Below are 57,671 nucleotides of genomic sequence, written 5' to 3' on the forward strand. Positions count from 1 at the left end.
ATTTAACAGGAATTACACCTGCTTTAAGTCAAAATACTTATGAAACAACAATTGAGTTAATAAAAGAAGCTAAAAAAAATAATGTCACTGTTATATATGATCCAAATTATAGGAAAAAGTTATGGGAGCAAAAAGAATTTAAAAATTTTTATATGAAAATAGAAAAAGACGTAGATATATTATTAGCAGGTAGTAGTGAAGCTGAAATTTTATTCGGTAAAAAGCAATATATTGAGATAGCTGAAAATGTACAAAATAAATTATTAGTTATTAAAGATGGTGCTAAAGGTGCATATTTTGCTAGTAAAAATGAAAAAATATTTAAATCAGCATATAAAGTACCAGAAGTAGATCCAGTAGGTGCCGGTGATGCATTTGCAGCAGGTTTGATATATGGGATCCAGACATATGGTATTGATGATATAACAACTATATCGAAATATGCTTTAGGAATGGGCGCAATTGCTACAACAACATATGGTGATTTTTATGGTCTTCCGACTATAAAAGAACTTGAACAATTTTTAAATCATCAAATTAACGATGTAGAGAGGTGACGATGTTATGAATATAAATATTGTTAAAAAGTATAAAATTATTTCAATAATTAGAGGATATAACGTTGAAGATACTATAAAGATTGTTGAGAAATTATACAAGGCGGGCATTAAATTAGTGGAAGTTACGCTTAATTCTCCTGATGCATTAAATTCAATAAAGAAATTAAATGAGCTGTTTGCAGATGATATGTATATTGGTGCAGGGACAGTAATGACTGCTAATGAATGTCAAAATGCAATAGATGCTGGAGCAAACTTTATTATTTCGCCAAATATTAATTCTGAAGTAATCCAATGTACTAAAGAAAACAATGTAATTTCTATTCCGGGCGCTTTAACCCCATCTGAAATAACATACGCTATTAACATAGGCGCAGATATTGTAAAAGTGTTCCCAGTTTCTGAAATGGGAGTTGGATACATAAAAGATATTCGTGCCCCACTTAATGATGTGAAACTATTGCCAACTGGAGGTATAGATAAGACCAATATAAGGGATTATATAGATGAAGGTGCAATTGGAGTTGGAGTAAGTAGTAGCATCGTTAAAGGTGGATTAGATATTAATGATTTATCACTGAATGAAATTGAACAAAAAGCTAAGTCGTTGGTAAAGAAACTTAATTAGGAGGGATAAAATGAAAATTAAAGACTATGAACTATATCAAGTTCCACCAAGATGGTTGTTCTTAAAAATTATTACAGATGAAGGTATTTGTGGGTGGGGAGAACCAGTTATAGAAGGTAAGGCTGAAACTGTTAAGACAGCAGTTATGGAACTAATGGAACAAATAATAGGTAAGGATCCAAGTAATATAGAAGGACTTTGGAATCAAATGTACCGTTCATCATTTTATAGAGGAGGTCCTATTTTGATGAGCGCGATTGCTGGTATAGATCAGGCGTTGTGGGATATTAAAGGTAAATATTTAAATGCACCTATACATCAGTTATTAGGTGGAAAAGCACGTGAAAATATTAAAGTATACTCATGGATAGGTGGAGATAGACCGACAGAGGTAGCATTAGAAGCACAAAAAGTAGCGGATAAAGGTTTTACAGCAATAAAAATGAATGCAACAGAAGAATTACAGTATATAGATAGCTTTAGCAAAGTTCAAAATGTTGTTGAGAGAGTAAGTGCAATTAGAAATAAAATGGGTGACGATTTTGGAATTGGCATAGATTTCCATGGCCGAGTTCATAAACCAATGGCTAAAGTTTTATTTAAAGAATTAGAAAATTTAAATCCATTATTTATTGAAGAACCTGTTTTGCCAGAACATAATGATACTTTGAAAAATTTATCGCATTATGCAATACCAATAGCTACAGGAGAAAGAATGTACTCACGTTATGATTTTAAAAAAATTTTGGCTGATGGATATGTGGACATAATTCAACCAGATTTATCACATGCAGGAGGTATTACTGAATGTAAGAAAATTATATCTATGGCAGAATCTTATGATATAGCAGCAGCACCTCATTGTCCTTTAGGTCCTATAGCACTTGCGGCTTGCCTACAGGTAGATGCAACATGTCATAACACTTTTATTCAAGAACAAAGTTTAGGTATTCACTATAATAAAAGTAATGACTTATTAGATTATGTAAATGATAGATCAATTTTTGAATATGATAATGGGGTTGTAAAAATACCCAATGGACCCGGATTAGGTGTTGAAATTAATGAAGAATATGTTAAAGAACGTGCTAAAGAAAGTCATAATTGGAAGAATCCTATATGGAAACATAAAGATGGGTCGATTGCCGAGTGGTAGGGGGTATATGAATGGGTTTAATGAGTGTTATTTTAAGTGTCGTAGTTAGTGTAGCAATTTTACTCATATTAATTATTATTTTGAAATTAAATACTTTTGTATCATTGATTATCACTTCAATTATCGCAGGAGTATTTTTAAAAATACCTTTTGAAAAAATTATGGAGATTGTTGAAAATGGTATAGGAGACACATTAGGTCATATTGCTTTAATTTTTGGACTTGGCGCCATGCTTGGTAAATTATTGGCCGATGGGGGAGGAGCTAATAGAATTGCTGAAACACTTATTTCTAAATTCGGTGAAAAATATACACAATGGGCAATCATAGTAGCTTCTTTTATTGTAGGTATTGCATTATTCTTGGAGGTAGGTTTGGTATTACTGATACCATTAGTATTTACAATTGCTAACAAATTAAGGGTATCACAATTGAAAATTGGAATGCCGATGATGGCTGCATTATCAGTAACTCATGGCTTTTTACCTCCACACCCAGGGCCTACAGTTATTGCAAAAGCTCTACACGCAAATATTGGAGAGGTTTTGCTTTACGGTATAATTATAGCAATTCCTGTCGCTATTATATCTGGACCAGTATTTTTAAAAGCTGCATCAAAATTATCTCCTACTGCATTTAATAGAGAAGGAGATATCTCAGAATTAGGTTCTCAGAAAGAATTTAGTGAAGAAGAAATGCCTAGTTTTAGAATAAGTGTACTAACTGCATTATTACCAGTCATTTTAATGTTGTTATCTACAATTTTACAGCTAGTAACTGGTCAAGAAGATAGTCATGGTAGCAACTTTATAGAAAACTTTATTTACTTTATTGGTACAGCTGGAACAGCTATGGTTATTTCAGTAGTATTCGCCATATTTTCCATGGGATTATTAAGAGGTAAAAATATTATAGATACTATGGAATCAATAACTCAAGCGATATATCCAATTGGAATGATGTTGTTAATTATTGGTGGCGGAGGTGCCTTTAAACAAATATTAATAGATGGTGGTGTTGGCGATGTTATTAAAGACAGTTTTACAAATACTACAATATCTCCTCTACTATTTGCTTGGATAATAGCAGCAGTATTAAGAATTGCATTAGGTTCTGCTACCGTTGCTGGCATATCAACTACAGCAATTATCTTACCTATTTTACAAAATTCGGATACAAATGTTGCGCTCGCTGTTTTAGCGATAGGAGCAGGTAGTTTAATTTTTTCACATGTTAATGATGCTGCATTTTGGATGTTTAAAGAATATTTTGGTTTGACTATTAAAGAAACTTTTTTAACCTGGTCCTTGTTGGAGACTGTTCTGTCTGTTTCAGGTATTATTTTCATTCTGTTTATAAGTATATTTGTATAAATTAGTTATGATTCTGGTTATTTCAATATTAATGTATAAATAACCTGAACTTTTAAAATAATTAAATTGCAAAATAAATTCTCAATCGCTATCTCTAAATAAATCACGTATACAACCCTTCATTGACGAAATTTTCAGAAATATATAAAATATATACTTATATTCTTTAATTTAATGGGGGACGTAATGGAAGAGCAAAATTTTAAGCGTGCGATGAAGTCGCGCCATATTATGTTATTAAGTTTTGGTGGTGTTATTGGGACAGGTCTATTTTTAAGTTCCGGTTACACTTTGCAACAAGCTGGCCCGCTTGGTACGGTGCTGTCTTATGTTGTTGGAGCAATACTGGTCTACCTTGTTATGTTGTGTTTAGGCCAACTTGCAATTAAACACCCTGTTACAGGAGGATTTCATGTCTATGCAGCTAGATATTTACATCCCTCAATTGGTTATGTTGTGGCTTGGTTTTATTGGTTGTGTTGGACGGTAGCACTTGGCTCGGAATTCACGGCGGTAGGGCTATTAATGCAAAAATGGTTTCCAGATATGCCAGTGGCTATATTTTCTGCAGTTTCAATAATATTTATTTTAATCTTCAATATTATTTCGACACGTTTTTATGCCGAAGTCGAATTTTATTTCTCATTAGTCAAAGTGTTAACAATTATCGGATTCATCGTGCTAGGTATTTTAGTCATAGTTGGATTGATTCATTACGATGGCTATAAAGGTGCTGATACGATAGTAAATCGCTTTACAAATCCCGTATTCCCTCACGGTATAGGTTCTGTGTTTTTAACAATGTTAGCAGTGAACTATGCATTTAGTGGTACTGAATTAATCGGTATCGCTGCAGGAGAAACGGAAGAACCGGAAAAGGTTATACCAAAAGCCATTAAAGCTACGTTATGGCGCTTAGTTGTATTCTTTATTGGGACAATGGTTATTATTTCGGTTTTAATTCCGAGTTACCAAGGTAAATCTCTAAAAAGTCCGTTTGTAGTTATTTTACAAAATATCGGTGTACCTTACGCTGGTGATATTATGAACTTAGTTATTATAACGGCGCTACTTTCTGCGACTAATTCTGGTTTATATGCGGCTAGTCGTATGATATGGAGTTTATCAAATGAAGGAACGATGCCTAAATGGTTAGGCAAATTAAATCGTTTTCGTATGCCGGTAAGGGCAACGATGTTTAGTATGATTGGTGGCCTGCTCTCATTATTATCAAGTATTTATGCGGCTGATACACTTTATGTCGTATTAGTGTCGTTAGCAGGTTTTGCGGTGGTTGTGGTTTGGATGAGTATTTGTGCTTCTTACTTCCAAGCGAAGCGTATCGATAAACAGTTAAATATTCATATTGGCATTCCGATTGCAGGTTTTATATTATGCCTTATTTCATGCATCGGCATGCTATTTGATACTAACCAAGCACCGGCCTTATATTTCGGTGTACCTTTCGCAATTATAGCGATAATCTTTTATTTCATTAAATATCATAGAAAGGGAGAGGTATAAGTGCGCCTATTAGATAAATTAACTCAACAAGGACCGATTGTGTTAGATGGGGGTTTGGCAACGACATTAGAAAGTTATGGTTGTAACCTAAATACGTCGTTATGGTCTAGTGAAGTATTACGAACAGAAGTTGATAAAATTCAACGCGCACATCAGGATTTTACAAATGCTGGCGCGGATATTGTTTTGACGAGCACATATCAAGCGAGCTTTCCTACTTTTAAGGAAATTGGATTGTCTGACAGTGATATTTCAAAGTTATATGATAATGCCGTAGATAGCGTTAATGCTGCGACACATAATGAACAAGTTATAGTAGGGAGTTTAGGACCTTATGGTGCGTATTTAAGCGATGGCTCAGAATATACGGGTACATATAACTTAACTGCCGACGATTACTATCAATTTCACTATCAGAGAATTGAGGCGTTAATAAACCGAGATATTCATGATTTTGTGTTTGAAACGACACCTTCGTTTTCAGAAATTAAAGCACTTGTGGAGACAATAATTCCTAAATACAATTCAACAAATACATTTTGGATTTCGGTTACTATTAATTCAGACGGTGACTTATCTGATGGTACACCTTTTGAAAGGGTTGTAGATTATATAAAGCAACATAAGGATACAGTGTCTGTATTTGGTATTAATTGTTCTAAAGTTAGCGCCGTAAATAAAGCTATAGAGAAGGGCTTGCTTAGTTTACCTCAGCATATCGCAATATATCCAAATGGTGGTGCAATTTTTAATGCTGAGACGAAAGCGTGGTCAGATGATGGTGAGCATGAACAATTATTCACAGTTATGCCACAATGGATTGATCAAGGTGTTAAGGTTGTTGGAGGATGTTGCCAAGTAAGGCCGCAAGACATTGCAAGAATATCTAAGACGGTTAAGTAGGTTATTCAACATAAAATAGTTAGTTTAAATCATTTTAAAAGCGACAAGTGGGTATCAAAAGCAGTAGGCTTAGATACATTTACTTGTCGCTTTTTTGTGCTATCTTGTAATACTATCTTTATCATAACGATAATATGCTGCTGCATCTTCATCAATGCGTTGCTCAGCGTTTTTGCTAAGATAAAGGTCACTATCTATCATGTTTATCGAGTAGTTAAGATGTTTGGCTAAAGGTATTAATTGAATATATGCTTGGTTAGTAAAACGTCGAATATAGTTATTACAAGTTGTATTATTATTGTTGTCGTTATTAAAAATATGGGCTAGAGGCAAATCATCTTTAACATCAAATGCAAAGGCATGTTCAGCTATTGTCATATCTAGCCAATAAATATTGTCTTCTTGAAAAGTTTGAAACTTACGTAAAGGTAAGGCGACGTTATTGATATAAATGTTAAAGTCTGGAACGTCATAAGTTGCTAGTTGTGGTGCCTGGCTTCGTTTAACGTAGACATTACCACCCATTACTGTACCTTCACGTGTGTCATCGGCGCCACCAGTAACGAATACTTGAAGTGGTGTAGTGTTTGTGTTTCCTACACTGCTTTTAGAATAGTTATGTTGGTCACTATTAATCTTCGAATGACTATCAGTATCATTATTTTTACCGTTACTGTAATCAAATCTTAAGCCATGGACATCACCGATATAGGCTTCAGGTTTGCGCTCCATGGCATGCCCTTTATTGATAAGTTCTAAAATAGTACTTTGGCTAAATTGTGGCTCCCATTCAATACGTGATGGATTACTACTGTATATACGTGGTTCATTTATAGCTTGTTGAATTGACATATCAAAATCTAAGACATTGATTATCGTTTGAACCACACAAGCAATAATACTAATGGCACCTGGAGAGCCGACCTCCATAAAAGGTTTAGCATCTTTCATGATTAACGTAGGCGTCATACTGCTGATTGGACGCTTGCCGGGTTCTATTTCATTAATGCCACCCTTGACCACATCGAAGTCATTCATTGTCGTATTAAGCAGTAAGCCATAACCTGGAACAGTAATACCTGAGCCATAAATCATACCTACTGATGTAGTGAATGACGCAACATTGCCGTAACGATCCGTCACGGAATAATGTGTGGTTTCAGTGTGTTGTTCGTCTATATTCGTATTAGATTGCTGATCACCAAAGATGCCGTGGTTAATATTAAAATTTGCATACTGGCTTTGAATGTTGTTACTGCGATTTTTTAAATAATCTTCATTTAGTAGTTCGCTAATTGGTACGTTATGGAAAGTATTGTCCGTACTGTATTGCGCGCGATCGCTATAAGCTAAATGCATTGCCTGTATTAAGGTGTGAAGATATTGTGTTGAGCGACTCCCCATATCTTTTAGATTAAATTGTTCCATCATTTTTAAAATTTGTAGCACGGTAATACCGCCCGAACTTGAAGGCCCCATAGTATAGATATCAAAGCCACGATAATTAGCAGTAACAGGTGCTTTGATTTGAATATCATAATTGTGTAAATCTTCTAATGTCATTTGGCCGCCAGCTTGATTTGTTGCTTGTACGATTTGTTTGGCAATGTCACCGTGATAAAAAGCATCAAAGCCGTTATCACGAACGTATTCAAAGGTCTTTGAGAGTGCTGGTAGTCTAATCCAGTCACCTTCATGAAAATAATTACCTTCAGAATTAGTGTAAGTTGCATAAGTTTCAGGATATTTTTTAATACGTTCGATTTGATGCCATGAATATTTTTGCGTTGCCCAATTTGCAAGGTGGCCTTCTTGTGCGAGCTTAATAGCTGGATTGATTAGATTAGCTAATGAGAGTGTTGCATAATTGTTCATTAAGTAATCAAATAGTTTCGGAATACCTGGGATTCCTATGGCTGAACCACGAGTGCTAAGGTCAAAGAATGATAGAGGGTTGCCATCTTTATCTAGATAAAATTCAGTATCTACATGGCTGGGCGCAGTTTCGCGAGCATCAAATGTAGTTACTTGTTGCGTAGCATGATCATAGTATAATAAATAACCACCTCCGCCTAATCCAGACATGTAGGGTTCAACAACGTTTAGTATACATTGAATCGCGATTACGGCATCGATAGCAGTACCTCCTTGGTCGAGGATGTCTTTACCTACTTTGGCTGCGATAGGGTGTGATACTGAAATTAGGCCCTCTGCTGATGCTGTAATGTCAGATTGATTTTCCATATGATGACCTCCTGTGTCTGTTTCAAGTTTGAATGAGCACGATAGTAAACTATAGACGCTGTTACAAACGCTATTTAGCTCTCACAATTGTATGCGAGCAAAATTAGAATTGAGCGCATTTGATACTAATGACGTTAATCTTGGGATTTATCCATCATTTTTTGCGCATCGTCTAAATCTCTTTGTTGCTTATTACCTGTATTTAGTAAAGGTGTGACAGGTGATGCAATATTAAACTTATCGCCACGGTAAAATTTTATATATTGTTGTTGATCGACGGCATCGACGACCGCACGACGCAACTCAGGATGTTTTTTGAAAGTACCATGTTTAATATTGGTTAATAAGAAGACAGACTCGCTACCCATTTTGCGTTTAATTGTTAAATTATCATCTGATTTAATTAAGTCGAAATTTTTCTGATCTACATCAGATAACACGTCGACGGAATGATTTCTTAATTCAGATAAGGCGCTGTCTGGGTCGTCATTAAATCTTAAGGCAATATTTTTGATAGGGGCAGGGCCATAGTTGTCTTGCTCGCGTTCATTAAATCCTGGGTTACGTTCAAATGATGCCTGGTAATTTGTCTTCTTAGTCATGATATAAGGACCACTTGCATATAAACTATTTTTGCCACTATCTTTCGTTGGTATGGTACTTGGGTCACCATAGGGTTTGTCATTGTTATTATTATTCATCGCAGTCACATGGGATTTAGATAATATACCTGCAGATGAATGTGTAAGGTAGTTAACCTCTTTTGGCATTGATTGATCTGTGGTGATTTTAACGACTTGATACTTACCATCTTTGTTATTAACTGCTGCATCATTATTAGTTAATGATTTAACATCTAGCTTTTTATCTTTATTTAACGTATCCCAAACGCTATTATTATTTGAGGTTTTCGTGTCTTTTAATTCACTTATATTTGATACTTTAGCAATATTATTAATGTGCGAATGCATATTGTAAGTCGTATTATCTGGAACTGAATTTTTATCACGCGCACGATCTAATGAAAACTTGACGTCGTCTGCTGTTACACGTTCATTCGTTTTTTCGGCTTTACCATTTTGTACTTTCGCAAAGTAATCATCGTCTCTTAACAAGAAATAAAAGGCTGTATGGTCTTTGTTTGTCGCATAACTATGACTAAGCGATCCTTTAGTTGTGATGCTATTATCTTTATCCAATGTTAGTAGACGTGTATACATGTTCATATCTATGCCATAGACAGATGGTGCAATCGAACGTATTGGATCCAGTGATTCTAGTTCACTGTCTTCTTGAGAAATAACAAGAGGTCGTTTTTCACGCTTTTGTTTATTATTGTAATCAAAACTTTGCCAGAAAAGTGCACGTGATATAGGTAACATCACTTGCTTAGGATTGATTACGTGACTATCAAAAACTAGATTTTTTTTAGAACCGTATAATGGTGTTAAATAACCTTCTTTAAAAACAACTTCATCTTCTAATTGTTTATACGTCTTTTTAGCTTTGCTATCTGTTTCTTGAGAAGCTTTATTTAATAATTTATCCACGTGTTTATCGCTAAGTAAACTATTAGAACCACCCGTTTTGAAAAGGGCACTGACAGAGTAATTTGGGTCACCAAAAACCGTAGTCCAATCATCTATAGCAATATCATAGTTTCCAGCTTCACGTTGTGAACGGAAACTACCATAGTCAGGTTGTATATTCATTTTTACATTAAAACCAGCATCTTCTAATTGTGCTTTGGCAATATTCATTTCATTTTCGTATGATGATTGACCTAGAAAACTTATAGTTGGGCGTTTACCTTTAACTTCAACTTTATGTTCTTTTTTAGGTAAATCAGACTTTGTAGGTACACTGCAAGCACTTAAAGTTAGTGTCGCAATTAATGTGACAGTTGCCAATCTTTTCTTCAAAATGTCATCCCCTTTCGCTTATTGAACTTTTGGATCAAGTGCGTCACGTACAGCATCGCCAATAAAGTTAAAGGCAAGAACGAGTAACATAATACATAACCCAGGAAATATTGCGAGGTTACTATGTGTTTCAAGGTAAGTGCTACCTGTACGTAATATATTGCCCCATTCAGGTACTTCTGGCGCCACGCCAAGACCTAGGAAGCTTAAACCACTTGTTGTTAATACGACCGCGCCTATATTTAATGAAAAACGTATAATGATAGGGGCTAAAGCATTTGGGAAAATATAACTCCATAGTATACGTGGTGTTTGTTCTCCTGAAATAATGGCAGCTTCAACGTACTCAGTACGTTTAACTTCTAATACATTCGCACGCATAGTACGAGCAAAAGAAGGAATATTACCAATGCTTAAGGCGATGATTAAATTGGTCGTACTTGCACCAAATGATGCGATAATTGCAACTGCTAACAGTAATGAAGGAATCGCAAAAAATACATCGAGAATTCTCATAATGCCATTGTCTGCTTTAGTGAAGTAACCAGCAAGCGTGCCTAAAAGCATGCCAAATATCACTGCAATGATAACCGATACGATCGATATAAAGAACGTTAATTTTGCACCTGCAATGATACGCGTGAATAAGTCACGTCCAAAATCATCAGTTCCAAATGGATGTGCCCAACTCGGATTTTGCAATAAAGCATTAAAGTGATTTTGCGTTGCTAATGACGTATCAAATGTAAAAATAGAAGTGATTGATAAGGTCAACATATAAACCAAAATTACCGTACCAATAAGTGCAATTTTATTTTGGCGTACTTTATAAATGAAATTTTCCCAACTATTATAAATACCATATTTTGATGTTTGTTCATTGCGCAAAATCGTGATGAACATAAGCAATGAAAAAATATTTCCAGTACAAGTAGTTATAAGAAGGAACAGGTAAACTAACAAGCGTATTATTGAATTTGTCTGCCATTTTGAATAGGATAAGCCGATACATAATGTTAATAAAGTTACTACAATAAGTATCGTTTCACCCAAGTAAAATCCATCTGCGACATAGCCTTTAAACATATTGATACATGTAGTTAATATTACTAGTATAAATGTGACTACTGAGAGTAAAGTGAAATATTTTAATGTTTGTTGTTTCATAGCGTTACTCCCTTTCCTTAATTTCACTACGTATTTTTGGATCTACAATAGCGTAAAAAATATCTATCGCAAGGTTAGCTAGCGATATAACAATAGAAATATATACTACACCGCCCATAATGGCTGGAATGTCTGGTATAAATTGTTTTTGAACGATATAACGACCGATACCATTAATGTTAAAGACTTGTTCTGTTACCGCAACGCCCCCTAATAAATCGGCTACGAGTAAGCCAATCAATGTGATGATAGGAATAATGGCATTTTTTAAAATGTGTCGTGTAATAACTTGTTGCGATGACAACCCTTTGGCATAAGCAGTCATAACATAGTCATTGCGCATAACTTCTAATACAGATGAACGTGTCATACGTGTAATAGAAGCGGCTACAGCAGTACCTACCACAATCACTGGCAAAATAAGTGTTAATGGGTTATTTGGCATATAAGATGGCGGTAAAATGTCTAACTTTAACGAGAAGGCAAGTATAAAGATTAAACCTTGCCAGAAATTGGGAATGGATAAACCTATTAATGCAATTATCATTAAAATGACGTCTAACCATGTGTTACGCTTAATTGCGCTAATAATACCAATAGGAATGGCAATAACAATCGCAATGATTAATGAAATTAAAGCAATGAGTAAAGTAACAGGAATACGTATGAAAATAGCATGAATAACGTTTTCGTTACCTTTATATGATGTTCCTAAATCGAAGGTGAATACGCCTTTAATGGCATTCCAAAGTTGTGCTAAATAGGATTGGTCAAGGTTATGGCTAGCATTAAATTGATGTACTTGATCTTTTGTTGCTTCTGGGCCCAAAATGCTATAAGCTGCATCCAATGGTGAGAGATATAGTATTGTAAAAACAACAAAAATAACGCCTACGATAACGAATAAAGCCATTACGAAACGTTCAAAAATATATCTTACAATTGGATTTAAATAAAAGCATAATAAAATAAATAGCGGGAAGGCACAAATAACTTTGATAACTGGGAATCTGCCAGTTAATATAGTTGTGTAATATGATACAAAGTCATTTGTAGGCTGCTTATTATTATAACGATACCGATGATTATAAATGCGTTGAGCTTCTTTCCTAAGCTTGGTATCATTTTTGTCTTGTTTTAAATAACTATATTTCTTTTTTAAAGCTGCTACAATTGAATTGAGTTCTGATTGTTGCACGGTACTTACATGTTGTTTACCTTGAATAAAATATTTAATTACAGCATAAATAAATAACGGTAAACTTAAAATTGAAAAAATTATACGGTAAAAATATTTACCATATAAGGGCTTGAAAGCGTGACGAAATGGTTGCACAAAATTCACCTCTTGTAAGTTAAAGTCGACTAGATTAATATGATATACAAGTATAGTTGAAAAATTACGTTTTGTGAATAGGGGTGTTTGAATGACGTATTTATTAGAAGTAAATCATCTGGGTATATCGTTCGATTATGACAATAGAAGTGTCGAAGCGGTTAAGGATGTGAGCTTTAATTTAGAAAAGAGAAAAATACTTGGTATTGTTGGGGAATCTGGTTCAGGCAAAAGTGTTACGGCAAAGTCAATTATGAAATTATTGCCTGATTATCCTAACCACACAATTTCTGGTGAAATTTTATTTGATGGTGAAGATATTAATAAACTAAATCGTAAACAAATTCAGCAATATCGTGGTAAAGATGTAGCGATGATATTCCAAGACCCTATTTCTTCACTAAATCCAAGAATGGCAATTGGAAAGCAAATTACAGAAGTGATTTTTCAACATAAGAAAATATCTAAAAGCGCAGCTAAAAAAATGGCTATGGATATTTTAGAAAAAGTAGGTATTCAAAATCTAGAGCGTAATTTTAATGCTTACCCTTATGAATTTTCTGGTGGTATGCGTCAACGTGTCATGATTGCCATGGCTTTAGTTCTCGAACCACGTGTATTAATCGCTGACGAACCGAATACTGCGTTAGATGTAAGTACACAAAATCAACTGTTAGAGTTAATGAAATCATTATATGAACATATAGAAACATCAATTATTTTTATTACTCATGATTTAAGTGTAGTCTATCAGTTTTGTGACGACATGATTGTGATGAAAGAGGGCGCAGTTGTTGAACGTGGCGATGTTAAATCTGTCTTTGATAATCCACAAAATGCGTATACACAACGATTAATTGATGCTATACCAGATTTGCATGCACCGAAACAACCACGAAGTAACATAAGTGACGAAACGATATTAACCTTTGATCAAGTATCGGTTGATTATCCAGCTTCGAAAGGTCAAAGGTTTAGAGCAGTGAATGATGTATCTATCAATATACGAAAAGGCGAATCACTTGGTATAGTTGGCGAATCTGGCTCAGGTAAATCTTCTTTAGCAAAGACGGTTGTAGGTTTGAATGGAGTATCTGAAGGAGCTGTGTGGTATAAAGGGTTACCATTACATTTATTTAGACAAAGCGAAATGACGAGCTTAAGAAAAGAAATTCAAATGATTTTTCAAGATCCATATGCCTCTATTAACCCACGTTTTAAAGTGATAGATATTATAGGACGACCGCTTAAAATACATGGCTATATAAATAATAATAAAGATTTAAAGACACAAATCATTACGTTATTGGAAAAAGTAGGATTAGATGAATCTTATTTATATCGTTATCCTCATGAGTTATCAGGTGGACAAAGGCAACGTGTCAGTATAGCACGTGCTATTTCGATAGAACCTGAGGTTATTGTGTGTGATGAAGCAGTTTCTGCATTAGATGTATCAATTCAACAAGAAATTATTCAATTGTTGAAACGACTACAAGAAGAAATGAATATGACCTATATTTTTATTACACATGATATGGGTGTGATTAAAGAAATGAGCGACCGTATCGCCGTGATGCAACAAGGGCGAGTCGTTGAGTTAAATGATGCTGAAAGTGTTATTGAAAATCCACAGGCCGATTACACACAACGCTTATTATCTGAAGTGCCTACAGTGCCTTCAAGACATGCGAAATAGATTAGCTAGTTATAGAGTGTATTAAGCATAAAGATAGAGATACAAACTTTAATAAACAAACTTGGTTTAACAATTGAGTAAATAGTAAATTTAATATTATGAATGAGAATGGTCGTTTTAAATTTGAAGCGATCATTTTTCGTTATTTAAAACACATAATAGATATTAGAACTTCAAATTTGTGTATGCTGTATTTTCAATCAGAGACGTTGAATTACAAATAGCGTAGTGAAATTTCAATTTTTTAATAAGGAGAAATGACCATTGGATAATCAAGATAATACAAATCGTATATTAAAGTTGGGTTTCGTTGGTGCGGTATATGCTTTTATGATTGTTATGATGGGGACTACGCTGCCGACGCCACTATACCCGCTGTATAGTAATATATTTCAATTATCCCCATTAATGATTACTGTTATTTATGCCGTATATGCAGTAGGTGTTATCGGAGGATTACTAGTATTTGGACAGTTATCAGATCGTATTGGCAGACGTTATGTACTTATTCCTGGCATTATCCTGTCTATTATCAGTGCAATCGTCTTTCTATTTGCGTCAAACGTAGGTTTATTACTGTTAGGGAGAGTTGTTTCTGGTCTTTCTGCGGGCTTATTTACTAGTACGGCTACAACAACCATTGTGAATTTAGCACCTGACGAGAAAAAGAACCAGGCCTCAACCATTGCAAGCAGTGTTAATATGTTAGGTCTAGGTTTTGGGCCATTACTTTGTGGTGTGCTCGCTCAATATCTTCCATACGCGTTACATTTAGTCTTTATTGTCGATATTGTGTTATTAATACCGGCATTTATTGGTATTTGGTTGATGCCAGAACCTATCAAAGATAAACAAAGTTTTCGTATTAAAGTTCAAAAATTGAGTGTTCCTAGTAACATTAGAGGGACATTTATTTATGCAGTAATACCAGTGTTTGTAGGATTTTCAATGCTAGGTCTATTCACGGCGATATCTCCCAATTTCTTAGGAGAAATCTTGAATATTCAAAACAAAGCAATTATTGGATTAACAGTATTTTTAGTATTCTGTGCTTCCACAGTCGGTCAATTATTATTCAAACAAAAATCAGACTATAGTGTGCTGATGTTAGGTAGTGGGACATTGATCGTAGGTGTTATTTTAGTAGGTATTTCATTGCTACTTAGTTCATATGTCTTATTACTCATAGGGGCAATTGTTTCAGGATTAGGTCAGGCGTTTAGCTTTCGTGCAGGCTTATCCACGGTAAATAGCGTGTCGCCACAAGACAAACAGGCTGAAATCACTTCAACGTTCTTTACGATTGCTTATATAGCGATTTCCATTCCTGTAGTAGGTGTAGGGTTATTACAATTAGGACTTTCTATTCAAGGTGCCGGTCTTACATTTAGTATTATTGTCGTGCTACTCGCAATTATTTCGCTAGTGTTATTACTGTTAAATCATAAAAATACGCAGCAAGAATAAGGACGAATAGATATGATACTATTCGCTATATAATTCTAATGTTAAAACGTGAGGTGGTGAGTCGATGAACACAACTTGGCAAATTTCAAAACAAGATCAACGTGTGCAACAATTAATGCGTAAAGACGCTATACTCGCATCCTTTATCGAAGACATTGGAGACATAGAAAGAAATTTACGTCCTGATCCATTGAAGTCAATTGTTAGATCGATAGTAGGTCAACAAATATCTGTTAAAGCCGCAGTAGCTATTTTTGACAGGTTAACTCAAAAGATAAATGATGATTGGTCAGTAGATACGATTAGTAAATTAACGGAAGAAGATATGGTTGAGATAGGCTTGTCTAAACCTAAACAAAAATACCTCAGTAATCTTATTGAACATATTAACGAGAATGAACTCGAATTTAGTCAATTTGATAAATTAAGAAATGAAGCAATTATCAAACAATTAACTGCCGTTAAAGGTATTGGAAAATGGACGGCTGAAGTATTTCTAATTTTTACGATGCAAAGAGAAGACGTCGTACCCATTGACGATGTTGGATTACAGCGTGCAGCAAAGCATTTATACAAAGTGCCAGATGACAATGGCAAAGAATTATTGAAAAAATGCCAAATTACTTGGGGTGACCAAGCAACAATTGGTTGTCTATATTTATGGGCATATATTCATAAATACAATATTTAAAGAGTACAAATAGATAATTTCAAAATCTGGATTTCATTATTACTCCCGTTCGGTTTATACTTATATAAAGTATCGATATGGGAGTTTTTTATGTATAAAAATCGACTTTTTTAAATCACTTTTATACAAACACATGTATTTTACATGAATAAAACACAATATTATTAACAACGAAAGGTTCATGAGTATGTTTAAAAAAGCATTAGCACGGTTGCCAATAGCTATATCTGGGTTAGCGCTGGGTAATATGGCTCTAAGTAATTTGTTTTACCATTTAAATTTATCATTATGTGGATTAGTATGCTTTATTATTTCCTGGGTAATTCTTATCTTAGTTTTTATAAAGTGGATTGTTATGCCACAAATGTTTATAACAGAACTGAAAAATGTAAATACATTTGCTATATTGCCTACCATACCAATGACGATCATGTTAATGTTGTTTATTATGAAAAATGACTTTTTAATCAAGTCGCAGCAAGTAGATATTCTCTGGTACGTTGCTATTTTATTACATATTATTTTTATTATTATATTTGTAGGATTTTATGCGTTTAGAAATTACAAAGCACGACCAAACACGAGCTGGTTTGTTATGTTTGTAGGTATTGGCGTGATCGGGGAAACATCACCGGCATTTAATAGTAGTGTAGGTTTGATAGCAACGATGTTAGGCTCGTTGTTTTTAATCGCCATTCTTATATATGTATTAATATCTAAAACGTGGCAAACTTATAATCAAGAACAATATCCAATGGTGATCATAGTAAGTGCCCCAGCAGCATTATGCTTGAATGGTTATATATTAAATCATTCAACTTATTCAACTACGTATGTGGTTAGCTTTATTATATTATCGCAACTGTTGTTCGTATTTTCATTGCTATTTTTCCCAACAATTTTTAAAAGAGGATTTAAAGTGTCTTTTTCAGCATTAACTTTCCCGTGGGTAACGACAGCTGCATCACTATATAATATCTCGCAAAAAATTAATTTCAATGATATTTTAGAATTATTATTCAGTATATTGTCTTACGTTGAAATTATTTGGGCCACACTTATCGTTATTTATGTAACTTACAAATATTTAGTGTTCTTAACTGCTAAGCATGAAAGTAGATAATTGCTAGTTAAGTAAATATTAATGTGAGCGTCGAAAAACTTATTTTAAAAGGAATGTTATATGATTTATTTATATAAGGGAGAGATGAATATGGCGTATATTTTACAAGTAGATTTTCCTTTTGACGGGCCATTTGAGCCTAACGTTCCCGAAGAAATGAAATCTTTAGCACACTCTATTAATAAAGAACCTGGATTTTTATGGAAAATTTGGACCGAAAATCCTGAAAACGAAGAAGCGGGCGGTATTTATGCCTTTGATAGTGAAGCACATGCACACCAATACCTAGCAATGCATAGTGAACGTTTGAAACAAATGGGTGTTTCATCAATTAATAGTAAAATCTTCAAAGTTAATGATACTTTAACCGAAATTAATAAAGGAACGTTATAAATTAATTACAACTTAATAACCAAATTAAAGTGAAGCGTCGATTGTTTATAAATTACGCTTCTTTTTTATAAATTCACAGATAAAATAACGCGAATTTTAAAATATATAAAATAGTTTTTCTAAATGATTCCAAAATAAAAGGATAAATGATGAATAGTTTTGTTATACTTTTGTTAATCAAATTTTTTATAGACAAAAGGGGGAGCACAATGTCTAAAGAAATGCATTTAACAGCTCTAGTTTATAGTACAGGTTTACATCCAGATTCATGGCGTCTGCCCAATTCTCACGTTGAAGAGCTTGGGAGTATTGATTTTCAAATAAGGATGGCTAAATTAGCTGAACGAGGTAAGTTAGATGCTTTCTTTTTGGGTGATGGTCAATATATCTCAGAAGAAGGTACAGGACAAATTTCCTATTATTTTGAACCAATAACTGCTTTAGCTGCAATTTCTCGAGAAACAAAAAATATTGGTCTAGTAGCGACGATTTCATCGTCTTTTTATGAACCCTATTTAGCTGCACGAATGTTATCGAGTTTGAATCAAATATCTCAAGGGCGTATTGGTGCTAACATTGTTACATCACAATTCGATGTTGAAGCTCAAAATTTTTCCATGGATAAGTTACCACCACTTGAAGAAAGATATCACCGTGCAAACGAATTTATTACAGTTATGAAAAAATTGTGGTGGTCTTTTAATACGGGTGCAATTATTAATGACAAAGAAGCTGGTATCGGTTTGGATAGTAATCAAATAAAGGCAATTAAGCATACTGGCGAACATTTCCAAGTGAATGGTGCAATTAATATACCTACATCTGAATATGGGAGACCAATGTTATTTCAAGCGGGGACGTCTATGCCAGGTAGAGACATAGCAGCACGTCACGTAGAAGGGGTGTTCTCTATTGCGTGGAATATGCGAGATGCTAAGGACTTTAGAGAAGATATGCATTTGCGTGCAATCAAAGAAGAACGTACTGCACCGCTTGTGTTACCCGGTTTAACCGTTTATGTTGATGAGACATATGAGAAAGCATATGCTTTAAAACAAGAACTGGATCAATTTGTTTCATTAGAGAATAGGAAAAAACGTTTATCCAAAGCGATAGGACGAGATATTACTAATTGGGAAATGGGTGAACGCGTTCCTAATTTACCACCTTATGAAGAAGTACAACAAAAAGTGGTGAAATCATTTTATATTGCCGTGAGAAATGCTGTTGAAACTGAAGAATTAACATTGAGGGAATTACTCGAACGTTTCTCAACATGGGTAGGCCATAAAACGATTGTAGGTACACCTGAAATGGTTGCCGACGAAATGATCGACTGGTTCAAGGAAGGTGCGTGTGGTGGCTTTACATTAATGCCACCTACATACCCTGATTTATTTGAAAAGTTCATTGATCTCGTTATCCCAGTTCTACAAGAGCGTGGTGTCTTTAGAAAAGATTATGAACACGTAACGTTAAAAGGGCACCTGGGATTGATGGAGCGTGAGGAAAAAATTAAAAGTCGATTATAGATTTTAGAGTTTCTAAGTAACAAAAGAGTCACAAACTAATCGTTTGTGACTCTTTTAATATTAATGTATGCAATCCACGTTTATAAACACAATATTTATTAAGTTAAATGAGTTTCATTTAATTTACTTAATTCTGAGATGATTTTGTGGCTATCTGAATTTAAGTTTTTAACATAAACGGTATTATTACCGTCTTCAAATTTTTCTACGATGGTATCTATAGCATCTACGGCTGAATCATCCCATAAATGAGCTTTCGAGAAATCTAATTCTACAATACTATTACTTATATTGAAATCAAGGTGATTCATTATAGAATCAATGGATACGAAGAATATTTGACCATCGAAAGAAAAACGTTTCATTGCACCTAAGTCCTCATAATCGATATGAACTTTCGATATTTTAGTAGCAAAAAACAATGCGCTAAATATTACGCCTACAACTACACCAATTGCTAGATTATGTGTCATTAAAACAATAATAACTGTTAATATCATGACTACGGCATCTGTCTTAGGTGCATTTTTAATAAATTTAAATGACTTCCAATCGATTGTACCAATAGAGACCATCACCATAATACCAGCTAATATAGGCATTGGTATTTGGACAACGAGGTCACCAAGCACGATAATCATAAAAATAAGTAATACGCCTGCTGTAAAGGTAGATAGTCTACTATTAGCACCTGATTTAACATTAATAACGGATTGTCCAATCATTGCACAGCCACCCATGCCACCAAAGAAACCGGTAACAATATTAGCGATACCCTGTCCACGAGATTCTCTGTTTTTACTACTATAAGTGTTCGTTGCGTGATCAACGATTTTGGCAGTTAATAAACTTTCAACGAGACCGACGATAGCCATTGATAATGAATAAGGGAAGATGATTTTAAATGTTTCCAAATTAAAAGGCACATTAGGTATTAAAAAGTGAGGTAATGTTTGTTTAATAGTCCCTAAATCACCAACAGTTCTAACGTTGGCACCTGTGTACATATAAATCGCCGTTAATATAATGATAGCTATTAAAGGTGCTGGAATTGCTTTGAAAAATTTTGGAACGATGTACACGATAAGTAATGTAACAAGCACATAAATATATGTAGCAATAGAAATACCAAAGATATGTTCAATTTGAGACATAAATATCATGATGCCTAATGCATTTACGAAACCAATCATTACTGAGCGGGGAATGAATTTCATTAGTCGGCCAACTTTGAGTACGCCTAACAATAATTGTATTAACCCCATTAAAATTGTAGCAGCAAATAAATATTCTACACCATATGCTTTAACTAATGGTGTCACTATTAAAGCAACTGCACCAGCGGCACCTGAAATCATAGCCGGTCTGCCACCAACAATTGCGGTTACACTTGCAATAATAAAGGCCGCATATAGACCGATCATAGGATCTACGCCAGCAATAATAGAGAATGCGATGGCTTCAGGTATTAAAGCTAAAGCTACGACTGTCCCTGCAAGTATATTTTTTCCTGGTTGGTTAAACCATTCAAATTTAAGCTTTTCTAGCATAATCCATACTCCTCTCAAAAACATCTAACAAAGTATATCACAATAGTTTCATATTGACACCCCTTTTTGATACTGTATGATATAATTCTAGCAAAGGTGGTGTAAGGCGATGAAATATGGTTATATCAGACCTGTCACGATAAATGACAGCCTAGAAGAACAGGCAGAAAAATTATCTTTACATACAAATAATATCCATGAAGAAAATCATGCTAAAAATAAAAATAGAGCTAAATTAAATGAATTATTGGATTCAATTTTACAAACTGAAGACGTATTATACGTGACTGATTTATGTATTCTTGCAGATTCTACGAAACATTTAACTGAACTATTAGATTATCTTTTAGCCAACAACATTAGTCTGCACGTCATTAACTTAGATAAGGAGATTTCGAGTTCTTATAATGAGTCATTCATAGATACACTACATCACATAGTTGAATTTCAACGCGACATTGTTAAATTTAGAACGCGTTTAGGTATCGAAGATTATACAATGAAAGGCAATAAAGTTGGTAGACCAAAACGTGATGATAAGAACCTTAAGGAAGCCGTCGATATGTATATGAGTAAAAAGTTCACCTTAGACGAGATTAAAGAAAAGACAAATATAAGTAGAGCTACTTTATATAGACATCTAGATAGATAAGTAGCGTATAACTATTTTTTAAATTAAGCTATACTTGATTCAAAGTAAATTAAGTATATACTCGCGACCTGCATCTACAATTGGTGTAGGTTTATACATTTAGCTATTTTATTGTATACATATACATTGGTTCATAGCCATAATGTGATAAACTTAGTATTAAAACATGTTTAGCAATACAAGGGGTAATGAATCATGAAAAAAGTCTCTATAAAAGATGTAGCCAGGGAAGCGGGCGTCTCAGTGACTGCTGTTTCGCATATATTAAATGATAATAAGCAACGTTTTTCGCAGGCTACAATAAAAAAGGTGTTAGATGCCAGGGAACGCTTGGGTTACATACCGAATAAAAATGCACAACAATTGCGTGGGATTAAAACGAAATTGATTGGCGTATTGTTGCCAAGTTTAACGAATCCGTTCTTTTCTACCATTATGCAAAGTATGGATCAACATAAACCGGATGATGTCGAGATTATATTTTTAACAACCATTAATAAAGGGCTAGAAGAAAATATTAAGCATTTAGTAGAACATGGCGTAGACGGTTTGGTTATAGGTCGTTTCATAGACGAACCGGAAAGTTTAAACGCATATTTAACTAAACATAAAGTGCCGTACGTAGTGTTAGACCAAAGTGAGGACAATGGTTTTACGGATATTATTAGAACGAATGAACATGAAGGTGGACAGTCAGCCGCAAAGCATTTAATAGACTGCGGTCACACTAACCTTGCAATTATACAACCTTATGAATTGATGGCTAACATGAAAGACAGAATTAATGGATTTGAGCAGTATTGTGATATGCATAATATTTCTGCCCCTAAAAAAATAGATACAGAATTATCAAAACTTGGTGGTAAAAATGCTGCCAATCAACTGATTAGCGATGAAGTGACTGGTGTCTTCGCCATAAATGATGAAATTGCTATTGGTGCCATACGTGCATTAATCGATAATGGATTGTCAATTCCTGGTGATATATCAATAATTGGTTATGATGATATTGATTTTGCTCAATATATGAACCCAGCTCTAACTACAATTGCCCAACCTATGGATGACATTGGTAAAGTTGCATTAAAACTTATACTTGAAAAAGTAGATGGACTAAGTAGTAAAACAGAGAAAATTGAATTACCTACTCAATTAATAGTACGAGAAACTACACAAAGCCTCAAATAAGCATTGCCCTGAAAGTTAATTTAACTTTTAGGGCTTTTTGTATATAAAAATTTAAAAAGAAAGCGTATACATTTTCAGAAAGAAGTGTTATATTTTAGTAAAACGTTTTACTTAATTACAAAATTTACTTTTACTAAATATAGAGAGGTGTAAGAAATGAACGTAGTAGCATTATTGATTGGGTTAGGACCATTAATAGGTTGGGGGTTATTTCCTACCATTGCTTCAAAATTTGGCGGTAAACCTGTAAATCAAATTATCGGAACAACGATAGGAACTTTAATTTTTGCTGGTGTCTTTTATTTATCTACAGGACATAGCTTTCCAACGGGAATGGATTTATTTTTCGCAATTTTATCAGGTGCTGGATGGAGTTTCGGCCAAATTATGACTTTTAAAGCTTTTGAGTACATAGGTTCATCAAGAGCGATGCCAGTAACGACAGCTTTCCAATTATTAGGTGCTTCACTTTGGGGCGTCTTTGCTTTAGGAAATTGGCCTGGAATTTCTCATAAAATTATTGGTTTTAGTGCTTTAATCGTTATTTTAATTGGTGCACGTATGACGGTATGGAGTGAGAAATCCGAAGCGACGAGCAATAATTATTTGAAAAAAGCAGTCGTTATTTTACTAATTGGGGAAATTGGTTACTGGTTATACTCTGCAGCGCCTCAAGCGACTGATATTGGTGGTAAAGCAGCTTTCTTACCACAGGCTATCGGTATGGTTATCGTAGCGGTTGTTTATGGATTGATTAATATGAAGAAAGAAAATGCTTTTACTAATAAGATTACATGGTTGCAAATTATTTCAGGTTTCTTCTTTGCATTTGCAGCATTAACTTATTTAATATCAGCGCAACCAGATATGAATGGCTTAGCTACTGGTTTCGTACTTTCTCAAACTTCAGTCGTGTTAGCAACACTAACTGGTATCTATTTCTTAAACCAACGCAAAACTTCAAAAGAAATGGTTATAACTATCATTGGCTTAGTCCTTATCTTAGTAGCAGCAACAGTGACTGTGTTTATTAAATAATAAGTAGGAGCGATAACTATGAAAAAAACAGAAATGCTTAACAGTAATGTATCCAAAGCAATTGCTACAATTGGTCATTTTGATTTATTAACAATTAACGACGCAGGTATGCCAATACCTAATGATGACAGAAGAATTGATTTAGCAGTGACAAAAGAATTACCATTATTTATAGATGTACTGAAAACTGTTCTAGCAGAAATGAAAATACAAAAAATTTATTTAGCAGAAGAAATTAAAACTCAAAATGCTCAGCAATTAAAACAAATTAAAGCATTAATCGAAGATGATGTTGAAATTGAATTTATTCCACATTCAACAATGAAAGAATATCTTAGCCATCCATTGAATAAAGGAAATATACGTACTGGAGAAATCACACCATTTTCAAATATTATTTTAGAATCTAACGTTACATTTTAAAATCAAGGGAGAGAATTATTTATGACAAATAAAGTAGTCGTTTTAGGATCAACAAATGTGGATCAATTTTTGTCAGTTGAACGTTATGCAAAATCGGGAGAAACGTTACATGTTGATAATGCACAGAAAGCTTTTGGCGGAGGAAAAGGTGCTAACCAAGCGATAGCTTCAGCGCGATTGAACGCACAAACTACCTTTATTTCTAAAGTAGGTAAAGATGATTTAGCTAACTTTATGTTTGATGATTTCAAAGAAGCTGGCATTAATACGCAATATATTTCAAAATCTGACACTGCCGACACAGGGCAAGCTTTTATCACGGTTGATGCTGAAGGTCATAACACGATATATGTATACGGTGGGGCTAATATGGCTATAACACCGGAAGACGTAAATACGGCAAAAGTCGAGATTGCACAATCAGATTATGTCGTTGCTCAATTAGAGGTTCCTGTGGATGCGATAATCCAAGCTTTTAAAATTGCTAGAGAAGCTGGCGTTACGACGATATTAAATCCAGCACCTGCAGAAACTTTACCAGAAGCATTATTGTCGTTAACCGATGTGATTATACCTAATGAATTTGAAGCCGCAATATTATCAGGTATTTCTGTTGATGATAAATCATCAATGGAACAAAATGCGAAGTACTTTTTAGAATTAGGCATAAAGGTAGTCATTATTACGATAGGTGAGCAGGGAACTTATTATGCTGTAAAAGATGATTCTGGATTTGTCGAAGCATATAAAGTCAATGCGATAGATACAACTGCAGCAGGTGACACATTTATCGGTGCATTTGTCAGCAAGTTTAATATGAATGACTTAAATTTAACTGAAGCCATCGATTATGCAAATAAAGCAGCATCAGTTACAGTACAGCGTAGTGGTGCCCAAGCATCAATCCCATTAGCTAAAGAAGTACAATAATTAATAAACCTCCTGTCACTAAAGCAAAGTGAGTCAGGAGGTTTTTTTAATTATTATTAGATTTGAGTGCTACCATAGAAACACCAATTAATGTAATAATACCACCACCAATTACAATTAATGTTGGTATTTCTCCTAACAATACATAGGCTAACAAAATTGATACTGCAGGCGTTAAATAGAGTGAAATTGTCGCGTCAGAAACACCTGTTTTTTGAATTGTAAATGCTAATGCAAAATATGGAATAACGGTAGGAAAAATACCAAGGTATAGTACTGCTAAAAGTGAAGTTGTGCTTGCTGTTTGAATTTCATTATAACTACTTGGCAAAAAGAAAAGCATAAAAATAGAACCTGACACTATGGCATATATTGTAAATGGTATAAACCCATATTTATCTAAGTACCTTTTTTGAAAAACGAAGTAAACACTTTCACCTAAAGAAGCGAACAAGATTAAAATAACTCCGATTACAACTACAGTTATTTTGTTCTCATTGCCTATAGATATTAATACGACCCCTAGGAAAGCAATTATTGATCCTCCCCAAGCTGATTTTGAAAATCTTTCTTTTAAAAAGAGTATAGCAAGTAACGCTGAAAAAATAGGTGTAGTTGAAACTAGTAAACTTGCAATTCCAGCACTTACTTAATACTCACCAATACTTAATGACGTATGATAGACAGTAAAGCCACAAAAACCTAATAGTAAGATAAAGGGAATGTCTTTTAGATGTGGTAAAGGCACTTTTTTGATGATTCCGATTATACATAATAATAATGAACCTATTATTAAACGCAACGCTGATAAATGTTCCGCTTTAAAATCTTGTAACGCTAATTTTATGATTGGGAATGCAGAAGCCCACAAAAATATAGTTACACCGAAAGCAAAAAGGATAGATTTACTAATTTTAATATTATGCATAGCTGTCGACACCAGTTTTTGAACTGTATCTCTCGCTTATAGTATGTTGCATAATTTTATTCATAACAAAAACCACCTTTAATAGTATGTTTCTATGTTATGAAAAATGATTTATAATTGGTACAACCAATTTTTAAGTAATTTACCAACCAATTTAGGAAAGGGTGTGTAATTATTAAATATAAAGAAATAGCATCATATATAAGGAACAAAATCATTAGTGGCGATTGGTATTACGGTATGAGAATTCCAACACAAAGACAATTAGCCAACCAATTTGACGTGAATAGAGTAACAATTATTAAAAGTCTAGAGATTTTAGAGGCTGAGGGTTTTGTTTTTACAAAGATAGGAAGCGGCACATACGTAAATGACTATCTAAATGAAAATTTCGTTTCAAATAAATGGAGTGAAATGATGGATTGGTCACTTAGTTTGAGAAGTCAGTACACCGTGCAATTGATTAATAAATTAGAAACCGATAATACTTATATCCATATTAGTAAAGGCGAATTAGGGAACGATTTAATACCACATTTAGAACTGAAAAATGCGATGACAAACGTTTCAAATTATATTGGTGAACTATCATTTGGTTATAATAATGGTTATGGATATATTAAGTTAAGAGAATTAATAGCTGAAAGGTTAAGTTTAGAAGGAATCAATGTCACGAGCGATAATGTATTAATAACTTCAGGAGCACTACATGCAATACAACTTTTAGTGACTGGATTTTTAAATCGTAATACAATAATATTTTCAAATACACCTTCCTATATAGATTCTACTCATGTTTTTGATTATTTAAATATGAAAAAAGTTAAAATACCATACAATAATTTGACTGAATTCTACAATATAATAAATCGTTATCCTGGTACTAAAGAAAAAGCTATTTATGTGGATCCTACATTTAACAATCCTACAGGAAGCTCTCTTACACTAAAAGAAAAAGAGAATATTATGGCTTGTAGTAAATTGCATAATATTCCAGTAATTGAGGATGATATTTATCGTGACATTTGGATAGATAGTAAACCAGAATGCCCTATTAAAACTTTAGACACAAGTGGGAATGTGATACATATAAGTAGTTTTTCAAAATCGATTGCACCGGCTATAAGAATAGGTTGGGCTATAGCATCAGAAAAAATAATAGAACAATTAGCAGATATTAGAATGCAAATTGATTATGGCTCTAGTATATTATCTCAAATGGTTGTTTATGGATTACTGAAAAATGGAGATTATGATAATCATATAAATAGGTTAAGAAAAATATTAAAAGATAAACGTAATCACATGTTAAACATTTTGAATAAAGATTTTTCTAATATTGCTCAATGGAATGTACCAGAAGGTGGCTTTTTTATTTGGCTTACTTTTGAAAAAGACATTAATATTAAAAGGTTATTTTCTGAACTTATTAATAAAGAGAAAATTTTATTAAACCCAGGATTTATTTATGGTAGCGAAGATAATACAGTTCGTTTATCTTACGCTTTTGAAAGTATGGAGAACATTGACTATGCACTTCAAAAAATTAAGCAATATGTAATGAAAAATTGAACATACAATCATTAATAAACCTCCTGACACTAAATTAAAGTGAATCAGGAGGTTGTTTTGTATTTATTAAATTATAATTTTATTCAGGATCGCCGTTTTCGTCATATTTAGTGACATCGCCATCTTTATCTACAATATATGAACCTGCAAGGTCGCCGTCTTTATCGGTAAAGGAGAATCCCCATTCTCCATCTTCATTTTGCTCAGGCTCTTTATATTTATATGTAGAAGTATCTAAAGTATGTCCTTCATAGTCTTCCACTTTATCAATAACATTATCTCTTGTTACTTTTTCACCGCTGTCATCGTTATCACTATCGGTACTACCCATATCGCCATAGCTACTTGTTTCTGAAATAACATTTGTCCACGAGTTGATTGTACTTTGTGACAGGTCTTGAAGTTTAACCGTTTTAGGGTTATTTAGGATACGGTTAGACTCACGTTCTGTATAACCATCTTCATCCCACCCTTTATCTTGGAAATGACTTGGAACGCTATAAACCGTCACTGTGCCATCATTGTTATCTCGATACACTACTTGTCCAGCTGCCGTTGGTGTACCTGATAGTAATTGTGTACCGCTAGGGAATTTTGCTGAAGCACTTTTATTATATGGGTTTAGCGCTTTACCGGATACATCTTCATGACCAATTTCAGTATTGGAAGGGTCTACACTGCCACCACTGTCTTCTATAACTGAAACCCAAACTTTAGCATAGTGTTCATTAGAATCTGTGCTTTCGCTATGATGATTACTATTAGATGATGAAGACGAGCTATTATTAGATGATTGGTTGTTATTATTTTTCTTGTTATCACTAGAAGAAGAGTCTTCTTTTGAGCTTTTGGAATCATTGCTTGATCCCGTATTAATATTAATATCACACGCCGATAAAACTACTGAAGCTATGAGTGCACTAGCAGCCACATATTTTAAATTCACAAAAAATCCCCCTTGGTAAATAATTAAATCTTTTAATTATTATTATACACAAAATATTGTGCATTATCACAATTAATTTAAAAAATTACAATTAAAAAGGGGACTTTGAAATTTTACTTGTTTAATTCATTAATTACACTAACCATGTCTTCATGGAAAACTAAGTCTGCATCTCTATCGTAAGGTGTGGGCTCTTTATTAATTATAATGAGGTTTTGGCCTTCGAAATTTGAAATAAGTCCTGCTGCTGGTTGGACTACAAGTGACGATCCAAGTACGACTAGCGTATCGGCTTGTTGTATTTTATTTAGGGCATTAACGATGGTTTCTTGGTTAAGCATTTCCCCGTAAAGTACAATATCAGGTCTAATAGCACTACCACATGCCTCACAATGACGTAAATCATTACTAATGACATAGGATTGTGAGTAGTCTTTGTGACAATTAATACAATAAAAATGATTTAACGTACCATGTAATTCGTCGACTTTTTCACTACCGGCAACTGAATGGAGCCCATCGATATTTTGCGTAATGACGCCTAGAGATTGATTGTTTTTTTCTAGATTAGCAATCCATTGATGTACATTATTAGGCTGTTTATCAGTATATAGTAAACGTTTATGACAGAAATTCATAAATCCTGTTGGATCATCTTGTAAATAGTCCGCACTTAATAAATATTCAGGAGAATAGCCATCTTTTGAAATCTCATCAAAAAGGCCACCCATAGAGCGAAAGTCTGGAATGCCACTTGCTACAGATATTCCGGCTCCTGTGAAAAATGTGATTTTTTTAGAATTATTAATAATATCTTTTAAATGTTCGATATTGTTTTCCATATATAACACTCCATTTAACAATATAACTAGCATTTATACTTATCATAATTTTAGTTATCGTAATTAGTTTTAGCAAACATAAAATTTGGCGTCTTTCTTGATTTAATTAACTTAAACAAGCTAAGAAAAGAAATTTTGAGTCACTTGCTTTATAATAAACACAAAATATTTAGAATTGAGGTCAACGCAGTGAAGAAGTTATGGATTTTAGGCGCAAGTATAATAGCAATTATTGTTATTGTGTCATTAATCACAGTAGGAATGAATAAAAAACAATCTATTTCTAAACATCAGGAACGTGACAAACAAACGCAACATTCAAAATATATACAGAGCCAAACGCCAACGCTATTTTTACATGGTTATGCAGGGACACTAAATTCAGAGAAATATATGGTGAATCAAGCAAAGAAAAAAGGCGTAACAAAGAATGTCATAACGGCTGAAGTAAGTAATGATGGCCAAGTTCAGTTAAAAGGTAAACTGAAGAAGAACGCAACGAATCCTGTCGTTCAAGTCGTGTTGGAAAATAATAAGCAAGGTGACTATGACATAAATGCCAAGTGGTTTAAAAATGTGTTGGTGAAATTACAAGATGAATATAAAATTAAAAAGTTTAATTTCGTAGGACATTCGATGGGGAATCTATCTTTTGCCAACTACATGTATTTATATGGCGATGATCATTCATTGCCAAAATTAAACAAACAAGTTAACATAGCAGGCACGTTTAATGGCGTGTTGAATTTAAATGAAAAAATAAATGAAATTTCAGTTGATAAAAATGGTAAACCAAGTCGCATGAATCAACCTTACCAACAATTACTTAAACTAAAAGAAATTTATAAAGGCAAACATATCTCAGTATTAAATATTTATGGAGATTTACAAGATGGCACACACTCTGATGGACGCGTATCGAATAGCTCCTCAAAATCTTTAAAATATTTACTGGGAAATAGTCCTAAAAGTTATAAAGAGACAAAATATGAAGGACAAAAAGCACAACATAGCCAATTACATGAAAATAGTAAGGTTGCCAATGAGCTAATAGAATTCTTGTGGGGAAATGATAATTAATGTTCTTTAATATTTGATTGTTGTAGTTAATGAAGTAGTTTAGATGCGCGCTAATTTTATACAAAACATAAGGTTATGCATACTCTAGATCAATTTTTTAAAATTGACATGTAAAGCTATTTAAAGAATAGCCGTTGTATAAACATTTAATTATTAACTAAGTTTATATTTACCATTTAAAAAAGTTGTAATTAGTATATAATTATTTACATAATCTACTAAAGTTTAGGAGAATATGATGAATAATTCACAAAACCAAATTTTACAAAGTTACAAAGATTTTTGGGTTCGCTACATAGACGTAAACGGGAGGTCCAAACGTCCAGATTTTTGGCATCCTTTTTGGATTAACTTCTTAATTTCTTCAGTTTTAGGAGCTATTTCTGGCGGTTTATTAACTACTATTTTTGGTATTGCTATTGTTATTCCTGCGTTTACAGTAATGGTTCGACGTTTACATGATACAAATCGAACTATGATTTTGGCCATTGTTTCATATTTTAGCAGTTTAATTACAACGATGGCAGCAGTAATGTTTATTCTGACAGTACTAGCGCTTGCTAGTTCAGGTAATTTTGGATTGATAGGCGTAACGTTAATGGCTAGCGCTTTTGGAACGTTTGTAGGTGGAGTTATCACGCTATATACATTGTTTGTGCTCATTAAACCTGGGAATAAAGATGTAAATAGATATGGTTCGGATGGGAGCTGTGTAGTGATTGAACAAATTTAACAGTCATAGTTTATTTTTGAAAAACTTAATAGATATGATTAAGCCACTGTTTTTTAAGATTGAAAACAGTGGTTTTTAGATTTAAAAAAAATAATCAAAAAAATTATTATAGTTGCAACGTCTCAATTTATCGCATATACAGATAAATTTATTTTTTTATAAGTGAGCAATTTTTATATATTGTTTCGGTATTTACTATATAAAATGATGTAATTAGTATATACTGGTTAACATAATTTGCTGAGGTTAGAAGAAAATTAGGAACAATATGCATAAGCAATTAAATTATAAAGGAATATTTGAGGTGTCAAAATGATTCACAGAAAGTTGAAAGACAAGCTAGATTGGCCAGTATTTATTATAAGTGGTGGCGTACTTATCATTTTCGTAATTATGTCATCATTATTTACTAAAGCCACTTCGCATTTTATTCAACAAGGGTTTCATTATTCTATAACGTATTTCGGTGCTTTTTGGCAATTTTTATTATTAGCTACGTTTGCGGTAGGATTATTTTTATCCATAACAAAATATGGTCGTGTTAGATTGGGTAATACGTCTAAACCAGAAATGGGCTATTTTAAATGGGCAGCAATAATTATTACGTCAGGTTTAGGTGCAGGCGCAATTTTTTGGGCTGCAGCCGAGCCTATGTATTACTTTATAGATGTGCCACCTACGATGGATGCCAGCATAAAAAATAAGAGTGTCGAAGCAATACCGGCAGCTATGGCACAAAGTTTTACTTCATGGGGTTATACTGCATGGGCAGTGTATGGCGCAGTTAGTGGCATTATAATTATGTATGCACATTACAATAAAGGTATGAAAATTTTACCAAGAACGTTGTTGTATCCAATACTTGGTAAAAAACTGGAACGCAATGGCTTAGGATCTGTGATAGATATATTTTGTATTCTAGGTGCAGTAGCTGGAACAATCGGAACAATAGGCTTCTTTGGGTTCCAATTTAGTTATTGGTTACATAGTATTTTTGGGGTACCAGACAACATTATTACACAAGTAGTATCAGTTGTTGGCTTAATTATAGTAGTCACTTTCTCTGCTGTAACAGGGATCGATAAAGGAATTCAATTTTTAAGTAAATTGAACGTGTGGTTAGCACTTGGTGTAGCTGCATTTATTATTTTAATCGGACCTGGCTTATTTATTTTACAGACATTTATGTCTTCTTATGGGACTTATATCACACATTTTATTAGTATTAGTACGTTTAGAGGAGATAATAAATGGGCAGGCGCATGGATGCTATTTTTCTTTGGTTGGTTTATAGGTTACGGTCCTTTAATGGGCATCTTAGTAGCACGTGTTTCCAGAGGAAGAACGATACGAGAAATTTTTATTTTAGTATCAATTTTAGCAGGTCTAGTTTCTCAGATTTGGTTTACTATTTTAGGCGGAAGCGGTCTGTTTTATGAACGCCATCAGTCTGGAACTATTAGTAATCCTTTAGAAAAAAATGGTTTACCTGCAGCTGTTATTTCTATTGCGAATCATCTACCTTTAGGTACTATAGTAGTCATAGCATTACTTTTATTGACGCTAATATTCGTTATTACAACGGCAGATACGATGTCATATTCAATATCCATGTCGGTAACAGGAGAAGGCGATCCACCAAAACTAGTAAGAGTATTTTGGGTTGCTGTAATGGGCGCGATTTCTGTCATTCTTATTAATATAGGAGAAGGCAGTATTGATGCAATTCAATCCTTTATTATTATCACGGCAGTACCTATTTCAATTATCATGCTACCTGTTATTTGGACCGCACCCGCCATAGCTCATAAACTAGCTAAAGAACAGGGCATCATCAAGGTGAAAGAAAAGAATACGGTATTTAAATTTTTAGTACCTAATCAGATATTGAAATATACCCGAAATGATAAAGAAAAAGATTAGATTAAATAACGAAGCCATTTAACTATTATTAAACATACACATAAAAACTGTCTAAATTTCTTAATCGAAACTTAGACAGTTTTTTTATTATTGAGCTGTGTAACCACCGTCTATTAGGATAGCTTGACCAGTTACGCTTTTAGCTTTGTCACTGGCAATAAATACTGAATAGTCGGCCACTTCTTGAATATCGACAAGACGCTTTTGGGGAATCATAGGGAATAATACTTCATCAAGCACTTGGTCGACGCTCACGTTTCGTGTTTTAGCAAGATCTTCCATTTGACCACGAACAAGCGGTGTATCAATATAACCGGGACATATTGCATTGACTGTAATACCGTCTTCTGCGGTTTCTAATGCGGTTACTTTAGTTAAGCCAATAATGCCATGTTTGGCACTATTATAAGCAGATTTCCCAGAAAATCCTATGACGCCATTAATAGAGGACATATTTAAAATACGCCCAAATTGTTGTTTTTTCATAATAGGTAATACATGTTTCGTCATAATAAATGTACCCACTAACATGATATCAATCATTTGCTTGAATTTAGCCGTCGGGAAGTCTTCAATATTTGAGACGTGTTGTAAACCAGCGTTATTAACTAAAATATCGATACGTCCATATTGTTTTATCGTTTCGTCGACAAGCTTTTGGACATTATCTTCATTCGAAACGTCTGCTACAACGGCATGACAATCAAAGCCCTTATCTTTAAAGGAATTTACCACGTCGTCTAATTTTTCTTTATTGATGTCCGTGAAAACTACTTTTGCACCTTGGTTTAAAAATTCCTTAGCAATTTCTAAACCAATACCACTCGCAGAACCTGAAATAATCGTAACTTTATTTTGTAACATTATAACGCCTCCATTTTTTTCTCTACATCTTTAGTTTACTTCTACTCTATAAATAAGTAAAATGAATATTAATAATAAAATCTATAACTTAAAGTTATAACGAAAGGTGATAATGACTTGGAAATTCGTCAATTTAATTATTTTATGACAGTAGCTAAACTAGGGAGTTTTACTAAAGCTTCACAACAGCTACACGTTTCCCAACCAGCACTTAGTAAGACAATTAAAACATTTGAAACAGAATTGAATGTGGAGCTATTAGACCGTTCTGACAGGCGAGTTAAACTTACTGATTCAGGTGAAATTGTCTACAATCACGGAATTAAAATCTTTGATACATTAAGTTCTTTAACATCCAATTTAAATGATAATAGTACACTAAAGAGTGGCAATATAAAAATAGGTTTACCTTCGTTAATTGGTATCATGTTTTTCCCTAGTATGATAAAGGGTTTTTCATCTGCATATCCTCATATAACTACGGAATTAACAGAAGAGGGTACTAATAAAGTTATGCGCCTTGTCGAAGAGGGTGAGCTAGATTGTGGTATTGCTATGTTACCGGTAGACGCAACAAAATTTGATGTCTTTAGATTGACTAAAGATAGATTGATGTTATTTTTGCAAAAGTCACACCATTTAGCACAACGTTCGGAAATTAGTTTGTCAGATATTAAAAATGAACCGACAATTTTATTCACGGAAGATTTCACGATGTATGATCGTATTATACAAGAGTGTAATAACTTCGGATTTAAGCCCAATATTGCGTATCAAAGTGCACAATGGGATTTTATAAAAGATATGGTAGAAAATAATTTGGGGATTACTTTTTTTCCAGAGTCATTAAATCGTAAAATTGATCACGATAAGATCACTTCAGTGGCGATAACACAACCACATATATACTGGGAAGTGGGTCTTATCGTCAAAAAAGATAGGTATCGTTCATATGCAACGCAAGCACTTATAGATTATATAACTGAGAAAGGTATTTAAATAATTATAACTTTTAGTTATAGAAATTATGATATTTATATATTTAACAAATATCTGAAACGCTTCTATAGTAGTAATTGTTCAAAGAAAAATAATTTCAAAGTTAAAAATTATTATAGGAGTGATTTGCTATGGAACAAACTAAATATCAACAAGGTATGGATAAGCTAATGGAGTACACTGCAACGAAGGGTTCAACACATTTGAAAATAGCTGATGAACTTAAATATATTGCGCCCGATGTTTCAAAGTACATCATTGAATTTGCTTACGGGGAGATATATTCACGTAGTGGTTTAACAAATCAGCAACGTGCTTTAGTAACTGTCGCTTCACTTATAACACAAGGAACAGAGCCACAATTAGAATTGCATATTAATACAGCTTTAACTTCTGGGATAACAGCGGAAGAAATTGTAGAAACAATTACACAATTAATACCCTATACTGGTTTCCCACGTGTGTTAAATGCATTATCGGTTGCTCAAAAAGTATTCAAAGATAGAGAGATTACTGTAGAAGTGTCCAAAGTAGAACAATAATATAACGCATATAATTTGAACTACTGTGTATAAATTGACACTGTAGTTTTTATGTTTACGTATGTGAGATGTATCTTAAAAGTATTATATGGTAGAAGAGCTTACAATTTTTATTATAATGAAACTTTGGTACGCTAAAACCAAGTAATATTAATCCATTTATAAAGGGGCAATTGAGATGAAAATAGTTGTTATAGGTGCTACTGGTACAATTGGGCAACGTGTAGTTGAAAAATTAGAACAGCAACATGAGGTTATAAAAGTAGGTAGTCAATCAGGCGATTATCAGGTAGACATTACGTCCGCTGATAGTATTAAGAAAATGTATGAAGATATAGGTAATATTGATGCTGTTATTAGTGCGACGGGTGGTGCCGCATTTACTGCAGTACCTGAGCTTAGCGTGGAAGAAAATCAAATTGCGATTAATAGTAAATTACTTGGCCAAATTAATCTTGTGTTAATAGGACAACATTATTTAAATAACAATGGAAGTTTCACGCTAACTTCTGGCATTATGATGGATGATCCTATCAGATTGGGTAGTTCTGCGGCAATGGCTAATGGTGGCATCACTGGTTTCGTTACTTCTGCAGCTATTGAACTTAATAATGGCTTAAGAATTAATAATGTAAGCCCTAATGTCGTAGAAGAAGCATTAGATAAATATGGTGAATTCTTCAAAGGATTTACAGCAGTGCCGGTAGATAAAGTTGCTGACGCTTACGTTAAAAGTGTAGAAGGTGCGCAGACTGGCCAAACATATCGAATTTATAACTAAAAATTTCATTAAAAACGAGTCTGGAATATAGTATCTCCAGACTCTATTTTTTATATTTAGCAATAGATGATTGTATTAATATACGCGTACATCAAACTTCCTTAACTCTAGTCGTCCTTGCCCGGGAAAGTACTAAAAAATCTTCTTAACAAATAAGATTTCTGTCTAACTCCCGTTTTTTAATTTTTAGCTCATGTTAGAAATAAGCGTTATTGGCCGATAGTAATTTCCATTAAGTTATCATTTTGGTCAAAGAATGCTGTATATGAGCCATTATTTGTACCGTATTTTACAAAAGTACCATCTTTATTGCCTAGCTTACCTTCTTCAACAATGTTATTTGAAGTGTGCGCTTTTTTGAAAGTTGCTTTAGATACTGAATCGGGTTTCGTAAAGAATGTAATTGAAACGACTTTATTATCTCCATTATAATCTACAGTTGTATCATAAATTGTTTTACTGTGATCGTATTCTGCAGTAGCGTCTGTATCTACTTTGTAGCCATCAATTGATACGTTGTCATACTTTAATGCACGAACGAAGTTATAGTCTTGTGTGAATGAAGCGTCATATGTTGTATAACCTTCATAATTATACCAAGGCGTTTCGGCTTTTAATTTAGCACTACTTTCAGTGTTAGCACCACTTGCGCCACCTTCACCATGGCCCCATTTTTGTACTTGCTGTGCTGCTTGAGCTGGTGAACTATTTGATGAAATGTAAGCTGCTGAGGAACCTAAAACAAGCGTTGATACTACGACAGTTGCTGAAAATAATTTTCCTGCTTTATTCATAATAAATCACTCCTCTTGTTTATCGCGAATTCCAAGTGTAATAATTCACCTTCATCATACACCTAATTTTTATAATTGCAAGTAAACAAGAGAAATTATTATTAATATTTATTATGATAAAAATATTGTGATTTTTAAAATTTAACTTTATATAAATAATTTATTTATATAAACAATTTCATGGTCTAAAGTAATTTGCATTAAGGTTTTTTAATGATTTGTTAGTAGAAATATTTAACACCTATTTTAAAATTTTATTATAGAAAATTTAGTACTTCAGCGTTAAATTTTTCAGCAGAGTTAAGCATCATAAAATGTGTGCCGTATTCTTCCTTGCTAAATTCTACCCAATGACAATTTTTAATATTATGAGCAATCCATTGACTAGATTCTCTAGTTGATGCGTGACTTACTTCGCCACTAATAAACATAGTAGGGACTTCTATACGCGTTATTACGTCTCTCCAATCTTGTGTTATATGATCCATTAGCAATTTTGCTAAAAATTTGTGAGCTTCTTCACCGACGAATTGTTTAGCACTTATTTCTGCTACATCTGGATTATCAAATTGCGCATAAAATGAATTGTTGAAATAGCGACTAAATGCATGGATACCTTCTTCAAAACTTTTATCTAAAGCATTACATAGTTGCCATAAATCGAGCCTCACACCACCATATTGTTTTATTTCGTGCTCAGTATCTTCTGGATTACCGAAAATGAAAGGTGCTTCATCAATAAGAATTAACTTATTGATTGTATCTTGTCCAAATAAATCTATATACATCCATAAAATACTAACGCCCATTGAATGAGCCATCCAATTAGCTTTTTCGAAATTTAAACTATTAAAAAATTCTCGAACATCCATAGCTAAACGAGATAATCTGTAACCATAGTTAGGTTTTTCTGATTCTCCATGTCCACGCATTTCTACAATATACAATGAGTAATGTTGACTTAATTCTTCAATATTATAGTAATAAGTGAAAGCATTACCTCCCCAACCATGTAATAAAATTAAAGGTTCTCCTTGGCCTAAATGAATATAGTGTAAGCGAACACCATCACTCGTAGTAAAAAAACTATGTTGCTCATTTAAATTAAAACTCTCCATAATTGTTCACTGCTCCTCAATTTGAAAATTGTGTTTGTAGATTCTAAACTCAGTCGATAACGATAGCAATTTTTTTGTTTGTAGTACTATATTAATAGAGAAAGAAACTGATAAAAATATGAGGCATATAAAGATGAGAAGGGTTTATAGTAAAAAACATTTTTGTGTATAGAACGATAGGTCATTTTGCACTTAGACGGGTTATATAATGATAGTTATGAAATGATGTTAAAGAATAAGAAGAATTTAAATTGCTAATGTAGCTTTGCTTTAGACGACTGGCAGGTCATATTATGGAACTTTACAATACTGAGCATCATATCGTTATAGTAGACAGCGACTCACTAGAATTCAACATATACGAACATTTCTATCCAGTAAATAGCTAGAGTTTAGTAACAAGTTATGAGCTATTAAAAATGTTAAAATTGTAATAAGTAATAATAAAGCATTTTCTTCCTTATCTTTGGGAGAAGTGCTTTATTTATATTTAATAATTGCGATTGTAACTGAAATTACGGGTACTAGCTTTTTAAAGTCGTCAGTCGGTTTTACAAGATTATGGCCTAAAGTAGGGACTATTTTATCTTTCTTATGCTGCTTTTATTTCTTGAGTTTAACAATAAAATATTTACCTTTAAATGTAACTTACGCTACGTGGGCTGGACTAGGTCTAGTATTAACTACCATAATATCTATTGTTATTTTCAAAGAACAAGTCAATTTAATTAGTGTATTTGCGATTGGACTAATTGTTGTTGGTGTTATCTTACTCAATGTGTTTGGATCACCAAATTAGGGAGCGAGACAAAAATCTTCTTAATAAAGAAGATTTTTGTCTCGCTCCGGCAAGGATGACTAGAGTTGAAAATAGCTTGATGCAAGCGTATTTGCAACTCAGTCATCTACTGCCAATAAAAAATAGAGTCTGGAGACAATATTATGCCCCAGACTCTAATAAAAGATAGCGTATTTTAAGTTTAGAGTAGTGAAAGTGAGTTATTATGACTATTTTAATTCATGTTATTCAGTTGTTTTAAAATAATTTTGCGTTGTTTTTCTAGAGAAATTGGGTCGTTATAAGTAGTATCTGATGCATCTAAAGTAATAACGTGTCCTTTTTTAACAGCATTTAAATTGCGCCAATTGTCAGTTTTAGTGAAAGCTGGTTTATCCCCATTTGTCGCTAAAATTATATAATCTCCAGTATAAGTAGCTAACTCTTCTTGAGATATCTGCGCATTGTAACTACTGTGGACTTTATCTTCTAGCGCTTTAGGCATCTTCATATCGTAACCATCATAGACAATCTCAGTGCCACGACCTAAACTTTTACCAAAAGCTACTAATCCTTTTGGCGTGGATTGAACTGCTGTAATTGTTTTACCTTTAATTTTATTACCCAGTTTTTCTTTATCTTGCGCCATTTGTTTATCCCAATGTTTCACCCATTTTTTAGCTTTACTTTTCTCATTAACAATTTCTCCCAATTGTATTGTCGTTTCTTTATAGTTAGATTTTTTGGAATCAAATTGAACAGTAGGCGCTATTTTCTTTAATTTTTTGATATTTTTATCTTCTTTACTCGTTATAATTAAATCTGGCTTTGTTTGTGCAATTTGTTCAATATCCGTTTGACCAACACACTTAACACCTTTAGTAGCTTGATCTAAAGTTTTGTTTTGTTTCACGAAATCTATTACCCCTACAGGTTTATGATCAAATTTAACAAGTGCACCTATGTACGTTGGGTGTAGTACAACAATGCGCTTTGGATCTTTTGGTATTTTAACCTTCTTGCCATCATTTTGCGTAAATGTCTTAGTTTCTTTGTTATGCGACGATTTATCTGAAGTTTTACTATCGTTAGAATCTTTATTACCACAGGCAGCTAAAATGACAAACATACTTAATAATAAGACTAATATTTTTTTCATTTAATTACCTCTCTCTTTATTGGTATTGATTATCATTATCAATTATAGCATAATAGATGTTGCTTACAAGTTTTTATTAAGTTAAAAATATAAAATATTGAAGGTTTCTTCATAAAAGGGGAAATGATGTTGAATAAGTACATAGATAAGTTTCAAGTCAACGATTATGCTATTACGGTAAAATTACCCAAAAGCTATTTTAAATGTAACAATCGATATTACTCATTATTGTGTGTGCAAGACGGTGATTATTTATTTAAATCGAGAAGTAAGGAAGTTATTTTTGTAGGTATTGAATCAAAGGATAGAGCGAATGATTTTACACCATGGCAAGCTCAGATAGGCAATGAAATAAATGGGGTCGTACGGAAGAATATTTAACATGGCTAACCGAAAAATTAATTCCTTTATTAAGAGATAAATATAGAGTGTCGAATGATAATAACGACATTGGCATTGCCGGAGCATCATATGGAGGATTAGTTTCATTATATGCACTATATACAATGCCACAAAAATTTGGAAGTTATATTTTAATTTCACCTTCATTATGGTATCCACAATTTTTAGAGTTTATGCAGAATCATAACGGTATAAACAAAGAAGTTAGTATTTATTGGTATGTTGGGTTAAAAGAAGGTATCAAACATACATTAAGGATTAAAAAGATGGTACCAAATAGCCTAGAAGGCGTGAAAATTTTAGATCGTAATTTAAAAAACGACAGAACACGTTTTAAATTCCAAACCTCAAAACGAGGCATTCATAGACATCGCTACTTTAAAAAATACTTTAATAAAGCATTAAAATATATTTATTGATATTTTTATATATACAAAAAGCCTTACCAACGCTTAATTTATTCAGACTTTGATAAGGCTTTTTATTTTTTTATATCTTCTTATCTTTTCCAGAAATATAGCCGAATATGGAAACGAGTATGCCTACTAACAGTAACAAGATTATTGAGAAGTTCCAATTGCCCGTTTGTTGGGAAATGATTCCTAATAATAATGGGCCTGAAGTGGCTAAAATATAACCTATGGATTGAGCCATACCTGATAAATCTGATGACTTTTTAACGGATGCTGTTTTTAACACAAAGAACATCATTGCTAAGCTATATGTCGCGCCGGTACCTAAACCGATAAGTATTAAAAATAAAATGATCCAATTATTATTAATGACTAAAACGCCAAGTAGTCCTACTACTAAAAATATCCCGGATGTTAACGTTAAAAAGCTTTGTTTCTGCATTTTACTTGTAATAATAGGGATTATAAAGTTTATTGGCAACATCGCGAGTTGAAAAATAGTCATGTACCAACCTGCTTGATTGCCGTTAAAGCCTTTAGTTTCTAAAATTTGTGGCAACCACGCAAATAGGCTATATGGAATCAATGATTGTAACCCCATATAAAGCGTAATAGCCCAAGCAAATTTAGATTTCCAGACGGTAGTCGCGATATCATTATGAACATTACCCAAAGTAAGGTTTTCTTTAATTTTCAATTGGGGAAACCTTAGGAAAAACACTACTATTGCTAACACTGGAAATATAACCCAAAGTTGCATAGCAAACTTCCAATCGAATGTTCCAGAATTGGCTACCGATGAAGTTAGGCCGGAAGACAGTGCGCTAATTAAATTCATTGTAATTGAGTAAAGGCCGACGACAAAACCGGTATTTTTTGTAAAAGTGGATTTAATTAAACTTGGCGTTAATACATTACCTGCAGAAATCGCTATACCAACGACTAATGTCCCTAGAATTAAGACGGAACTATCGCCAAAAACCCTGAAAATCACACCGAATGACAAGATAAACATAGAAATTAATAATGTCACTTCAATACCTAATTTAGCAGCAATCTTAGGCACAAGTGGTGAGAATAACCCAAATGCAATTAAAGGCAAGGTATTCATAAATCCTATTGCTGTATTGGACATGGCTAAATCACTTTTAATGTGAGGTACTAATGGTCCAACAGAAGCTATTGGTGAGCGTAATGTTGCACCTACTAATAATATAGCTATAAGTAACATATATAAGTAATAAGTCTTTTTAGTATCTAAATTCACGCACAACACCTCTTTTAGACCAATTATTAATCTTAGTAATTGGTTTCCTATAAGTTCTCAAAATTCATCTAATTTAAAAGGTTCATCAAAAGATCCAAGGTTATGAAGCTTTTTTCAATGATAGGGTCAAAATTAAAATAATGATCAGTATAATACCTACTAATTGCAGTGGTAAGAATTCAACTTTCAACCAAACTGCACTCGCTACTATAGCCATCACTGGCTCGATTGTTCCGTATAAAGTAGTTTCTTTGGCAGTTAAATAAGTTAAACTTTTAATAAAGAAAAAGAATGCGATTGCCGTGTCACCAATAATGCCGAATATTAAATATGCGGTAGTGGATATAGTTAATGATGCAAAATTAAAGTGCCATATGGGTGCCCTAAAGTTCATCACGACACCTGAAATTAGCATCGCCCAACCAACGACTAAGACGGATTGGAATCTTACTAATAATTGATTGGCATAAATCGTATAAAATGTAAGTGATAATCCGGAAATAATACCCCAAATTACACTTGGTGGCGCCACTAATAATTTATTGAAAGAGCCATTTGTTAATAATAAAAATATACCTGATAGTGTTAAAACAATAGCGATTAAATCAAATAGTTTAAATTTTTCTTTGCGTCGAATGACATACCATAAAATAATATAAACTGGCGCTATGTATTGTAATAACGTAGCTATAGCGGCATTACCATAATTAATAGAAGCCATGTAAGAATATTGCATAAGCAACATCCCGAATATTGAAAAAATAACTAATTGAATAATTGTATGGACATTAGTAAAAATAGCAAATATGGATTTTTGCCTATTCATTATTTTAAATAAAGCTAAAAGGGCGAGACCACTTATAATGAGTCGTGCTGTAACATACCAATTTATATCAATATTTCTTTGTTGAAATAAGAAATCTGATACTGTACCGCCTAATCCCTAAAGAGAAGCCCCGACAATAGCTAAGAAGATTCCCTGTAAACGTTGATTTGAATTATTTGTCATGTTATCACCTTAAAAATATTAATATATTGAAATTATAGCGTGCATAAAACTGCTATAATATATAAAAATAGTTTAAAAATATCAAAATATTGAGGTGTTCAGCTTTGTATAACGAAATGATTTTAGAAGAATCTAATGAAGAGCTTATACAATATCCGGATAAACAATGGAAACATTTTATTTTACATACTGTACTCAATAAAACGCTTTTCGGCTATATCCCTTTGCATTGGCATCATGCGCTGCAATTTATGTACGTTATCAAAGGTGGCGTAGATGTATTTATTGCCGATAAATCAATAAGAATAAAGCAGGGTGACGGGATTTTTATTAATTCAAACGTGGTGCATGAAATTAGAGAGCATATCGAAGCTACAGAGTATTATTGTTGGAATATCGAATTACCTGAAGTAAGTCATAATATGGAATTCGATTACGTGATGTCTATTACTAATTTTGTGGCGAAGTTACCTTATATTTATTTATCTGCGGATGACAAAGATGGGGTGAAATTACTAGAAATAATTAATGAAGCGGGCCAAATTTATGAACGACAACCTGCTTATTTTAAATTAGATATTACGATTAGGTATTATGAGACACTTAAATGGTTAATGAGTGCATTGCAACAAAACCATGATCATGTTGAATATTATTTCGATACGCGTGTAAAGTTGTTAATAGAATATCTTCATAATCATGCACATACTAAAATAACTTTGAAAACGCTAAGTCAGTTAATTCATATGAGTGAGTCAGAAACGATTAAATTATTTAAGCAACATGTGAATCAGACGCCATTTCAATATTTAACTAATGTTAGGTTAGAGCGAAGCATTAACATGTTATATGGTCAACAAACCTATACAGTAACTGAAATTGCAATGGCTTGCGGTTTTTCAACGACAAGTTATTTTATACAAATATTTAAAAATAAATACGGCATGACGCCGAAACAAATGCAAAAAAATGTTGGTTTACAATATTAAAAATTGTAGTAAGTGCTATTAGTTATAATATGGCTTCAATGTTTGTCGTTTAAAGACACTAGTCGCACCAATATTTTATGCTGTTAAAAATATATATCAAAGTGCAATATATATGTTGGAAAAATTAGAAAATTAAGAATTCAACTTATTTTAAATTTAATTGTGAAATACCCTTTAGACTTTTTGAGTTAACTGGCATAATAGAAACGTTGACTAAAAGTTGAAGGGAGTATGAATAAGTATGGAAAATAGCAAAAACTACAATCTTATCACTACAATTATGTTTATTTCAGGCATCATAGTGATGGGTAGCTTATACACCGCTTTACCGCTAACAGCCGCTTTTGCCAATGACTTTCATGTTCCTAAAGAGGTTGCGACATTGAATGGTGTTGTTTTTTCAATAACTTATTCATTAAGCTGTTTATTTTACGGCACAATTTCTGAAAAATTTGGCCGTATTAAAACAATATTAGTAGGTATTAGTGGCCTAGTGATTATTTGTTTAATAATTGGCTTTGTTCACTCATTTACTTTACTTATTTTTATGAGAGCTATACAAGGTGTTTTTGCCGCAGCATTTTCTCCAGTTGCTATAACATATACGACTGAAACCTATCCACCTGTAAAACGTATTACTGCTATAAGTTTTATTAGTACGAGTTTTATGCTTTCGGGTGTCTTGGGGCAAAATTTAAGTGAAATCATTGTTAGCCAACTCAATTGGCATTGGGTGTATTTTATTTTAACAATGTTATATCTAGTTCTCGTGATACTTATATATAAATTTGTGCCAGAAAGTCCTTATCAAAATCCACAGTTACAATTAAGTAAATTCTTTAGTAATTTTAAAGATTTTAGTAATAATTTAAACGTGTTATATTGTCTATTTATTTCATTAACTTTGTTAATTATGTTTATTAGTATGTATACAATTTTGAATTCATATATTACTTCCGAACAAATTGGCGGTAATATGTCTACTGCATCACTCATAAAAGTATTTGGCGTTATTGGGATGTTCTTATCGTTATTAGCAGGACGCATAAGCGGACGCTTAGGATTAAAACTTACGTTGACATTAGCCCTTCTAACGTGTGTCGTATCATTAGTTTTAATGGGAACTTTCCACAATGTGATTATGATTACTATATTTAGTGTGACTTTTGTAGCAGGCATAGCCTTTTCAATTCCTACTGTTATTTCTAAAGTAGGGCTAATTGTTAAAACTAACCATGGTTTTTTTCTATCTGTTAATACAGTAATACTATTTTTAGGTACTGCAATCGCTCCTATTTTAATGATTTATGTAGCTCGATTATCTAGTTATTTCGTAGAGTTTCTAGTTATAGCGCTCATAGGAATGATATCTGTCATAATTTCGATATTTATGCCCAGTGATCATCAAACAAATAGCTAAAAAAGTAAATATAACTCACAATTATTAAAATTATAGCCTTTAAATGAATTCTAATTGGGAATCATTTAAAGGCTATTTTTAATCTTTTATTAATCATCGTTTTTAGAAATAATAACACCTAAGTCATTGTTGCTATTATTAAATTGGTCACAAAGTGCTAACCAACTCGCAGATTCTATATTAAGCACGTAGCGGAAGTAAGCCCATGTAGCATATTGAATTAATTCAACTCTTTGAGGGTTGTCATCTGTTGTTTCTTTCACATCATAACCAGGTATACCTCCGAGTGAATGTTCTGCATCGTATAAATTCAACAAGCTTTTGCTTCCAGGGCTTTTATAATATGGCTCAGTCATCCATTCAGGTCCTTCAACAGTTAGTGGTGAATGATCTGAGTCACCTGCAATAACTAGTGTAGGCTTATTCATATACTTGAAGTTAGGATTTAGGAATGAAAAATTATCGACGGCAAATTGAGTCAACTTGTCGCCACCTTCACCGGCTGTAGCAAGAAGAACGCCTCCTTGCACTCTTGAATCTGATAAATCTTCACTTGCATAGGTCACTGGATCCATTACTTGTAGGCCAAGTAAATTTCCCGCAGTTTGTCCACCGAATGAATGGCCTGCTGTCACAATGCGATGATAATCTATGCGCCCTTGCAATCCAGGAACGAGAGATTCAATATAATCGAGATTATCGAGTATATGTTTCATGTCATCTACTCTAATACGCCATAAAGATTGTATTCTTGGATCGTCATCACTTAGATGAATCCTCTTAGAATCTAGAAAAGTAGGTTGAATCACGATGAAACCATGAGCTGCCCAAAAGTCTGCTAAAGGTTCATAACCATCTTGAGAGGAACCAAAGCCATGTGCGAAAAGAATAACAGGCAAATCTTCTCCAGTTGATGGCGCAGAAACTTTTATAGATAAATCTTGTCCTCGCTCTGGTCTAGATAACATTATATACTTCATTGAAATAATCGGTTGTGCTTCATTTAGCTTAACGTCTAACATAATTAACAAAACTTCCTTTCATATCTTTTAATATAGCTACATAGTAATATACTGCCGTTCACTTTACGTAATTGTTAGGTGGATATTTATAAAGACATTTTGAAACTACAATTATGTCATTTATTAAATAATCGAAGTAACTACAACAAAAGTCCGTTCACTATAATAAGTAAGCTACATTTTAAATCTTTCAAACTTATAATTAAAGATTATTGCTTTAAAATACTCATAAGTTCATTTGGTTGATTAATCGTGCGCGATTGATTAAAGTTGAACTAGAAGAGGAGGGGTTATTTTGATTGATGAAGAAATGAAATTGGCTAATCAGTTATGTTTTTCTGCTTACAATGTTAATAGATTATTTAGCAAATTTTATGAACAACAATTAAAAAAATTTGGTTTAACATTTTCTCAATATCTTGTTTTACTGACGTTGTGGGAGGAAAATAATCAAACGCTGTGGACCATTGGTAAAAAATTAGATCTAGCGAGTAACACTTTAACGCCATTACTTAAAAGATTAGAACAAACTGGCTGGATTCAAAGAACTAGAGCTGAAAATGATAAACGACAACTTATTGTAACTTTAACTACGAAAGGTATAGACCAGCAAGAAGAAGTGCATAAAGCTATTTCTAAATGTATTTCTTCACAATTTGACGTAGATGAATATATAAAAGCTAAAAATATTATGGATAATTTAGAAGAAACGTTGAAAACTATTACAAAGGATGATTCAAATGAAACAATATGATGTCGTATTTTTAGGTAGTGGACATGCTGCTTGGCATAGCGCATTAACTTTAAACCAAGCAGGTAAATCAGTAGCTATCGTTGAAAAAGATCGTATAGCAGGTACATGTACGAATTATGGTTGTAATGCCAAAATTTTATTAGAAAATCCGTATGAAGTGTTAGAGCAAGCTTCACACTATCCCAACATAATTAATACTGAAGCATTATCAGTGAATTGGGAAAACCTTATGTCTTATAAACATAAAATCATTGACCCTATGGCAAATACTTTGAAAGGTTTATTTGAACAACAAGGTATAGATATTATTGAAGGGGCAGGAAGATTAGTAGATGAGCATCATCTCGTAGTAAACGGTGAACAATATTACGTGGAAAACATAGTTATTGCGACAGGCCAACACAGCAATAAGTTAGATATTGAAGGATCTGAATATACGCATGATAGTAGAGATTTCTTATCATTAGATCAAATGCCAAATAGTATCACATTTATAGGCGTAGGCATTATTAGTATTGAATTTGCTAGTATAACTATTAAATCTGGCGTAGAGACGCATATGATTCATGTTGACGATGAGCCACTCAAAGGTTTTTATTCAGCACATGTTGCTAAATTAATGGATAAATTGGCTGCAGAAGGCGTTCAATTCCATTTGAATGAAAATACTACTGCGATTAAAGAGCAAGGTGATCGTTATACAGTAGCAACAGAATCGGGATTAGAGATTACCACTGACTATGTGCTAGACGCTACTGGACGCAGACCAAATGTAAATGGTATTGGACTTGAAGAAGCGGGCGTTAATTTTACTGCTCGAGGCGTACAAGTAGATGAATATTTACGTACAAATATCCCTAATATTTATGCTAGTGGTGATGTATTAGATAAATCAATTCCTAAATTAACACCTACTGCAACATTTGAATCTAACTATATCGCTGCACATATTTTAGGTATGAATGACAATCCTATTAGTTATCCCGCAATACCTTCAGTCTTATATACACTACCAAGATTGAGTAATATTGGGGTTGCTATAGATGAAGCGAACAAGTGCGACGATTATAAAGTGAAAGATATTCCTTTTGGTAAACAAATGGTGTTTGAATATAAAAATGAAACTGAAGCGGAAATGACTATCGTTTTGAATAGTAATAAACAATTAGTAGGAGCTGCAATTTATGCCGATGATGCACCGGATTTAGTCAATTTACTAACTTTCATTGTGAATCAAAAATTGACGGCTCAAGATTTAAATCAAATGATTTTTGCATTCCCTGGTTCATCTAGTGGTGTGATAGATCAATTGAAATTAGCAATGTTATAAAAGGGGCGCTATAAAATGACTAATAATATTTATGATATACAAGTTGTTAACAAAGATGGTAGCATTTATTATTTAAATGACTATAAAGGTAAGGTAATAATAGTTGTAAATACTGCTACAAAATGTGGATTGAGTGGTCAATTTGAAGAATTAGAAGAGCTTTATCAAAAATATAAAGATCAAGGACTTATTATTCTAGGTTTTCCGTGTAATCAATTTGCCAATCAAGAACCTGGTACAGACGACCAAATCTCAGAAACATGCAAAATTAACTTTGGTGTAACTTTTCCAATACATGCTAAAATTGACGTAAACGGTAAAGACGAAAGTCCATTATTTACACTACTAAAAAATGAAGCATCAAGTTTATATGGTAAAAAAATTAAATGGAACTTTACGAAATTTGTTATCGATCGAGAAGGTAATGTAGTAAAAAGACTTGCCCCTAAAGATAGTCCTAAAAAGGCTGAAAAATTAATTCAAGATTTATTGTAAATAGTCGTTTGACAAGATAAAAGGCATAGTAGCAAAGGAGTTATGCGATGTGGACAAATTAATTTTAGTCAGCTACAGCCAATTTTGCAATGAAATTAAAGATAGTTTAGAAATGATACTCAGACCACAGCCACAAGTTTTCACTGTACCATTACTAGAAGAAGGAGGCGAAGCCGACATCAAACAAAAGTATAACGATATAGTAAATAAAGATGATAACATAATAGTCTTTGTAGATTTACTGGGTGGGACGCCGTCAAATGTAATGTCTCAATTGCTTAAGGAAGGACAAAACTTCAAATTATATACAGGGATGAACCTACCAATGGTCATTAGTTATATAAGCAGTATTGTGCATGGACAACCGAAAGACTTTCATGTTAGAGCACGAGAAGGCATCGTATAAGTTAATGACATGCTCAATCATATCGATGATGAAGACGAATAAACTAGAATAAGTAGCAGTTGAAATTTTTAAATGAGTAGAAATAGTTAGTTGGTTATTATTACCAAAATAGTGGTCAGCCTTAATTGAGAGGCTGGCTACTTATAGTTTATTAAATATAATTAATTATAAATTAACGATAAATATTTAATAATTATGTTAGTGTAATAATATAACTATTGATTTAGACATAAATTAAATTTACAATAATAAATAAGGGATATTTTTTTTGAGCATAAATAACAACGTTGTTATTTATATAAGTGATTAAAATTTTATTATGCATCAATAGTTAGTTATTGACGAAGATTAAATGGAGGGGATTATATGGCCAAATTTTTAAGTATTTTTGTAAGCGCATTCATTATTTGGGGTATGTTTAGTTTTGCGTTTAACTCACAGATCAAAGCACAAGAAAAACCAAAGGAGATAGTTTTAGCTCATAATCAACCAACAGAGCATCCTGTACATAAGTCGCTTGAAATCTTTAAAAAGGAATTGGAAAAAAATCTCATGGTCAAATTAAAGTGAAAATATACCCTAATGGCCAATTGGGTAGTGAGCGTGAAGCAATAGAAATGACACAAACAAATGCTATACAAATGACCAAAGTATCTGCGGGTGCACTTGAAAGTTTTTCACCTTCGTATTCTTTATTTAACGCACCATATTTATTTAATTCACAAGACAATTATCGTCATTTAATGAAAGAGAAAAAAGTCCAAAATGCATTTTTCCATAGTACTTTTGATAATGGATTTTTAGGAATTACATATTATGATGCCGGCGCTCGTAATATTTATACCAAAGACAAAGCTATCAAAAATAGTAAAGATTTAAAAGGAGTTAAAACACGCGTTCAACCAAGTAAAACGAGCGTTAAGCTAATTAAATCATTGGGCGGTACACCAACGCCTATGGATTTTGGTGAGGTATACACTGCGATGCAGTCCGGTGTTATAGATGCTGCTGAAAACAATGAAACAGCACTCACAACCAATAATCATGGGGAGATAGCGAAAAACTATTCTTATACAGAACATGCTTACGTTCCCGATGTCTTAATTATGAATAAGGATACTTACAATGATCTTACAAAGCAACAGCAAAAATGGCTTGCTGAAGCGGCGGCTGATTCAACTAAAAAGCATGAAGTTTTATGGGACAAAGAAGTTAAACATGCAAAGGAAGTTGCTAAAAAAGATATGGGAGTGAAATTCCATAAAGTAGATAAATCATCGTTCAAAAATGCATCCAAACCGTTACGTAAAGAGTTTGCTAAAGATCCAAAAACTAAAAAATATTATGACTTAATTCAAAAGGAGGAAAAGAAATATGAAAAAAGTAAAACAAAGCATTGATAAAGTATTACTTACATTAGCTGGTATTGCATTATTTATAATGGTTTTATTGTCTATTTATCAAGTGGTCTCACGTTTTATTTTTAATACACCAAGTACAGTTAGTGAAGAAATTGTACGATTTCTTTTGATATGGTTTGCGCTGCTTAGTGCTAGTTATGTTTTCGGAGTTAAAAAACATATTGCCATTTTATTTTTTAGAGAAATTTTACCTAAAAAAGTACAGTTAATAATGGAAAAAATTACTGATATTTTAATTATAATTATTGCGCTAGTATTGATGATTTACGGCGGTTATGAAGTATTAAAACTGACGTGGACACAATACGCACCATCTACAGGGTTGTCGATGGCAAGTATGTATGGCGCACTCCCAGTATCTGGAATATTTATAATTTTTTATTCTATCTACAACTTATTGGATAAAAGCGAATTAGATAATATGGATGATGGGGGGACTACATCATGACGTTAGTGGCAGGTTTAGTATTATTTATTAGTTTCTTTGTATTTTTATTTTATGGATTGCCGATAGCTATTTCTATTATTTTAAGTTCTATAATTACATTATTATTGATATTACCTTTTGATGTAACCATTGCGACAGCAGCACAACGTATGGTTACAGGGATAGATGATTTTACAATGTTAGCAATTCCATTGTTTGTGTTAGCTGGCATCATTATGAATAATGGTGGTATAGCATTTAGATTAGTTAACTTTGCAAAAGTCTTGGTAGGACGATTGCCTGGTTCGCTGGCACATACAAACACTGTTGGGAACATGTTATTCGGTTCAATATCTGGGTCAAGTGTTGCCGCTGCGGCTGCCATGGGTCGTATCATGGGGCCTATGGAAAAGGCACAAGGCTATAAAAAAGAATATTCTGCCGCTGCAAATATCGCTTCTGCACCATCAGGTTTATTAATACCTCCAAGTTCTTTACTAATAGTCTATTCTCTAGTTAGTGGTGGGACATCTATAGCGGCACTATTTATTGCAGGATATATTCCAGGTATTTTATGGGGTATTTGCTGTATGATTGTTGCATTTTTTATGGCTAAAAAACATGGCTATAAAGGATCTGAAAAGATTGCATGGAAAGATAAAATATTTTTATTTTTAGATGCTATTCCAAGCTTATTACTAATTGTCATAGTAATAGGTGGGATTGTAGTTGGCGTGTTTACAGCAACAGAAGGAGCAGCAGTAGCTGTATTATATGCAACAGTATTGTCGCTCATTTATAAAAGCTTAAAAATTAAAAATATACCAAGTATAATTAAAGAAACTGCAGAAATTACAGGGATGATTTTATTTTTAATTACTGCTTCGGCATTATTTTCACTCGTTATGAGTTATACAGGTTTACCTGAAGCAATATCTAAAAGTATTATTTCGTTAACTGATAATCCAATTCTGTTATTACTATTAATGAATGTTATTTTATTAATAATTGGAACTTTTATGGATATTACGCCAGCAGTATTAATTTTTACTCCGATTTTTTTACCAATATCTGAAGCTATAGGCTTAGATCCTATTCATTTTGGAATTATTATAGCCTTTAATTTATGTATAGGTAATATTACGCCACCAGTGGGAAGTGCGTTGTTTGTGGGGGCTAGTGTTGGAGAAGTCAGGGTAGAATCAGTATTTAAATATTTATTACCTTATTTTGCTATACTTATCATTTTATTACTTGTTATTACCTTTATACCGCAATTATCATTATTTTTACCAAAATTATTAGGATTATAATAAAAGAAGTGAGTCTGGGGCTGAATATTGTCTTCAGGCTCAATTTTTATATGAGCAGTAGATGACTGAATTGAAAATGCGCTTGTATCAAGCTTTTTCCAACTCTAGTCATCTTTGCCGGGGCGGAACTACAAAATCCTCTTATAAAAATAAGATTTTTGTCCCGCCCCCATTGTTTAATTAAAAGATATTAATTTTTCATGCTCTAATTTATCGTCATACATAGGAATTTGACTATTTTTTTGAATGAAGATAGGGATAGTGTCAAGTTTAATATCTAAGGAGATATATTGACCACCTTCATAACTTTCTTGTGTAAAGAAATTAACCCAACCTTTATTGTTTTGTGGTAAGTAGATTGTTTTAGTTGATTGTCCCGGTTCTACTACTGGTGAAACTAACATCTTCGAACCTAACATCCATGTGTCGTAATCTTCTAATGTCTGAGTGTCTCGTTCAAACTCTAAAAACGTTGGTCGTACAATAGGCGTAAAATCATGATGACTCTCTTGTTGTAATTGGTCAAAATAAGGAATTAAGCGTTCATGAAGATGCATTGCTGCTTTAACTTCTTCGAGCACTTCAGGATGCATCCAAGGTTCATTTACCGTTTGATCGCTATTCCAAGAATGTATTGAAAAACGAGGATAAAATATACCATTTTGTACCCAACGTAAAAATAGTTCAGGATCAGGTTTGGGTCCGGAAAAGCCTCCGATATCATGACCAAAGTTATGTACTCCCGATAAGCTTAATCCTTGAGCCATATAATTATTATATTTTAAAGATTCCCAGCTTGTATTGTTATCACCGGTCCAAGTTTGCACGTATTTAGACATACCTGCGCAACCGGAACGACTAATGATATAAGGAGTAGTGGTGTCAGTTTCTTTCATTTGAATCTCCCTAGATGCCATAGACATTAATAATGGCATGATGACTCTATAGTCATTGAAGTTAGTATGACCGCTATTAAAGCCATGAACTTGCGCGTGTGAATCCCAAATTTCAAATTCATTATTGTCATTCCATGTGCAATGAATGTGGTTGTCGATTAATTTTGTTTTGATTTGATGTTGCCACCATGCAATCGTTTGAGGATTAGTAAAATCTAAGTAATAGCCTTCATCATCCCAAAATTGAATTTTAAGAGGGTCGCCATGTTCATCTTTTATAAAACCGTCAAACTCCAAGACTTCGTCAAGTAGCGGATGATTTAACATAAGTGATGGCTTAATGTTTGCTACCACTTCCACCTTATCATCTGTAAATGTCTTACCAAATGCTCGTGGATCAGGAAACTTGTCATAATTCCAATTGAAGACATACCGTTTATCGTCTATGGATGTATACCCCGATGATAAATGAAATGACCGCACGTTAATATCGTGTTTCTTACAATCATTAAGAAAGTGAGATAAACGTGCCTGAGAATGTGGTTCGTCAGTATACTGCATCGTTGAACCTGAGTATGAAGCGCTCCAGCTAGGAAACATAGTTGGACGACCTGTGATCTGGCTGAACTTTTGTGTTACGTCCTTTATAGTAGAGCCACCTATAACATAATAGTCTAAGAAAGTTGCTTCCGTTTCATAATAACGATAATAGCCATGGTAATTGTCTAGTTCTTTCCCTAAATCAAATGTTGAGCGTTGATAATCATCGTAATAAAGACCATAAGTCTTTTTAGTTGATGGCTTATAAGTAATATAAAAAGGAATATGTTTATATAAAGGGTCAGTATTTTTGGCGCTATAACCCATAGCGTCAATATTTAACATGCGATAGCGTTCGCCGTGTTTATTTACTGTGCCCGACTTTTCACCTAGGCCAAAGTATTTTTCATCTATTTCCCTGGAAATATAGTGGCATGTAGGATGGTTATCGGAAATGTCGAAATGATAAGCTTGAGTGTGACGATCATTAAATAAAGGTTGGAATGTATCCTTAGCATCTTTTTGAAACCAATAAAATTTCAAACGTTGTTTATTTATTACTAATTTTAATTGAGTCGTCTTAATAGTTATGTACTCGTCGTTTTCATCGACAGTAAATTTGGATAATGCAAAACCATGTGTATGATATCTTGATAGACCTTCGTATGGTAAAACAGTGTCATAAGGCGTAATAGTATAAGTGGGTAGTGAAATATGTGCAGTATTACTTACTTTTACGTTGATTAAAGTTTCTTCTAATACACGAATAGTATAAAAAATTTCTTTAACTGGATGTTTAATTTCTATTGTATGATCATTAATTACTTGCGCAAATTTATGTGTCATTTGAACTCCTCCTATAAAAATGAAAACGTTGTTATTTTATAGCATATAGTTTTATTTATAGAAATGCAAAGTTATTAAATATTGATTTTAATAATATAAAAACTATTTTTATCAATAAATTAACGTAAGATTAAGATCTAACATTTCAGGGCATAATAAAAGTGGCTTAAATATTGAAGAAGTAGAGAATTAAGTATTTAGTCAAAAATCACAGCATTTTAATTAAAGTTGCTCATTATCGACATGATGGGATAATGTAACTTTTACTTAATAAGACACTTTATAATGTGTCAATAACTTAACATTAATAAAACAGCGGAAGAGAGTGGGTTAATTACTTTAACCATTACAACTTGTGCTTTTAAATTGATATAGCCTATTAAATGATGCATGACATCATACTTTAAAAAACTTAGGAGTGTTTAATTATGAGTGACAATATTCAAGATAAAGTTGTAGTCATTACTGGTGCTTCAAGCGGTATTGGAGAAGCAACGGCAAAACTGTTACATGAAAAAGGAGCTAAATTAGTTTTAGGTGCAAGAAGAACTGAAAAGCTCGAACAACTTAAAAATAATTTAAACAACAACGTAGCTATTCAAGCTACAGACGTGACTAAACCAGATGAAGTTAATAGCCTTATACAACTTGCCTTAGATGAATATGGCAAAGTAGATGTATTATTGAATAATGCTGGACCTATGCCACAGTCCTTCTTAGGCGACAATAAGGTCGATGAGTGGAATCAAACAATAGATGTGAATTTAAAAGGTGTCTTATATGGTATTGGTGCAGTAGTACCATCTATGAGAGCTCAAAAATCAGGCCATATTATTAATGTTGCTTCTATAGCCGGACATAAAGTTAATCCGGGCGGTGCAGTTTACTGTGCCACTAAATTCGGCGTACGTGCCTTAACTGAAGCGTTAAGACAAGAAGAAGCTTCAGTTGGTAGTAACATTAGAACAACAATTATATCTCCGGGAGCGATAGATACAGAATTACTAGATTCTATCACTGATGATAAATTAAAAGAGGGCATGGAGTCAGTTTATAAAGATGCCATTAAACCGGAAGAAATTGCGCAATCGATTGTAGGCGCAATAGATACTGACGATAATACGTCAATTAATGAAGTTGTTATCAGACCTACACATCAAATTCCATAAATAACAAATATTGCGATAAAATCGCATACCAATTAGTAAAGCTGAGACGATTAGGACAATCCTACTCGCCTCAGCTTTTGCTATATTATAAAAAAATAAATGCGATGGGTGTCACAATAATTAAACTTAGGACTGTTCTCTCAAACCAGATGACAATTAAATCTCTTATACGTATTGGTATATCGGTAGAGAGCATACTTGGAACGCTTGCTGAAAAGAATATGATTGTTGAGACAGACGTCACGGCGATGATAAATTTAGTGATTAAAGGTGCTTGAACTACAATTAAAGAAGGTAAAAACATTTCCGTTATTCCGATAGCTGAACTCTTAGCAGCTAAAAATGCCTCCGGAATATGTAATAATCAAGTTAAAGGATAAAAAATATATGCTATATAATCAAAGATAACCGTATATTGTGCGAGCAATAAGCAAATTAAACCTATAGATAAAATTGTAGGCAAAATACTCATAGTCATAAATAAACTCTCTTTTAAATTTAACCAAATATTTTTAACTACATTTGGTGATGCTTCAACAGCTTCCATAGCTTTTGACCAAGCGAAACGCAATTTCTCCATGCCTCTTAAATGACTCGTATCATCTTCTTCATAAGGTTGATCATAATAGCTGTCGTCCATGTTACGTATTGGCCAAATTCTCACCGTACATGCCGTTACGGCTGCAGTCACGATAAGTGTTGTCCAAAAATATAAGTTCCAAATGGTCATTAAGTTTAAAGTCTTAGCAATAACAATCATGAAGGCAACAGTCACAGTAGAAAAGCCCGTCGCAATAATGACAGCTTGCTTGTGCGTAAATTTTCCCTCTTTGTATTCCTTATTTGTTATTAATAAACCCACAGCGAAACTTGCCACAAAAGAAGCCAAAGCGTTGACCGCAGAGCGACCTGGCGTTTTCCAAATTGGATGCATAACTTTTTGAGCATAAACCCCAACAAATTCTAGTAATCCATATCCTACTAGCAAAGCAAG

50 protein-coding genes and 4 pseudogenes (1 of these 54 running past the window's edge) are annotated in these 57,671 nt (G+C 33.2%); 37 read left to right on the forward strand and 17 right to left on the reverse strand.

Going from position 1 to position 57,671, the window contains the following annotated elements; translation table 11 throughout:
- The 6 genes from RPL90_RS03495 to mmuM form a co-directional block, all read left to right on the forward strand.
- Positions 1-557: PfkB family carbohydrate kinase (locus tag RPL90_RS03495; RefSeq protein WP_313545604.1), on the forward strand; the 557-nt coding region annotated here is incomplete at its 5' end.
- Positions 558-564: 7 nt separating this feature from the next.
- Positions 565-1,188 (forward strand): bifunctional 4-hydroxy-2-oxoglutarate aldolase/2-dehydro-3-deoxy-phosphogluconate aldolase, encoded by a 624-nt coding sequence (locus tag RPL90_RS03500; RefSeq protein WP_313545606.1) that lies wholly within the window; start codon positions 565-567, stop codon positions 1,186-1,188.
- Positions 1,189-1,198: 10 nt separating this feature from the next.
- Positions 1,199-2,344 carry a galactonate dehydratase gene (gene dgoD / locus RPL90_RS03505; RefSeq protein WP_313545608.1) on the forward strand — a complete coding sequence of 382 codons (1,146 nt, stop codon included), beginning with the start codon at positions 1,199-1,201 and terminating at the stop codon, positions 2,342-2,344.
- 11 nt (positions 2,345-2,355) lie between these two features.
- Entirely contained in the window at positions 2,356-3,717 is a 1,362-nt protein-coding gene (locus tag RPL90_RS03510) for a gluconate:H+ symporter (protein ID WP_313545610.1), read from the forward strand.
- A 186-nt stretch (positions 3,718-3,903) separates the two neighbouring features.
- The gene (locus tag RPL90_RS03515; RefSeq protein WP_313545612.1) at positions 3,904-5,241 is read left to right on the forward strand and encodes an amino acid permease; all 1,338 of its coding nucleotides are present in this window, start codon (positions 3,904-3,906) and stop codon (positions 5,239-5,241) included.
- Positions 5,242-6,144, forward strand: coding sequence for a homocysteine S-methyltransferase (gene mmuM / locus RPL90_RS03520; protein ID WP_313545614.1), 903 nt, complete (start codon positions 5,242-5,244; stop codon positions 6,142-6,144). It begins immediately after the preceding gene.
- 99 nt (positions 6,145-6,243) lie between these two features.
- On the opposite strand, the gene ggt is transcribed toward mmuM, so the two are convergent.
- The 4 genes from ggt to RPL90_RS03540 form a co-directional block, all read right to left on the reverse strand.
- Positions 6,244-8,388: a gamma-glutamyltransferase gene (ggt, locus tag RPL90_RS03525; protein ID WP_313545617.1), complete on the reverse strand. Its 2,145-nt coding sequence runs from the start codon at positions 8,386-8,388 to the stop codon at positions 6,244-6,246.
- A 134-nt stretch (positions 8,389-8,522) separates the two neighbouring features.
- Positions 8,523-10,310, reverse strand: coding sequence for an ABC transporter substrate-binding protein (locus RPL90_RS03530; RefSeq protein ID WP_313545619.1), 1,788 nt, complete (start codon positions 10,308-10,310; stop codon positions 8,523-8,525).
- 18 nt (positions 10,311-10,328) lie between these two features.
- The gene (locus tag RPL90_RS03535) at positions 10,329-11,477 is read right to left on the reverse strand and encodes an ABC transporter permease (protein ID WP_313545621.1); all 1,149 of its coding nucleotides are present in this window, start codon (positions 11,475-11,477) and stop codon (positions 10,329-10,331) included.
- Between the two features lie 4 nt (positions 11,478-11,481).
- Positions 11,482-12,906: an ABC transporter permease gene (locus tag RPL90_RS03540; protein ID WP_398573849.1), complete on the reverse strand. Its 1,425-nt coding sequence runs from the start codon at positions 12,904-12,906 to the stop codon at positions 11,482-11,484.
- On the opposite strand from RPL90_RS03540, the gene RPL90_RS03545 reads away from it, so the two are divergent.
- The 6 genes from RPL90_RS03545 to RPL90_RS03570 all read left to right on the forward strand — a co-directional run bounded on the left by RPL90_RS03545 (position 12,905) and on the right by RPL90_RS03570 (position 19,718).
- Positions 12,905-14,512 carry an ABC transporter ATP-binding protein gene (locus tag RPL90_RS03545; RefSeq protein WP_313545625.1) on the forward strand — a complete coding sequence of 536 codons (1,608 nt, stop codon included), beginning with the start codon at positions 12,905-12,907 and terminating at the stop codon, positions 14,510-14,512. The genes RPL90_RS03540 and RPL90_RS03545 overlap by 2 nt on opposite strands.
- Before the next feature lie 264 nt (positions 14,513-14,776).
- Positions 14,777-15,979 carry an MFS transporter gene (locus RPL90_RS03550; RefSeq protein WP_313545627.1) on the forward strand — a complete coding sequence of 401 codons (1,203 nt, stop codon included), beginning with the start codon at positions 14,777-14,779 and terminating at the stop codon, positions 15,977-15,979.
- Between the two features lie 64 nt (positions 15,980-16,043).
- Positions 16,044-16,670, forward strand: coding sequence for a DNA-3-methyladenine glycosylase family protein (locus tag RPL90_RS03555; protein ID WP_313545629.1), 627 nt, complete (start codon positions 16,044-16,046; stop codon positions 16,668-16,670).
- Between the two features lie 187 nt (positions 16,671-16,857).
- A complete protein-coding gene (locus RPL90_RS03560) occupies positions 16,858-17,793 on the forward strand; it encodes an SLAC1 family transporter (protein WP_313545630.1) in 936 nt (311 codons plus the stop codon).
- A gap of 90 nt (positions 17,794-17,883) precedes the next feature.
- Positions 17,884-18,186, forward strand: a complete 303-nt coding sequence (locus tag RPL90_RS03565; RefSeq protein ID WP_313545631.1) for a monooxygenase — start codon at positions 17,884-17,886, stop codon at positions 18,184-18,186.
- 209 nt (positions 18,187-18,395) lie between these two features.
- Entirely contained in the window at positions 18,396-19,718 is a 1,323-nt protein-coding gene (locus tag RPL90_RS03570; protein ID WP_313545633.1) for an NtaA/DmoA family FMN-dependent monooxygenase, read from the forward strand.
- A gap of 98 nt (positions 19,719-19,816) precedes the next feature.
- On the opposite strand, the gene RPL90_RS03575 is transcribed toward RPL90_RS03570, so the two are convergent.
- Positions 19,817-21,268 (reverse strand): SulP family inorganic anion transporter, encoded by a 1,452-nt coding sequence (locus tag RPL90_RS03575; protein ID WP_313545635.1) that lies wholly within the window; start codon positions 21,266-21,268, stop codon positions 19,817-19,819.
- Between the two features lie 109 nt (positions 21,269-21,377).
- Here RPL90_RS03575 and RPL90_RS03580 point away from each other — a divergent pair, with 109 nt between their 5' ends.
- The 5 genes from RPL90_RS03580 (at position 21,378) to rbsK (ending at position 25,499) form a co-directional block, all read left to right on the forward strand.
- Positions 21,378-21,920, forward strand: a complete 543-nt coding sequence (locus RPL90_RS03580) for a recombinase family protein (RefSeq protein WP_313545637.1) — start codon at positions 21,378-21,380, stop codon at positions 21,918-21,920.
- A 195-nt stretch (positions 21,921-22,115) separates the two neighbouring features.
- Complete coding sequence (rbsR, locus tag RPL90_RS03585; RefSeq protein WP_313545639.1) at positions 22,116-23,108, forward strand: ribose utilization transcriptional repressor RbsR; 993 nt, start codon at positions 22,116-22,118, stop codon at positions 23,106-23,108.
- Between the two features lie 156 nt (positions 23,109-23,264).
- On the forward strand, positions 23,265-24,146 hold the full coding sequence (gene rbsU, locus RPL90_RS03590) for a ribose/proton symporter RbsU (protein WP_313545641.1): 882 nt from the start codon (positions 23,265-23,267) through the stop codon (positions 24,144-24,146).
- Between the two features lie 18 nt (positions 24,147-24,164).
- On the forward strand, positions 24,165-24,569 hold the full coding sequence (gene rbsD / locus RPL90_RS03595; RefSeq protein ID WP_048794277.1) for a D-ribose pyranase: 405 nt from the start codon (positions 24,165-24,167) through the stop codon (positions 24,567-24,569).
- Between the two features lie 21 nt (positions 24,570-24,590).
- On the forward strand, positions 24,591-25,499 hold the full coding sequence (gene rbsK, locus RPL90_RS03600; protein ID WP_313545645.1) for a ribokinase: 909 nt from the start codon (positions 24,591-24,593) through the stop codon (positions 25,497-25,499).
- Between the two features lie 46 nt (positions 25,500-25,545).
- Here the strand turns inward: rbsK and RPL90_RS03605 are convergent.
- Positions 25,546-26,427 (reverse strand): annotated as a pseudogene (locus tag RPL90_RS03605) (DMT family transporter).
- Positions 26,428-26,598: 171 nt separating this feature from the next.
- On the opposite strand from RPL90_RS03605, the gene RPL90_RS03610 reads away from it, so the two are divergent.
- Positions 26,599-27,999 (forward strand): aminotransferase-like domain-containing protein, encoded by a 1,401-nt coding sequence (locus tag RPL90_RS03610; RefSeq protein ID WP_313545756.1) that lies wholly within the window; start codon positions 26,599-26,601, stop codon positions 27,997-27,999.
- 79 nt (positions 28,000-28,078) lie between these two features.
- Here RPL90_RS03610 and RPL90_RS03615 read toward each other — a convergent pair whose 3' ends face one another.
- Positions 28,079-28,945 (reverse strand): hypothetical protein, encoded by an 867-nt coding sequence (locus tag RPL90_RS03615; RefSeq protein WP_313545647.1) that lies wholly within the window; start codon positions 28,943-28,945, stop codon positions 28,079-28,081.
- 113 nt (positions 28,946-29,058) lie between these two features.
- Complete coding sequence (locus tag RPL90_RS03620) at positions 29,059-29,787, reverse strand: NAD-dependent protein deacylase (RefSeq protein ID WP_398573848.1); 729 nt, start codon at positions 29,785-29,787, stop codon at positions 29,059-29,061.
- A 189-nt stretch (positions 29,788-29,976) separates the two neighbouring features.
- Between RPL90_RS03620 and RPL90_RS03625 the strand changes: the two genes are divergently transcribed.
- The 3 genes from RPL90_RS03625 to RPL90_RS03635 all read left to right on the forward strand — a co-directional run bounded on the left by RPL90_RS03625 (position 29,977) and on the right by RPL90_RS03635 (position 33,523).
- Entirely contained in the window at positions 29,977-30,867 is an 891-nt protein-coding gene (locus RPL90_RS03625) for an alpha/beta hydrolase (RefSeq protein WP_313545649.1), read from the forward strand.
- A gap of 235 nt (positions 30,868-31,102) precedes the next feature.
- Complete coding sequence (locus RPL90_RS03630) at positions 31,103-31,600, forward strand: DUF805 domain-containing protein (protein ID WP_313545651.1); 498 nt, start codon at positions 31,103-31,105, stop codon at positions 31,598-31,600.
- A gap of 312 nt (positions 31,601-31,912) precedes the next feature.
- Positions 31,913-33,523: a BCCT family transporter gene (locus tag RPL90_RS03635; protein ID WP_313545653.1), complete on the forward strand. Its 1,611-nt coding sequence runs from the start codon at positions 31,913-31,915 to the stop codon at positions 33,521-33,523.
- 87 nt (positions 33,524-33,610) lie between these two features.
- On the opposite strand, the gene RPL90_RS03640 is transcribed toward RPL90_RS03635, so the two are convergent.
- Complete coding sequence (locus RPL90_RS03640) at positions 33,611-34,387, reverse strand: 3-hydroxybutyrate dehydrogenase (RefSeq protein WP_313545655.1); 777 nt, start codon at positions 34,385-34,387, stop codon at positions 33,611-33,613.
- 117 nt (positions 34,388-34,504) lie between these two features.
- Here RPL90_RS03640 and RPL90_RS03645 point away from each other — a divergent pair, with 117 nt between their 5' ends.
- The 3 genes from RPL90_RS03645 (at position 34,505) to RPL90_RS03655 (ending at position 36,709) form a co-directional block, all read left to right on the forward strand.
- Positions 34,505-35,386: a LysR family transcriptional regulator gene (locus RPL90_RS03645; protein ID WP_232136973.1), complete on the forward strand. Its 882-nt coding sequence runs from the start codon at positions 34,505-34,507 to the stop codon at positions 35,384-35,386.
- A gap of 131 nt (positions 35,387-35,517) precedes the next feature.
- On the forward strand, positions 35,518-35,928 hold the full coding sequence (locus RPL90_RS03650) for a carboxymuconolactone decarboxylase family protein (RefSeq protein ID WP_313545659.1): 411 nt from the start codon (positions 35,518-35,520) through the stop codon (positions 35,926-35,928).
- 178 nt (positions 35,929-36,106) lie between these two features.
- Positions 36,107-36,709 (forward strand): short chain dehydrogenase, encoded by a 603-nt coding sequence (locus RPL90_RS03655; RefSeq protein WP_313545661.1) that lies wholly within the window; start codon positions 36,107-36,109, stop codon positions 36,707-36,709.
- 209 nt (positions 36,710-36,918) lie between these two features.
- Here the strand turns inward: RPL90_RS03655 and isaB are convergent, their stop codons facing one another.
- A complete protein-coding gene (gene isaB, locus RPL90_RS03660; RefSeq protein ID WP_313545663.1) occupies positions 36,919-37,503 on the reverse strand; it encodes an immunodominant staphylococcal antigen IsaB family protein in 585 nt (194 codons plus the stop codon).
- Positions 37,504-37,760: 257 nt separating this feature from the next.
- Positions 37,761-38,621, reverse strand: a complete 861-nt coding sequence (locus tag RPL90_RS03665) for an alpha/beta fold hydrolase (protein WP_313545665.1) — start codon at positions 38,619-38,621, stop codon at positions 37,761-37,763.
- Between the two features lie 475 nt (positions 38,622-39,096).
- Here RPL90_RS03665 and qac point away from each other — a divergent pair, with 475 nt between their 5' ends.
- Entirely contained in the window at positions 39,097-39,420 is a 324-nt protein-coding gene (gene qac, locus RPL90_RS03670) for a QacCGHJ group quaternary ammonium compound efflux SMR transporter (RefSeq protein ID WP_313545667.1), read from the forward strand.
- A 214-nt stretch (positions 39,421-39,634) separates the two neighbouring features.
- Here qac and RPL90_RS03675 read toward each other — a convergent pair whose 3' ends face one another.
- Entirely contained in the window at positions 39,635-40,558 is a 924-nt protein-coding gene (locus RPL90_RS03675) for an ABC transporter substrate-binding protein (protein ID WP_313545669.1), read from the reverse strand.
- A 129-nt stretch (positions 40,559-40,687) separates the two neighbouring features.
- Between RPL90_RS03675 and RPL90_RS03680 the strand changes: the two genes are divergently transcribed.
- Both RPL90_RS03680 and RPL90_RS03685 read left to right on the forward strand, forming a co-directional pair.
- Complete coding sequence (locus tag RPL90_RS03680) at positions 40,688-40,939, forward strand: alpha/beta hydrolase (protein ID WP_313545671.1); 252 nt, start codon at positions 40,688-40,690, stop codon at positions 40,937-40,939.
- Between the two features lie 20 nt (positions 40,940-40,959).
- Positions 40,960-41,379 carry an alpha/beta hydrolase-fold protein gene (locus RPL90_RS03685; RefSeq protein WP_313545760.1) on the forward strand — a complete coding sequence of 140 codons (420 nt, stop codon included), beginning with the start codon at positions 40,960-40,962 and terminating at the stop codon, positions 41,377-41,379.
- Positions 41,380-41,449: 70 nt separating this feature from the next.
- Here the strand turns inward: RPL90_RS03685 and RPL90_RS03690 are convergent, their stop codons facing one another.
- Both RPL90_RS03690 and RPL90_RS03695 read right to left on the reverse strand, forming a co-directional pair.
- Positions 41,450-42,640 (reverse strand): CynX/NimT family MFS transporter, encoded by a 1,191-nt coding sequence (locus RPL90_RS03690; protein ID WP_313545673.1) that lies wholly within the window; start codon positions 42,638-42,640, stop codon positions 41,450-41,452.
- Between the two features lie 100 nt (positions 42,641-42,740).
- Positions 42,741-43,649: pseudogene (locus RPL90_RS03695) on the reverse strand (DMT family transporter).
- A 104-nt stretch (positions 43,650-43,753) separates the two neighbouring features.
- Between RPL90_RS03695 and RPL90_RS03700 the strand changes: the two are divergent.
- On the forward strand, positions 43,754-44,638 hold the full coding sequence (locus RPL90_RS03700; RefSeq protein WP_313545675.1) for an AraC family transcriptional regulator: 885 nt from the start codon (positions 43,754-43,756) through the stop codon (positions 44,636-44,638).
- A 241-nt stretch (positions 44,639-44,879) separates the two neighbouring features.
- On the forward strand, positions 44,880-46,058 hold the full coding sequence (locus tag RPL90_RS03705) for an MFS transporter (RefSeq protein WP_313545677.1): 1,179 nt from the start codon (positions 44,880-44,882) through the stop codon (positions 46,056-46,058).
- An 89-nt stretch (positions 46,059-46,147) separates the two neighbouring features.
- Here the strand turns inward: RPL90_RS03705 and RPL90_RS03710 are convergent, their stop codons facing one another.
- Positions 46,148-47,080, reverse strand: a complete 933-nt coding sequence (locus RPL90_RS03710; protein ID WP_313545679.1) for an alpha/beta hydrolase family protein — start codon at positions 47,078-47,080, stop codon at positions 46,148-46,150.
- Positions 47,081-47,375: 295 nt separating this feature from the next.
- Here RPL90_RS03710 and RPL90_RS03715 point away from each other — a divergent pair, with 295 nt between their 5' ends.
- The 7 genes and pseudogenes from RPL90_RS03715 (at position 47,376) to RPL90_RS03745 (ending at position 53,226) form a co-directional block, all read left to right on the forward strand.
- A complete protein-coding gene (locus tag RPL90_RS03715) occupies positions 47,376-47,834 on the forward strand; it encodes a MarR family winged helix-turn-helix transcriptional regulator (RefSeq protein WP_313545681.1) in 459 nt (152 codons plus the stop codon).
- Positions 47,821-49,164, forward strand: a complete 1,344-nt coding sequence (locus RPL90_RS03720; RefSeq protein ID WP_313545683.1) for a dihydrolipoyl dehydrogenase family protein — start codon at positions 47,821-47,823, stop codon at positions 49,162-49,164. Before RPL90_RS03715 ends, RPL90_RS03720 begins: the two co-directional genes overlap by 14 nt.
- Positions 49,165-49,179: 15 nt before the next feature.
- Positions 49,180-49,659 carry a glutathione peroxidase gene (locus RPL90_RS03725; RefSeq protein ID WP_313545685.1) on the forward strand — a complete coding sequence of 160 codons (480 nt, stop codon included), beginning with the start codon at positions 49,180-49,182 and terminating at the stop codon, positions 49,657-49,659.
- A 49-nt stretch (positions 49,660-49,708) separates the two neighbouring features.
- Entirely contained in the window at positions 49,709-50,065 is a 357-nt protein-coding gene (locus RPL90_RS03730; RefSeq protein WP_313545686.1) for a PTS sugar transporter subunit IIA, read from the forward strand.
- A gap of 366 nt (positions 50,066-50,431) precedes the next feature.
- A pseudogene (locus tag RPL90_RS03735) lies at positions 50,432-51,465 on the forward strand (TRAP transporter substrate-binding protein).
- Complete coding sequence (locus RPL90_RS03740) at positions 51,440-51,934, forward strand: TRAP transporter small permease (protein WP_313545687.1); 495 nt, start codon at positions 51,440-51,442, stop codon at positions 51,932-51,934. Before RPL90_RS03735 ends, RPL90_RS03740 begins: the two are co-directional and overlap by 26 nt.
- Positions 51,931-53,226, forward strand: a complete 1,296-nt coding sequence (locus RPL90_RS03745; protein ID WP_061854007.1) for a TRAP transporter large permease — start codon at positions 51,931-51,933, stop codon at positions 53,224-53,226. The genes RPL90_RS03740 and RPL90_RS03745 overlap by 4 nt, the downstream gene beginning before the upstream one ends.
- Before the next feature lie 176 nt (positions 53,227-53,402).
- On the opposite strand, the gene RPL90_RS03750 is transcribed toward RPL90_RS03745, so the two are convergent.
- Entirely contained in the window at positions 53,403-55,508 is a 2,106-nt protein-coding gene (locus RPL90_RS03750; RefSeq protein ID WP_313545691.1) for a glycoside hydrolase family 31 protein, read from the reverse strand.
- A 428-nt stretch (positions 55,509-55,936) separates the two neighbouring features.
- On the opposite strand from RPL90_RS03750, the gene RPL90_RS03755 reads away from it, so the two are divergent.
- Positions 55,937-56,677 carry an SDR family oxidoreductase gene (locus RPL90_RS03755; protein WP_313545693.1) on the forward strand — a complete coding sequence of 247 codons (741 nt, stop codon included), beginning with the start codon at positions 55,937-55,939 and terminating at the stop codon, positions 56,675-56,677.
- Positions 56,678-56,762: 85 nt separating this feature from the next.
- On the opposite strand, the pseudogene RPL90_RS03760 reads toward RPL90_RS03755, so the two are convergent.
- Positions 56,763-57,671: pseudogene (locus RPL90_RS03760) on the reverse strand (YjiH family protein); it runs 423 nt beyond the window's last position.

The organism is Staphylococcus kloosii, assembly GCF_032139365.1.
GTDB classification, from domain to species: Bacteria; Bacillota; Bacilli; order Staphylococcales; family Staphylococcaceae; genus Staphylococcus; species Staphylococcus kloosii_A.

Bases quoted from the DNA above. Each gene is read 5' to 3' on its own strand.
- ggt (WP_313545617.1), bottom strand. From the start codon at position 8,388: ATGGAAAATCAATCTGACATTACAGCATCAGCAGAGGGCCTAATTTCA.
- RPL90_RS03570 (WP_313545633.1), top strand. From the start codon at position 18,396: ATGTCTAAAGAAATGCATTTAACAGCTCTAGTTTATAGTACAGGTTTA.
- RPL90_RS03555 (WP_313545629.1), top strand. From the start codon at position 16,044: ATGAACACAACTTGGCAAATTTCAAAACAAGATCAACGTGTGCAACAA.
- RPL90_RS03500 (WP_313545606.1), top strand. From the start codon at position 565: ATGAATATAAATATTGTTAAAAAGTATAAAATTATTTCAATAATTAGA.
- RPL90_RS03545 (WP_313545625.1), top strand. From the start codon at position 12,905: ATGACGTATTTATTAGAAGTAAATCATCTGGGTATATCGTTCGATTAT.
- RPL90_RS03750 (WP_313545691.1), bottom strand. From the start codon at position 55,508: ATGACACATAAATTTGCGCAAGTAATTAATGATCATACAATAGAAATT.
- RPL90_RS03720 (WP_313545683.1), top strand. From the start codon at position 47,821: ATGAAACAATATGATGTCGTATTTTTAGGTAGTGGACATGCTGCTTGG.
- RPL90_RS03675 (WP_313545669.1), bottom strand. From the start codon at position 40,558: ATGAAAAAAATATTAGTCTTATTATTAAGTATGTTTGTCATTTTAGCT.
- RPL90_RS03635 (WP_313545653.1), top strand. From the start codon at position 31,913: ATGATTCACAGAAAGTTGAAAGACAAGCTAGATTGGCCAGTATTTATT.
- RPL90_RS03640 (WP_313545655.1), bottom strand. From the start codon at position 34,387: ATGTTACAAAATAAAGTTACGATTATTTCAGGTTCTGCGAGTGGTATT.
- RPL90_RS03710 (WP_313545679.1), bottom strand. From the start codon at position 47,080: ATGTTAGACGTTAAGCTAAATGAAGCACAACCGATTATTTCAATGAAG.
- RPL90_RS03655 (WP_313545661.1), top strand. From the start codon at position 36,107: ATGAAAATAGTTGTTATAGGTGCTACTGGTACAATTGGGCAACGTGTA.
- rbsU (WP_313545641.1), top strand. From the start codon at position 23,265: ATGAACGTAGTAGCATTATTGATTGGGTTAGGACCATTAATAGGTTGG.
- RPL90_RS03510 (WP_313545610.1), top strand. From the start codon at position 2,356: ATGGGTTTAATGAGTGTTATTTTAAGTGTCGTAGTTAGTGTAGCAATT.
- RPL90_RS03705 (WP_313545677.1), top strand. From the start codon at position 44,880: ATGGAAAATAGCAAAAACTACAATCTTATCACTACAATTATGTTTATT.
- RPL90_RS03740 (WP_313545687.1), top strand. From the start codon at position 51,440: ATGAAAAAAGTAAAACAAAGCATTGATAAAGTATTACTTACATTAGCT.
- RPL90_RS03665 (WP_313545665.1), bottom strand. From the start codon at position 38,621: ATGGAGAGTTTTAATTTAAATGAGCAACATAGTTTTTTTACTACGAGT.
- RPL90_RS03575 (WP_313545635.1), bottom strand. From the start codon at position 21,268: ATGCTAGAAAAGCTTAAATTTGAATGGTTTAACCAACCAGGAAAAAAT.
- RPL90_RS03650 (WP_313545659.1), top strand. From the start codon at position 35,518: ATGGAACAAACTAAATATCAACAAGGTATGGATAAGCTAATGGAGTAC.
- RPL90_RS03515 (WP_313545612.1), top strand. From the start codon at position 3,904: ATGGAAGAGCAAAATTTTAAGCGTGCGATGAAGTCGCGCCATATTATG.
- isaB (WP_313545663.1), bottom strand. From the start codon at position 37,503: ATGAATAAAGCAGGAAAATTATTTTCAGCAACTGTCGTAGTATCAACG.
- RPL90_RS03630 (WP_313545651.1), top strand. From the start codon at position 31,103: ATGATGAATAATTCACAAAACCAAATTTTACAAAGTTACAAAGATTTT.
- rbsD (WP_048794277.1), top strand. From the start codon at position 24,165: ATGAAAAAAACAGAAATGCTTAACAGTAATGTATCCAAAGCAATTGCT.
- rbsR (WP_313545639.1), top strand. From the start codon at position 22,116: ATGAAAAAAGTCTCTATAAAAGATGTAGCCAGGGAAGCGGGCGTCTCA.
- RPL90_RS03560 (WP_313545630.1), top strand. From the start codon at position 16,858: ATGTTTAAAAAAGCATTAGCACGGTTGCCAATAGCTATATCTGGGTTA.
- RPL90_RS03745 (WP_061854007.1), top strand. From the start codon at position 51,931: ATGACGTTAGTGGCAGGTTTAGTATTATTTATTAGTTTCTTTGTATTT.
- rbsK (WP_313545645.1), top strand. From the start codon at position 24,591: ATGACAAATAAAGTAGTCGTTTTAGGATCAACAAATGTGGATCAATTT.
- RPL90_RS03535 (WP_313545621.1), bottom strand. From the start codon at position 11,477: ATGAAACAACAAACATTAAAATATTTCACTTTACTCTCAGTAGTCACA.
- RPL90_RS03725 (WP_313545685.1), top strand. From the start codon at position 49,180: ATGACTAATAATATTTATGATATACAAGTTGTTAACAAAGATGGTAGC.
- RPL90_RS03580 (WP_313545637.1), top strand. From the start codon at position 21,378: ATGAAATATGGTTATATCAGACCTGTCACGATAAATGACAGCCTAGAA.
- RPL90_RS03565 (WP_313545631.1), top strand. From the start codon at position 17,884: ATGGCGTATATTTTACAAGTAGATTTTCCTTTTGACGGGCCATTTGAG.
- RPL90_RS03755 (WP_313545693.1), top strand. From the start codon at position 55,937: ATGAGTGACAATATTCAAGATAAAGTTGTAGTCATTACTGGTGCTTCA.
- dgoD (WP_313545608.1), top strand. From the start codon at position 1,199: ATGAAAATTAAAGACTATGAACTATATCAAGTTCCACCAAGATGGTTG.
- RPL90_RS03620 (WP_398573848.1), bottom strand. From the start codon at position 29,787: ATGGAAAACAATATCGAACATTTAAAAGATATTATTAATAATTCTAAA.